General features: G+C 68.5%; 49 protein-coding genes, 3 tRNA genes and 1 pseudogene (2 of these 53 running past the window's edge). 35 read left to right on the top strand and 18 right to left on the bottom strand.

Going from position 1 to position 57,671, the window contains the following annotated elements; translation table 11 throughout:
* The 10 genes from dnaA to ACIPC1_RS14125 all read left to right on the top strand — a co-directional run.
* Positions 1–872 carry the final stretch of a chromosomal replication initiator protein DnaA gene (dnaA, locus tag ACIPC1_RS14080; protein ID WP_402516598.1) on the top strand. 1,096 nt of this gene lie to the left of the window's left edge, so only the last 872 of its 1,968 coding nucleotides appear in the window; the start codon falls outside the window, past its left edge; its stop codon occupies positions 870–872.
* A gap of 1,033 nt (positions 873–1,905) precedes the next feature.
* Entirely contained in the window at positions 1,906–3,036 is a 1,131-nt protein-coding gene (gene dnaN, locus ACIPC1_RS14085; RefSeq protein WP_385730559.1) for a DNA polymerase III subunit beta, read from the top strand.
* Between the two features lie 153 nt (positions 3,037–3,189).
* Positions 3,190–4,065 carry a phosphogluconate dehydrogenase (NAD(+)-dependent, decarboxylating) gene (gene gnd, locus ACIPC1_RS14090; protein ID WP_402516600.1) on the top strand — a complete coding sequence of 292 codons (876 nt, stop codon included), beginning with the start codon at positions 3,190–3,192 and terminating at the stop codon, positions 4,063–4,065.
* Between the two features lie 39 nt (positions 4,066–4,104).
* A complete protein-coding gene (gene recF / locus ACIPC1_RS14095) occupies positions 4,105–5,229 on the top strand; it encodes a DNA replication/repair protein RecF (RefSeq protein WP_402516603.1) in 1,125 nt (374 codons plus the stop codon).
* Positions 5,226–5,777, top strand: a complete 552-nt coding sequence (locus tag ACIPC1_RS14100) for a DUF721 domain-containing protein (RefSeq protein ID WP_384377212.1) — start codon at positions 5,226–5,228, stop codon at positions 5,775–5,777. The genes recF and ACIPC1_RS14100 overlap by 4 nt, the downstream gene beginning before the upstream one ends.
* Positions 5,778–6,107: 330 nt before the next feature.
* Complete coding sequence (gyrB, locus tag ACIPC1_RS14105) at positions 6,108–8,192, top strand: DNA topoisomerase (ATP-hydrolyzing) subunit B (RefSeq protein WP_384377215.1); 2,085 nt, start codon at positions 6,108–6,110, stop codon at positions 8,190–8,192.
* A 42-nt stretch (positions 8,193–8,234) separates the two neighbouring features.
* Positions 8,235–10,826 carry a DNA gyrase subunit A gene (gyrA, locus tag ACIPC1_RS14110; protein ID WP_402516605.1) on the top strand — a complete coding sequence of 864 codons (2,592 nt, stop codon included), beginning with the start codon at positions 8,235–8,237 and terminating at the stop codon, positions 10,824–10,826.
* 18 nt (positions 10,827–10,844) lie between these two features.
* Complete coding sequence (locus tag ACIPC1_RS14115) at positions 10,845–11,606, top strand: DUF3566 domain-containing protein (protein ID WP_402516608.1); 762 nt, start codon at positions 10,845–10,847, stop codon at positions 11,604–11,606.
* A gap of 111 nt (positions 11,607–11,717) precedes the next feature.
* Positions 11,718–11,791, top strand: a tRNA-Ile gene (locus tag ACIPC1_RS14120).
* Positions 11,792–12,298: 507 nt separating this feature from the next.
* Entirely contained in the window at positions 12,299–12,721 is a 423-nt protein-coding gene (locus ACIPC1_RS14125; protein ID WP_402516610.1) for a helix-turn-helix domain-containing protein, read from the top strand.
* Between the two features lie 212 nt (positions 12,722–12,933).
* On the opposite strand, the gene ACIPC1_RS14130 is transcribed toward ACIPC1_RS14125, so the two are convergent.
* Positions 12,934–13,305 (bottom strand): DUF6344 domain-containing protein, encoded by a 372-nt coding sequence (locus ACIPC1_RS14130; protein WP_384377230.1) that lies wholly within the window; start codon positions 13,303–13,305, stop codon positions 12,934–12,936.
* A gap of 349 nt (positions 13,306–13,654) precedes the next feature.
* Here ACIPC1_RS14130 and ACIPC1_RS14135 point away from each other — a divergent pair, with 349 nt between their 5' ends.
* The gene (locus ACIPC1_RS14135; RefSeq protein WP_003999697.1) at positions 13,655–13,783 is read left to right on the top strand and encodes a DLW-39 family protein; all 129 of its coding nucleotides are present in this window, start codon (positions 13,655–13,657) and stop codon (positions 13,781–13,783) included.
* Positions 13,784–14,164: 381 nt separating this feature from the next.
* Entirely contained in the window at positions 14,165–15,655 is a 1,491-nt protein-coding gene (locus tag ACIPC1_RS14140; RefSeq protein WP_402516612.1) for a hypothetical protein, read from the top strand.
* Between the two features lie 49 nt (positions 15,656–15,704).
* On the opposite strand, the gene ACIPC1_RS14145 is transcribed toward ACIPC1_RS14140, so the two are convergent.
* Positions 15,705–17,816 (bottom strand): serine/threonine-protein kinase, encoded by a 2,112-nt coding sequence (locus ACIPC1_RS14145; RefSeq protein WP_402516613.1) that lies wholly within the window; start codon positions 17,814–17,816, stop codon positions 15,705–15,707.
* A gap of 216 nt (positions 17,817–18,032) precedes the next feature.
* Positions 18,033–18,581, bottom strand: coding sequence for a helix-turn-helix domain-containing protein (locus tag ACIPC1_RS14150; protein ID WP_402516614.1), 549 nt, complete (start codon positions 18,579–18,581; stop codon positions 18,033–18,035).
* 182 nt (positions 18,582–18,763) lie between these two features.
* On the opposite strand from ACIPC1_RS14150, the gene ACIPC1_RS14155 reads away from it, so the two are divergent.
* Positions 18,764–18,836 (top strand) — tRNA-Ala (locus tag ACIPC1_RS14155).
* A 415-nt stretch (positions 18,837–19,251) separates the two neighbouring features.
* Here the strand turns inward: ACIPC1_RS14155 and ACIPC1_RS14160 are convergent.
* Together ACIPC1_RS14160 and ACIPC1_RS14165 are read right to left on the bottom strand one after the other, a co-directional pair.
* On the bottom strand, positions 19,252–20,346 hold the full coding sequence (locus ACIPC1_RS14160) for a sensor histidine kinase (protein ID WP_402516617.1): 1,095 nt from the start codon (positions 20,344–20,346) through the stop codon (positions 19,252–19,254).
* Positions 20,347–20,455: 109 nt separating this feature from the next.
* Positions 20,456–21,151 (bottom strand): response regulator transcription factor, encoded by a 696-nt coding sequence (locus ACIPC1_RS14165; RefSeq protein ID WP_402516618.1) that lies wholly within the window; start codon positions 21,149–21,151, stop codon positions 20,456–20,458.
* Between the two features lie 344 nt (positions 21,152–21,495).
* Between ACIPC1_RS14165 and ACIPC1_RS14170 the strand changes: the two genes are divergently transcribed.
* The 3 genes and pseudogenes from ACIPC1_RS14170 to ACIPC1_RS14180 all read left to right on the top strand — a co-directional run.
* Entirely contained in the window at positions 21,496–21,921 is a 426-nt protein-coding gene (locus ACIPC1_RS14170; protein ID WP_402516619.1) for a D-alanyl-D-alanine carboxypeptidase family protein, read from the top strand.
* 23 nt (positions 21,922–21,944) lie between these two features.
* Entirely contained in the window at positions 21,945–23,057 is a 1,113-nt protein-coding gene (locus ACIPC1_RS14175; protein ID WP_402517622.1) for an endonuclease/exonuclease/phosphatase family protein, read from the top strand.
* Between the two features lie 122 nt (positions 23,058–23,179).
* A pseudogene (locus ACIPC1_RS14180) lies at positions 23,180–23,377 on the top strand (hypothetical protein); the annotation flags it as partial.
* Positions 23,378–23,706: 329 nt separating this feature from the next.
* Here the strand turns inward: ACIPC1_RS14180 and ACIPC1_RS14185 are convergent.
* Positions 23,707–24,408 (bottom strand): DUF5324 family protein, encoded by a 702-nt coding sequence (locus tag ACIPC1_RS14185; RefSeq protein ID WP_384377248.1) that lies wholly within the window; start codon positions 24,406–24,408, stop codon positions 23,707–23,709.
* Between the two features lie 391 nt (positions 24,409–24,799).
* Here ACIPC1_RS14185 and ACIPC1_RS14190 point away from each other — a divergent pair, with 391 nt between their 5' ends.
* Together ACIPC1_RS14190 and ACIPC1_RS14195 are read left to right on the top strand one after the other, a co-directional pair.
* Entirely contained in the window at positions 24,800–25,333 is a 534-nt protein-coding gene (locus ACIPC1_RS14190; protein ID WP_402516622.1) for a peptidylprolyl isomerase, read from the top strand.
* A 242-nt stretch (positions 25,334–25,575) separates the two neighbouring features.
* Positions 25,576–26,490, top strand: a complete 915-nt coding sequence (locus ACIPC1_RS14195; protein ID WP_402516623.1) for a rhomboid family intramembrane serine protease — start codon at positions 25,576–25,578, stop codon at positions 26,488–26,490.
* Positions 26,491–26,794: 304 nt separating this feature from the next.
* Here the strand turns inward: ACIPC1_RS14195 and crgA are convergent, their stop codons facing one another.
* On the bottom strand, positions 26,795–27,049 hold the full coding sequence (gene crgA / locus ACIPC1_RS14200) for a cell division protein CrgA (RefSeq protein ID WP_384377256.1): 255 nt from the start codon (positions 27,047–27,049) through the stop codon (positions 26,795–26,797).
* Positions 27,050–27,191: 142 nt separating this feature from the next.
* Between crgA and ACIPC1_RS14205 the strand changes: the two genes are divergently transcribed.
* The 6 genes from ACIPC1_RS14205 (at position 27,192) to ACIPC1_RS14230 (ending at position 31,998) form a co-directional block, all read left to right on the top strand.
* A complete protein-coding gene (locus ACIPC1_RS14205; RefSeq protein WP_402516626.1) occupies positions 27,192–27,971 on the top strand; it encodes a DUF881 domain-containing protein in 780 nt (259 codons plus the stop codon).
* An 86-nt stretch (positions 27,972–28,057) separates the two neighbouring features.
* Complete coding sequence (locus ACIPC1_RS14210) at positions 28,058–28,801, top strand: class E sortase (protein WP_402516629.1); 744 nt, start codon at positions 28,058–28,060, stop codon at positions 28,799–28,801.
* 4 nt (positions 28,802–28,805) lie between these two features.
* Entirely contained in the window at positions 28,806–28,994 is a 189-nt protein-coding gene (locus tag ACIPC1_RS14215; RefSeq protein ID WP_384377714.1) for a hypothetical protein, read from the top strand.
* Positions 28,991–29,629 (top strand): aminodeoxychorismate/anthranilate synthase component II, encoded by a 639-nt coding sequence (locus ACIPC1_RS14220; protein ID WP_384377265.1) that lies wholly within the window; start codon positions 28,991–28,993, stop codon positions 29,627–29,629. Before ACIPC1_RS14215 ends, ACIPC1_RS14220 begins: the two co-directional genes overlap by 4 nt.
* The gene (locus ACIPC1_RS14225; protein WP_402516631.1) at positions 29,626–31,188 is read left to right on the top strand and encodes a class E sortase; all 1,563 of its coding nucleotides are present in this window, start codon (positions 29,626–29,628) and stop codon (positions 31,186–31,188) included. The genes ACIPC1_RS14220 and ACIPC1_RS14225 overlap by 4 nt, the downstream gene beginning before the upstream one ends.
* A gap of 69 nt (positions 31,189–31,257) precedes the next feature.
* The gene (locus tag ACIPC1_RS14230) at positions 31,258–31,998 is read left to right on the top strand and encodes a class E sortase (RefSeq protein ID WP_402516634.1); all 741 of its coding nucleotides are present in this window, start codon (positions 31,258–31,260) and stop codon (positions 31,996–31,998) included.
* 496 nt (positions 31,999–32,494) lie between these two features.
* Here ACIPC1_RS14230 and pknB read toward each other — a convergent pair whose 3' ends face one another.
* From pknB to ACIPC1_RS14265, 7 genes are all read right to left on the bottom strand, one after another.
* Complete coding sequence (pknB, locus tag ACIPC1_RS14235) at positions 32,495–34,462, bottom strand: Stk1 family PASTA domain-containing Ser/Thr kinase (protein ID WP_402516636.1); 1,968 nt, start codon at positions 34,460–34,462, stop codon at positions 32,495–32,497.
* A gap of 170 nt (positions 34,463–34,632) precedes the next feature.
* Complete coding sequence (locus ACIPC1_RS14240; RefSeq protein WP_402516638.1) at positions 34,633–36,123, bottom strand: peptidoglycan D,D-transpeptidase FtsI family protein; 1,491 nt, start codon at positions 36,121–36,123, stop codon at positions 34,633–34,635.
* The gene (locus ACIPC1_RS14245; RefSeq protein WP_402516641.1) at positions 36,120–37,568 is read right to left on the bottom strand and encodes an FtsW/RodA/SpoVE family cell cycle protein; all 1,449 of its coding nucleotides are present in this window, start codon (positions 37,566–37,568) and stop codon (positions 36,120–36,122) included. Before ACIPC1_RS14245 ends, ACIPC1_RS14240 begins: the two co-directional genes overlap by 4 nt.
* Before the next feature lie 26 nt (positions 37,569–37,594).
* Complete coding sequence (locus ACIPC1_RS14250) at positions 37,595–39,148, bottom strand: Stp1/IreP family PP2C-type Ser/Thr phosphatase (protein ID WP_402517625.1); 1,554 nt, start codon at positions 39,146–39,148, stop codon at positions 37,595–37,597.
* A gap of 98 nt (positions 39,149–39,246) precedes the next feature.
* Positions 39,247–39,765 carry an FHA domain-containing protein gene (locus tag ACIPC1_RS14255; RefSeq protein ID WP_384377286.1) on the bottom strand — a complete coding sequence of 173 codons (519 nt, stop codon included), beginning with the start codon at positions 39,763–39,765 and terminating at the stop codon, positions 39,247–39,249.
* A gap of 10 nt (positions 39,766–39,775) precedes the next feature.
* Positions 39,776–40,633 carry an FhaA domain-containing protein gene (locus ACIPC1_RS14260; RefSeq protein ID WP_402516644.1) on the bottom strand — a complete coding sequence of 286 codons (858 nt, stop codon included), beginning with the start codon at positions 40,631–40,633 and terminating at the stop codon, positions 39,776–39,778.
* The gene (locus ACIPC1_RS14265; RefSeq protein ID WP_402516646.1) at positions 40,621–40,851 is read right to left on the bottom strand and encodes a hypothetical protein; all 231 of its coding nucleotides are present in this window, start codon (positions 40,849–40,851) and stop codon (positions 40,621–40,623) included. Before ACIPC1_RS14265 ends, ACIPC1_RS14260 begins: the two co-directional genes overlap by 13 nt.
* Before the next feature lie 460 nt (positions 40,852–41,311).
* Between ACIPC1_RS14265 and ACIPC1_RS14270 the strand changes: the two genes are divergently transcribed.
* Positions 41,312–41,397, top strand: a tRNA-Leu gene (locus ACIPC1_RS14270).
* Between the two features lie 593 nt (positions 41,398–41,990).
* Here the strand turns inward: ACIPC1_RS14270 and ACIPC1_RS14275 are convergent.
* A complete protein-coding gene (locus tag ACIPC1_RS14275) occupies positions 41,991–42,644 on the bottom strand; it encodes an FMN-dependent NADH-azoreductase (RefSeq protein ID WP_402516649.1) in 654 nt (217 codons plus the stop codon).
* 182 nt (positions 42,645–42,826) lie between these two features.
* On the opposite strand from ACIPC1_RS14275, the gene ACIPC1_RS14280 reads away from it, so the two are divergent.
* The 4 genes from ACIPC1_RS14280 to ACIPC1_RS14295 all read left to right on the top strand — a co-directional run bounded on the left by ACIPC1_RS14280 (position 42,827) and on the right by ACIPC1_RS14295 (position 46,612).
* Entirely contained in the window at positions 42,827–43,189 is a 363-nt protein-coding gene (locus tag ACIPC1_RS14280; protein ID WP_402516650.1) for a winged helix-turn-helix transcriptional regulator, read from the top strand.
* A gap of 347 nt (positions 43,190–43,536) precedes the next feature.
* On the top strand, positions 43,537–44,880 hold the full coding sequence (locus ACIPC1_RS14285) for a DUF2252 domain-containing protein (protein WP_402517626.1): 1,344 nt from the start codon (positions 43,537–43,539) through the stop codon (positions 44,878–44,880).
* Between the two features lie 507 nt (positions 44,881–45,387).
* Positions 45,388–46,182, top strand: coding sequence for a hypothetical protein (locus ACIPC1_RS14290; protein ID WP_384377700.1), 795 nt, complete (start codon positions 45,388–45,390; stop codon positions 46,180–46,182).
* Positions 46,183–46,282: 100 nt separating this feature from the next.
* Positions 46,283–46,612, top strand: a complete 330-nt coding sequence (locus ACIPC1_RS14295; RefSeq protein ID WP_402517628.1) for a rhodanese-like domain-containing protein — start codon at positions 46,283–46,285, stop codon at positions 46,610–46,612.
* Between the two features lie 56 nt (positions 46,613–46,668).
* On the opposite strand, the gene ACIPC1_RS14300 is transcribed toward ACIPC1_RS14295, so the two are convergent.
* Positions 46,669–47,802 (bottom strand): acyl-CoA dehydrogenase family protein, encoded by a 1,134-nt coding sequence (locus ACIPC1_RS14300; protein WP_402516653.1) that lies wholly within the window; start codon positions 47,800–47,802, stop codon positions 46,669–46,671.
* A gap of 1,023 nt (positions 47,803–48,825) precedes the next feature.
* On the opposite strand from ACIPC1_RS14300, the gene ACIPC1_RS14305 reads away from it, so the two are divergent.
* Genes ACIPC1_RS14305 through ACIPC1_RS14315 form a run of 3 tightly spaced genes read left to right on the top strand, consistent with a single transcriptional unit; the run spans position 48,826 to position 52,039 of the window.
* On the top strand, positions 48,826–50,025 hold the full coding sequence (locus ACIPC1_RS14305) for a DUF5819 family protein (protein ID WP_402516655.1): 1,200 nt from the start codon (positions 48,826–48,828) through the stop codon (positions 50,023–50,025).
* A complete protein-coding gene (locus ACIPC1_RS14310; RefSeq protein ID WP_402516658.1) occupies positions 50,022–51,248 on the top strand; it encodes an HTTM domain-containing protein in 1,227 nt (408 codons plus the stop codon). Before ACIPC1_RS14305 ends, ACIPC1_RS14310 begins: the two co-directional genes overlap by 4 nt.
* Entirely contained in the window at positions 51,245–52,039 is a 795-nt protein-coding gene (locus tag ACIPC1_RS14315; protein ID WP_402516660.1) for a TrmH family RNA methyltransferase, read from the top strand. Before ACIPC1_RS14310 ends, ACIPC1_RS14315 begins: the two co-directional genes overlap by 4 nt.
* Before the next feature lie 70 nt (positions 52,040–52,109).
* Here ACIPC1_RS14315 and paaN read toward each other — a convergent pair whose 3' ends face one another.
* Complete coding sequence (paaN, locus tag ACIPC1_RS14320) at positions 52,110–53,801, bottom strand: phenylacetic acid degradation protein PaaN (RefSeq protein ID WP_402516662.1); 1,692 nt, start codon at positions 53,799–53,801, stop codon at positions 52,110–52,112.
* Positions 53,802–54,004: 203 nt separating this feature from the next.
* On the opposite strand from paaN, the gene ACIPC1_RS14325 reads away from it, so the two are divergent.
* Together ACIPC1_RS14325 and ACIPC1_RS14330 are read left to right on the top strand one after the other, a co-directional pair.
* A complete protein-coding gene (locus ACIPC1_RS14325; RefSeq protein ID WP_402516665.1) occupies positions 54,005–55,519 on the top strand; it encodes a 3-hydroxyacyl-CoA dehydrogenase in 1,515 nt (504 codons plus the stop codon).
* Positions 55,516–56,106 (top strand): TetR/AcrR family transcriptional regulator, encoded by a 591-nt coding sequence (locus ACIPC1_RS14330; protein WP_384377316.1) that lies wholly within the window; start codon positions 55,516–55,518, stop codon positions 56,104–56,106. The genes ACIPC1_RS14325 and ACIPC1_RS14330 overlap by 4 nt, the downstream gene beginning before the upstream one ends.
* A gap of 142 nt (positions 56,107–56,248) precedes the next feature.
* Here the strand turns inward: ACIPC1_RS14330 and ACIPC1_RS14335 are convergent, their stop codons facing one another.
* Positions 56,249–56,749, bottom strand: a complete 501-nt coding sequence (locus ACIPC1_RS14335; RefSeq protein ID WP_402516668.1) for an Lrp/AsnC family transcriptional regulator — start codon at positions 56,747–56,749, stop codon at positions 56,249–56,251.
* A 175-nt stretch (positions 56,750–56,924) separates the two neighbouring features.
* Between ACIPC1_RS14335 and pdhA the strand changes: the two genes are divergently transcribed.
* A protein-coding gene (gene pdhA / locus ACIPC1_RS14340) for a pyruvate dehydrogenase (acetyl-transferring) E1 component subunit alpha (protein WP_402516671.1) crosses the window boundary here: on the top strand, positions 56,925–57,671 show its 5' portion. Its footprint extends 399 nt past the window's final position; the window shows 747 of its 1,146 coding nt (coding positions 1–747); it begins with the start codon at positions 56,925–56,927; the stop codon falls past the right edge of the window.

A 57,671-nucleotide genomic window follows, 5' to 3' on the forward strand; every position in this document is an offset into this window, starting at 1 on the left:
TGCACGCGATCGGGCACTACGCGCGCAGCCTGTACCCGGGCACACGGGTGCGGTACGTGAGCTCGGAGGAGTTCACCAACGAGTTCATCAACTCCATCCGCGACGGCAAGGGCGACAGCTTCCGCAAGCGGTACCGCGAGATGGACATCCTGCTCGTCGACGACATCCAGTTTCTGGCGGACAAGGAGTCGACGCAGGAGGAGTTCTTCCACACGTTCAACACGCTCCACAACGCGAACAAGCAGATCGTGCTCTCCAGTGACCGGCCGCCCAAGCAGCTGGTCACTCTGGAGGACCGGCTGCGGAACCGTTTCGAGTGGGGTCTGATCACGGACGTCCAGCCGCCCGAGCTGGAGACCCGAATCGCCATCCTTCGTAAGAAGGCGGTGCAGGAGCAGCTCAACGCCCCGCCGGAGGTGCTGGAGTTCATCGCGTCTCGCATCTCGCGGAACATCCGCGAGCTGGAGGGCGCGCTGATCCGGGTGACGGCGTTCGCGTCGCTCAACCGGCAGCCGGTGGACCTCGGTCTGACGGAGATCGTCCTCAAGGACCTGATCCCCGGCGGCGAGGACTCGTCCCCGGAGATCACCGCGCCGGCCATCATGGCGGCCACCGCCGACTATTTCGGGCTCACCGTGGACGACCTGTGCGGCTCTTCGCGCAGCCGCGTCCTGGTGACGGCACGCCAGATCGCCATGTACCTCTGCCGCGAGCTCACCGACCTCTCACTGCCGAAGATCGGCGCGCAGTTCGGCGGCCGCGACCACACGACCGTGATGCACGCCGACCGCAAGATCCGCGCGCTGATGGCCGAGCGCCGCTCCATCTACAACCAGGTCACCGAGCTCACGAACCGCATCAAGAACGGCTGACAGAGACGGCGACAGAGACCGTCGTACGTCGCTGAGGGCGCCCCGGGACACCTTCCCGAGGGCGCCTTTCGCCGTTCTCGTGCGTGTGCCGACGGCGCCTGCCGAGGTTCTCGTACGTCTACGGAGGCTGCCCAGAGACGTTGTCGTACGCCCACGGAGGCCGGTCCGAGACGTTTTCGTACCCGCGCCGAGGGCCTCGGCGACGTTTTTGTACGTCTAGGGAGGACGCCCTTCGTAGACCGGCGGTCATCCTGTGTTCGATTACGAGCCGGGTTACGGCCACCCTCCACAGATTCGGTGACTTTCCGGTGTCCACACCCTGGGGACTGGGAAGTTGTCCAGATCGTGTCCACAGGCCGCACTGGTGGAAGACGATCAGACCAGGTCACCTGCTTGTGGATTGGTGGACGAAGACTCTCCACAGGCTGTGGACGAAGAAAAGATCCACAGGGTGTTCGCGAGGTTGTCCACCGTCGGCCCACAGGCTGGGCCTGGTTGTCCCCAGCGATCACCAACTTCTCCACACCTCTGTCCACTGTTCGGCAACTCGACGCGCCCTCTCACCGTGTCGAGTGAAAGGCGTCACACCAAGGTGTCCGGTTGGCCTGTGGGGAACGTGGGTAAATCTGGGGACGGCGCTGGGGAGAAGTGACCTCTGCCTGTGCATCGAGTGTGCAGAACTTTTCGCCGTCCACAGAGGAGCGTGGTTTTCCACCGCTCCCGCCCACAGGGTCGGTGGACAAAAAATCGCCTCTGAGCTGCGAAAACGGGGTTATCCACGGTTTCCACAGGCCCTACTACTAAGACCAACTAGAGAGAGCTTGAGAGTCGATTCGAAGTGGGGGCTGTGCACAACTCACCCTCGGAGCCTCTGGTGCCGCTCGGAACGACTTGACCCTGAGGGGCACCGACTGTCAGTGCTGTGCGTCAGACTGGTCCCCGGTGTCCTGCCCATCCCTGGGCCGAACGACACCGAGTCAGACGACGAAGGCCAGCAGGGCGAGAGCGCCGGCAACAGACGGAGGCGGCAACGGTGAAGATCCGGGTGGAACGCGACGTACTCGCGGAGGCAGTGGCCTGGGCGGCACGCAGCCTCCCGGCCCGTCCGCCGGCTCCTGTGCTCGCCGGCCTGCTCCTGAAGGCCGAGGAGGGCGCTCTGAGCCTCTCCAGCTTCGACTACGAGGTCTCGGCACGGGTCTCGGTGGACGCCGAGATCGACGAGGAAGGCACGGTGCTCGTCTCCGGCCGCCTGCTCGCCGACATCTGCCGTGCCCTCCCCAACCGGCCGGTGGAGATTTCCACAGACGGTGCACGGGCGAGCGTGGTCTGCGGCTCCTCGCGGTTCACACTCCACACCCTGCCTGTGGAGGAGTACCCGGCGCTGCCGCAGATGCCGTCCGCGACCGGCACCGTCCCGGGCGAGGTCTTCGCCTCGGCGGCCGCTCAGGTGGCCATCGCGGCCGGGCGCGACGACACGCTGCCCGTCCTGACCGGCGTCCGCATCGAGATCGAGGGCGACACGGTCACCCTCGCCTCGACCGACCGCTACCGCTTCGCGGTCCGTGAGTTCCTGTGGAAGCCGGAGGACCCCGAGGCGTCCGCGGTGGCCCTGGTGCCCGCCAAGACGCTCCTGGACACCGCCAAGGCCCTTACGAGCGGCGACAGCGTGATCCTGGCGCTGTCCGGCTCCGGGGCCGGCGAGGGCCTGATCGGTTTCGAGGGCGCGGGGCGGCGTACGACCACCCGGCTGCTCGAAGGTGACCTCCCGAAGTACCGCTCGCTGTTCCCGACGGAGTTCAACTCGATCGCCGTCATCGAGACCGCCCCCTTCGTGGAGGCCGTCAAGCGCGTGGCCCTGGTCGCCGAGCGGAACACCCCGGTGCGGCTGAGCTTCGAGCAGGGCGTGCTGATCCTGGAGGCGGGCTCCAGTGACGACGCACAGGCTGTGGAGAGGGTCGACGCCCAGTTGGAGGGGGACGACGTCTCGATCGCCTTCAACCCGACGTTCCTGCTCGACGGCCTGAGCGCCATCGACTCGCCGGTCGCCCAGCTCTCCTTCACGACGTCCACGAAGCCCGCGCTGCTGAGCGGCAAGCCCGCCCTGGACGCGGAGGCGGACGAGGCCTACAAGTACCTGATCATGCCGGTGCGCCTCAGCGGCTGACGCGTGGCGGCCGGCCCACCCGGCCGCCGAAGCCGCAGGTGGGGCGTACGTCTGAGCGCGTATGCCCACAGATGTGCGTGAGCGTCCGGGTTTAGGCTCGGACGTAGGTACGAGAGTGCCTTCACGCCACGTCGCAAACCTAAGGAACAACTGATGGAGCTCGGTCTCGTCGGCCTCGGCAAGATGGGCGGCAACATGCGCGAGCGGATCCGCCGCGCAGGCCACACCGTCCTCGGATACGACCGCAACCCGGACCTCGCCGATGTCCACAGCCTGGAAGAGCTTGTGGGCAAGCTCAAGGGCCCGCGGGTGGTGTGGGTGATGGTCCCGGCGGGTGCCGCGACCCAGTCCACCATCGACGAGCTGGCCGCCCTCCTGAAGCCCGGTGACGTCGTCGTGGACGGCGGCAACTCCCGCTGGACGGACGACGAGAAGCACGCCGTCGAACTCGGCATCAAGGGCATTGGCTTCGTCGACGCGGGCGTCTCCGGCGGCGTGTGGGGCCTGGAGAACGGCTACGCACTGATGGTCGGCGGCGACGCCGAGAACATCGCCAAGGTCCAGCCGGTCTTCGACGCCCTCAAGCCCGAGGGCGACTTCGGCTTCGTCCACGCCGGCAAGGTCGGCGCCGGTCACTTCTCCAAGATGGTCCACAACGGCATCGAGTACGCCATGATGCAGGCCTACGCCGAGGGCTGGGAACTCCTGGAGAAGGTCGACTCCGTCACCGACGTACGCGAGGTCTTCCGCTCCTGGCAGGAAGGCACCGTCATCCGCTCCTGGCTGCTCGACCTCGCCGTCAACGCCCTCGACAGCGACGAACACCTCGACAAGCTCCGCGGCTTCGCCGAGGACTCCGGCGAGGGCCGCTGGACCGTCGAGGCGGCCATCGACCACGCCGTCCCGCTGCCCGCGATCACCGCCTCGCTCTTCGCCCGCTTCGCGTCCCGCCAGGACGACTCGCCGCAGATGAAGATGGTCGCGGCACTGCGCAACCAGTTCGGCGGCCACGCGGTCGAGAAGAAGTAATCCACAGATCCACAACCTGGGGGAGGTCGGCGAACGACCATGCACGTCACGCATCTGTCGCTGGCCGACTTCCGTTCCTACGCCCGGGTCGAGGTCCCGCTCGACCCGGGCGTCACCGCGTTCGTGGGCCCCAACGGACAGGGCAAGACGAACCTGGTCGAGGCGGTCGGCTACCTCGCGACCCTCGGCAGTCATCGCGTCTCCTCCGACGCCCCGCTGGTGCGCATGGGCGCCGACCGCGCGATCATCCGGGCCAATGTCCGTCAGGGCGAGCGCCAGCAGCTCATCGAGCTGGAGCTGAACCCCGGCAAGGCGAATCGTGCCCGCATCAACAGGTCCTCGCAGGTCAGACCCCGTGACGTGCTGGGCATCGTACGTACGGTGCTGTTCGCTCCCGAGGATCTCGCCCTCGTCAAGGGCGACCCCGGCGAGCGGCGCCGCTTCCTCGACGAGCTGATCACCGCCCGCTCCCCGCGGATGGCGGGCGTCCGCTCCGACTACGACCGGGTCCTCAGGCAGCGCAACACGCTCCTGAAGTCGGCCGCACTGGCCCGGCGGCACGGCGGCCGCACCATGGACCTGTCCACCCTCGACGTCTGGGACCAGCACCTCGCGCGGGTGGGCGCCGAGCTGCTCGCCCAGCGGCTCGACCTGGTCTCCGCGATCCAGCCGCTGTCCGACAAGGCGTACGAGCAGCTGGCGCCCGGCGGCGGCCCGATCGCGCTGGAGTACAAGCCCTCGTCGCCCGAAATCGTCGGCCACGCGCGCGAGGAGCTGTACGAGCAGCTCATGGCCGCCCTCCTGGAGTCCCGCAAGCAGGAGATCGAGCGGGGTGTCACCCTGGTGGGCCCTCACCGGGACGAACTGCTGCTCAGGCTCGGCCAGCTGCCCGCGAAGGGATATGCGTCACACGGTGAGTCCTGGTCGTACGCGCTGGCGCTCCGCCTGGCCTCGTACGACCTGCTCAGGTCCGAGGGAAACGAGCCGGTGCTGGTTCTGGACGACGTGTTCGCCGAGCTGGACACCCGCAGGAGGGAACGGCTCGCGGAACTCGTCGCTCCGGGCGAGCAGGTGCTGGTGACCGCCGCGGTCGACGACGACGTACCCGGCGTACTGGCGGGGACGCGGTACTCCGTGTCCGAGGGCGGGGTGGAGCGCGTATGACGGAGAACACACCCGACCCGGGAGCGGCACCCAAGGTGCCCGAGCCGTCCGGCGTCGACCTCGCGCGGGTGGCCCTGCGTGCCGCCAAGGAACAGGCACGCGCGCGTGGGGACGCCGCTCAGCAGAAGAAGCAGGCGCGGCGCGGTGGCGGACTGCGCTCCGGCGCGCGCGCCGATGGGCGCGACCCCATGGCGCTCGGTGCCGCCATCAACCGGCTGCTCACCGAGCGCGGCTGGGAGACCCCGGCCGCGGTGGGCGGTGTGATGGGGCGCTGGCCGGAAATCGTCGGCGACGACCTGGCAAAGCACTGTGTTCCGCTGCGGTACGACGACGACCCGGCCGAGCGGGTGCTGACCGTGCAGTGCGACTCGACCGCCTGGGCGACGCAGTTGCGGCTGCTCGCCCCGGAGTTGGTGAAACGGCTGAATCAGGACCTCGGGCACGGCACGGTGCGGCTGATCAAGGTGCAGGGCCCCGGGGGTCCCCCCCGCCGCTTCGGTCCTCTGCGCGCCCCCGGAAGCAAGGGCCCCGGCGACACCTACGGGTGATCGGCACAGGCTGGAACCGTCGGCCGTGGTTGACCGGATGCGGTTGCGAACACCGACCTGACTCGGCAGTAGCCAAGGGTTGACACCCGGAAGCGCTGAGTGCCGCTGTAAGCCTCTTTGAGCCCGGGTCCGCATATGGGGAGTCGGCAGAGACCGGTTCAGGGCGGCACATGCGGACTCAGGTACCGGCAAACCCCCATCACTGTCGGCGCTACCGGTAGACTGGAAGCTAATCCCGCCCCACCCGTGGGACACACCGAGCAACGCTGACTAGGGCTTACCAACGCAACACGCCGCAGCCTCTCCGGCCACCCGCCAGGAGTTTGGCTTGTGCTGTGCCAGAAAGGGCGCTTCGTGGCCGATTCCGGCAACCCCAACGAGAACATCCCGTCCACCGACGCAGGCGCGAACGGCGAGGCAATCTCCTCGAACGGCGAGGTCTCCGCCTCGTACGACGCCAACGCCATCACCGTCCTCGAGGGTCTGGACGCGGTCCGCAAGCGACCCGGTATGTACATCGGCTCGACCGGTGAGCGCGGCCTGCACCACCTGGTGCAGGAGGTCGTGGACAACTCCGTCGACGAGGCGCTGGCCGGTCACGCGGACACCATCGACGTGACGATCCTGGCCGATGGCGGCGTGCGAGTCATCGACAACGGCCGCGGCATCCCGGTGGGCATCGTCCCGTCCGAGGGCAAGCCCGCCGTCGAGGTCGTGCTGACCGTGCTGCACGCGGGCGGCAAGTTCGGCGGCGGCGGCTACGCGGTCTCCGGCGGTCTGCACGGCGTGGGCGTCTCCGTCGTCAACGCGCTGTCCACGAAGGTCGCCGTCGAGGTCAAGACCGACGGCTACCGCTGGACGCAGGACTACAAGCTGGGCGTCCCCACCGCACCGCTGGCGCGTAACGAAGAGACGGACAAGACCGGTACGACGGTCACGTTCTGGGCCGACCCGGACATCTTCGAGACCACCGACTACTCCTTCGAGACGCTGTCGCGGCGCCTCCAGGAGATGGCGTTCCTCAACAAGGGTTTGACCATCAAACTCACTGACGAGCGCGAGTCGGCGAAGGCCACGGCCGGTGCGGACGAGGCGGGGGCGGACGAGATCGCCGAGGTCAAGTCCGTCACGTACCACTACGCGGGCGGCATCGTCGACTTCGTGAAGTACCTGAACTCCCGCAAGGGAGAGGTCGTCCACGACACCGTGATCGACATCGAGGCCGAGGACAAGGAGCGCCTGCTCTCCCTCGAGGTCGCGATGCAGTGGAACAGCGGCTACAGCGAGGGTGTGTACTCCTTCGCCAACACCATCCACACGCACGAGGGCGGCACGCACGAAGAGGGCTTCCGGGCCGCTCTGACCGGTCTGATCAACCGGTACGCGCGCGACAAGAAGCTGCTGCGCGAGAAGGACGACAACCTCACGGGTGACGACATCCGCGAGGGTCTGACCGCGATCATCTCGGTCAAGCTCGGCGAGCCGCAGTTCGAGGGCCAGACCAAGACCAAGCTGGGCAACACCGAGGCGAAGACCTTCGTACAGAAGGTCGTGCACGAGCGTCTGACGGACTGGCTGGACCGCAATCCGAACGAGGCTTCGGACATCATCCGCAAGTCCATCCAGGCGGCCACCGCGCGCGTGGCGGCCCGCAAGGCGCGTGACCTCACCCGCCGCAAGGGCCTGCTGGAGTCGGCGTCCCTGCCCGGCAAGCTCTCCGACTGCCAGTCGAACGACCCCACCAAGTGCGAGATCTTCATCGTCGAGGGTGACTCCGCCGGAGGCTCGGCCAAGTCGGGCCGCAACCCGCAGTACCAGGCGATCCTTCCGATCCGAGGCAAGATCCTCAACGTCGAGAAGTCGCGGATCGACAAGATCCTGCAGAACCAGGAGATCCAGGCGCTGATCTCGGCCTTCGGTACCGGGGTCCACGAGGACTTCGACATCGCGAAGCTCCGCTATCACAAGATCATCCTGATGGCGGACGCCGACGTCGACGGCCAGCACATCAACACCCTGCTGCTGACGTTCCTGTTCCGCTTCATGCGGCCGCTGGTCGAGGCCGGGCACGTGTTCCTCTCGCGTCCGCCGCTCTACAAGATCAAGTGGGGCCGCGAGGACTTCGAGTACGCCTACTCGGACCGGGAGCGTGACGCGCTGATCGAGCTGGGCAAGCAGGCCGGCAAGCGCATCCGCGAGGACTCGGTCCAGCGCTTCAAGGGTCTCGGCGAGATGAACGCCGAGGAGCTGCGCATCACGACCATGGACCAGGAACACCGCGTCCTGGGCCAGGTCACCCTCGACGACGCCGCCCAGGCCGACGACCTGTTCTCGGTCCTCATGGGCGAGGACGTCGAGGCGCGCCGCGCGTTCATCCAGCGCAACGCCAAGGACGTCCGCTTCCTCGACATCTGAGTCGGTCTCAGCTGACCGCACCAGGAAGGATCTTCACCAGCAATGGCCGACGAGAACACTCCCAGCACGCCTGAAGAGGGCGCCATCGCCCAGCGCGTCGAGCCCGTCGGGCTCGAGACCGAGATGCAGCGCTCCTACCTCGACTACGCGATGTCCGTCATCGTGTCGCGCGCGCTGCCCGACGTACGGGACGGTCTCAAGCCCGTCCACCGCCGCGTCCTGTACGCCATGTACGACGGCGGCTACCGGCCCGAGAAGGGCTTCTACAAGTGCGCCCGCGTCGTCGGCGACGTCATGGGCAACTACCACCCGCACGGTGACTCCTCGATCTACGACGCGCTGGTCCGCCTCGCGCAGCCGTGGTCGATGCGGATGCCGCTCGTGGACTCCAACGGCAACTTCGGTTCCCCGGGCAACGACCCGGCCGCCGCCATGCGGTACACCGAGTGCAAGCTGATGACGCTGTCCATGGAGATGGTCCGTGACATCGACGAGGAGACCGTCGACTTCACGGACAACTACGACGGCCGCTCCCAGGAGCCGACCGTCCTGCCGGCCCGCTTCCCGAACCTGCTGATCAACGGCTCGGCGGGCATCGCGGTCGGCATGGCGACCAATATCCCGCCGCACAACCTCCGCGAGGTCGCGGCCGGCGCCCAGTGGTACCTGGAGAACCCCGAGGCCTCACACGAGGAGCTCCTGGACGCCCTGATCGAGCGCATCAAGGGGCCCGATTTCCCGAGTGGTGCCCTAGTAGTGGGCCGAAAAGGCATCGAGGAGGCCTACCGCACGGGTCGTGGCTCCATCACGATGCGCGCGGTCATCGAGGTCGAGGAGATCCAGAACCGCCAGTGTCTGGTGGTCACCGAACTCCCCTACCAGGTCAACCCGGACAACCTCGCGCAGAAGATCGCCGACCTCGTCAAGGACGGCAAGGTCGGCGGCATCGCCGACGTCCGTGACGAGACGTCCTCGCGCACGGGCCAGCGCCTGGTCATCGTCCTGAAGCGGGACGCGGTCGCCAAGGTCGTACTGAACAACCTCTACAAGCACACCGATCTGCAGTCGAACTTCAGCGCCAACATGCTGGCGCTGGTCGACGGCGTCCCGCGCACCCTGTCGCTCGACGCGTTCATCCGCCACTGGGTGACGCACCAGATCGAGGTCATCGTCCGCCGTACGAAGTTCCGGCTGCGCAAGGCCGAGGAGCGCGCGCACATCCTGCGTGGCCTCCTGAAGGCCCTGGACGCCATCGACGACGTCATCGCGCTGATCCGGCGCAGTGACACCGTCGAGATCGCGCGCGTGGGCCTGATGGGCCTCCTGGAGATCGACGAGATCCAGGCCAACGCCATCCTCGAGATGCAGCTGCGCCGACTGGCCGCCCTGGAGCGCCAGAAGATCATCCAGGAGCACGACGAACTCCAGGCGAAGATCACCGAGTACAACGCGATCCTTGCTTCGCCGGTGCGTCAGCGGCAGATCATCAGCGAGGAACTCGCCGCGATCGTCGACAAGTTCGGCGACGACCGCCGCTCCAAGCTGATTCCCTTCGACGGCGACATGTCCATGGAGGACCTGATCGCCGAAGAGGACATCGTCGTCACCATCACGCGCGGCGGCTACATCAAGCGCACCAAGACCGAGGACTACCGCTCGCAGAAGCGCGGCGGCAAGGGCGTACGCGGCACGAAGCTGAAGCAGGACGACATCGTCGACCACTTCTTCGTGTCGACGACGCACCACTGGCTGCTGTTCTTCACGAACAAGGGCCGCGTCTACCGCGCGAAGGCGTACGAGCTTCCGGACGCGGGCCGCGACGCGCGTGGCCAGCACGTCGCCAACCTGCTGGCCTTCCAGCCGGATGAGCAGATCGCGCAGATCCTCGCGATCCGTGACTACGAAGCGGCGCCTTATCTGATCCTGGCCACCAAGGGGGGTCTGGTGAAGAAGACGCCTCTTAAGGATTACGATTCCCCGCGTTCGGGCGGCGTCATCGCGATCAATCTCCGTGAAACGGAGGACGGTTCCGACGACGAACTGATCGGAGCCGAACTCGTCTCGGCCGAGGATGATCTGCTTCTGATCAGCAAGAAGGCACAATCGATCAGGTTCACGGCGACGGACGACGCGCTGCGACCGATGGGCCGCGCCACCTCGGGTGTCAAGGGCATGAGCTTCCGCGAGGGAGACCAGCTGCTCTCGATGAATGTTGTTCGACCCGGTACGTTCGTGTTCACTGCCACAGACGGTGGGTACGCGAAGCGGACCAACGTCGCCGAGTACCGCGTCCAAGGTCGCGGTGGCCTGGGCATCAAGGCCGCCAAGATCGTTGAGGACCGTGGGTCTCTCGTGGGCGCGTTGGTGGTCGAGGAGACCGATGAGATTCTCGCCATCACGCTGTCCGGTGGTGTGATTCGTACGCGAGTCAACGAGGTCAGGGAGACGGGCCGTGACACCATGGGCGTTCAACTGATCAATCTGGGCAAGCGCGATGCCGTCGTCGGTATCGCTCGTAACGCCGAGGCCGGTCGCGAGGCGGAGGAAGTCGACGGCGAGGACGCCGTGGACGAGTCCGCCGAAGGCGTCGAGGCAGTCGGTACGGAAGAGGGCGAGCCGTCCTCGGCCGAGTAGCGCGAGGAGTGAGTCATCGTGAGCGGAGCCACGGGCGCCGGATCGACCGGTACGGAAACGGACGGCGGCCGTGGCCCCGCCATGGATGCGACTGACTCCCATGATTCTCATGGATCCCAGGGGGGAACTGTGACGGACACCCGAGGCCCGCAGGCCCAGAGTTACATGGGCGGGGAGGCCCCGGCAGGAGCGCCGCCGGCACATGGTTCGCCGGTGGCGGGGCCGCCGCAGCAGGGTTCGTCCCTGCCGGGCGCGCCCCTGCCGGGTTCACCATTGCCCGGTTCGCCGCTGCCGGGGGAGCGGCACTCGTCGCAGCCCGCTCAGCCGTACCACCCGCCGCAGGCGTACCCGGCTCAGGCGCCTTCGGGCGCGGTCCGCCGACCGCGCACCGGCGCACGCACGGTGCCGCGGACGCGCAAGGCACGGCTGCGGGTCGCCAAGGCCGACCCGTGGTCGGTGATGAAGGTCAGTTTCCTGCTCTCCATCGCCCTCGGCATCTGCACGATCGTCGCGGCCGCGGTGCTGTGGATGGTCATGGACGCGATGGGCGTCTTCTCGACGGTCGGCGGCACCATCTCCGAGGCAACGGGCTCGAACGAGTCGAACGGCTTCGACCTGCAGTCGTACCTCTCCCTGCCGCACGTCCTGATGTTCACGTCGGTCATCGCGGTCATCGACGTCGTCCTCGCCACCGCGCTCGGCACGCTCGGCGCGTTCATCTACAACCTCTCCGCCGGCTTCGTCGGTGGCATCGAGCTGACCCTGGCCGAGGACGAGTAGGCATGAGTCGGCGGCCTCTCAAACGTCCGCCGACTATCGATTTTGGGACTGGCCGCGTCGTGCGCTAATCTTCAGAGGTCAGCGCGCGGGACGTACACCGCAAAGCGCGGCGGGGCTATAGCTCAGTTGGTTAGAGCGCATCCCTGATAAGGATGAGGCCACAGGTTCAAATCCTGTTAGCCCCACATCATGAAGGCCCCCAATCAATCGTGGTTGGGGGTCTTTGTTACGTCCGGACCCTTGCCGCGTCCGGACCTTGTTGGCACCCACGTCCGGCGACGACTGCGGGCGGCGCCGGACGATGCACGGGGCCGTCGGCTCTCGTGTCGAACGGCGCCGGAAGCGGCGTCGAGGAGGCCCTGGATACGGCCGACGGCCCTGTGGTGGCGCGGGCCTGATCGTGGCCCGTCAGCCCGTCAGCCCGTCAGCCCGTCAGCCCGTCAGCCGGTCAGCCGGTCAGCCGGTCAGCCGGTCAGCCGGTCAGCCGGTTCGGGGGCGAGGCCGTGCTGTCTATATTCAATCTTCGCGTAGATGTAGATAGCGGTTGAAGACAAGAACCCGTGTGGAGCGAGAGCCCTGAGGGGTACGCCGTAGCCCGCGGGCAGCAAGGAATGTCTCCCGTTCCCGGAATGCCGGACGTCGAGCGGCGACCTACTTGCGCAAGCGGATGGTGTTGGTCGATGCTCGCAAACGTGACCAAACGCCCTCATTCATCCGGCGAACTCAGCTCCAGCGCGGACTTCGTCCACGGGGGTGAAGACCTGGCTGCCCTGTTGGAACGCCTTCTTGCCCACGCGCCGGGCCGGACACAGAAGGATCTGGCCGAGCAGGCAGGCATCTCGTACCCCACGCTCAACGCGTGGGTGAACCGGACCCGTGGCACGTCCCGCATCGACCGGGAGAAACTGCAGGCGATGGTGGAGGTGTTCCGTCGCTGGGGTGTGAAGACCACACCGCGGGAGTTCTTCGCCTCCGTCGGACGGTCGGTACCCGGCCCCAGTTGCGACGAACGAGAAGCGCAGTTGCTGCGGCTCTACCGGCAGCTGCCCGAGTCCAGGCAGCGTGACCTGGTCAAGAACGCCGAGGCGATGCTCCAGCTCAGCCGCGTCCTCTGAAGGTCACTGGCACCGCTGCGACTTGGGTGGATTGTGTCCACTCTCTCTGGAACTGCAGGAGATCCCCGCGACCGACCTGGACGCGCCGGCCACCGCCGAGGCGACACCGTTCTGCTTCTGCGGCACGCGCGTCGAACTGCCTGGCGAACTCGCGTTACACGGCTCGGGTAGATCTGCTGGCACCCTCTGACGTACGGGGCGGCACCTGTCGGTCATCGAGCGCCGGTGAGGCAGTCGACCGTGCTGGTGGATCCGGTTTCCGTCGTCGTGCCTGTTGTGGCGGAGGAGTCGGTCACCTCGGGCGCGGTTGCGTCCAGAGGCGGGCGATGACGGCAGGAGGGGGACGAACCGTGGGCCTCCGCCCGGATGCGCTGCTTCATCGTCGGAGGCAGGCCCCGATCGTGGGCCCCGGACCCGAGGGGCGCCGCCTGAACCGTCACGGCCGGGGCCCCGGCGTTGCGGACGGGCGCTGACTGAGGTACGGCCGCGGCTGCGGTCGTCGTGATGAATCCGGCCGCCGTGCACACGGAGAGGAGGAGCGTCACGATGGCGGTCCACAGCTTCATTGCCTGGTTCCTGGCCATGATCCCTCACTTTCGGGTTGGGTGATTTGCGTACTTTCCTCATGATGTGTATGGGGGTCGTGAAGTGGTGGACCGACGCTCGTGGCGTGTCGATCTTCCGATGAACTGTCACTCGGACGGGCGCATGAGGCCCGTAATCCGCAGAAGAGCCGGAGAAGAGAGAGCCAGGACGGAGGCAGTCACCTTCCGAAGGGGGGTGATCACCCTTTGATCGGAGCGGTTTCCCTGGCCTCTAATGCGCTGCCTCGGTGGTGAGTTGGTCGTCGACGCAGGTCACCGATCGATATCGGTCGGTGTGTATAGTCGGGCGCCAGAAGTCCCCTACGTCAAGGAAAGACGAGGTCGCGCGGTGAAGAAGCTCCTCCTGGTCGCACTGGCCGCCATCGGCGGGCTCCTCGTGTACCGCCAGATCCAGGCGGATCGCGCCGAGCAGGATCTGTGGACGGAGGCGACTGACTCCGTGCCCACGGGTTCGTGAGTATCGACAACAGTCGAGACGACAGTCTCAGAGCAGACCCCGGCCGCCTCGCGGTCGGGGTTTTGTGTTGCCCGGGGGCCTTTGATTCGCGAGAGCAAACGATTGAATTGCGATGAGGAACTCGAGCACTACGTAGAGGGGTCTTTCGGCCGCTCGTCCGGATAGCGCGGATAGCGAGGTCGCGGTCGGGGCAGGATGGGCCACGATCCAGGGCGGCCACGGCGGTGCCGTACGGCTGCCTATACGCGTACGACCATGTACGAACATGCCGACCGACAAGCTGACGGGCATGCGAGAGGGCATGCCGACGGATAGGCCAACGGGTAGGCCTGCAACGAGGGGTGGCGCGCGATGGGGCGGCGCAGGGCACGGTGGCGCGCGATGTCGTGGCACGGCCGGGCGCTCGCGGCCACCACGGCGATGACGGTCGTGGCAACGGCCCTGTGCGCGGCGGTCGCACTGCCGGGGCAGGCAGCCGCAGCCGGTACGCAGGTGGGAGCCGCCGGAAAGCAAGTGGGAGCTTCCGGTAAGCAGTTGGAAGCCTCCGGTACGCCGAAGCCGTACGCCTTCGCCGAGGACGCCACCCCGGTCGAAGGCACCGCGGACACCACCCACTCCGTACGTCTGGAGCCAGGAAAGGCATACAAGAGCTCCGTAGGAAGGGACGGCAAGCTCTACTACCGTCTCGAACTCGATGCCACATCCAACGCGTACGTCTCCGCCACCGCCATTCCCAGGGCGGGCGAAGCGGTCACCTACGGGGATGGCATCAGGGTGTCCGTGCAGGACGGCAACAGCCGCAACTGCTCCTTCTCCGGGACCACCCGCTTCGGCGCCACCCAGAGCTCCCACCCCATTGCCGCCTGGGCGTCGCGGGAGAGCGACAGCGAGCAGTACGCCTGCCAGACAGCGGGGACGTACTACGTCGTCGTCGAGCGCAGTGGTACGACGGGCTCCTCCTCCGGCGACTGGGACCTGGAGCTCACCTATGTGTCGGAGCCCAGCCTGAAGAAGGCCGGTTCGACGAGCGCGCCCGAGACGTGGAACTCCGCCTCGCCGGACGCCCTCACGGGTGACCCGGAGTCCCGCGGAGGTGGTGCGGGCTTCACTCGGGCGACCAGCCTTGAACAGGGAGTCTGGCAGGACACGATCAGTCCTGGACAGACGCTCTTCTACAAGGTGCCCGTCGACTGGGGACAACAGCTCTACACCACTGCCGAACTGGGCAGCTCGAACAGCGGCGGCGACGGCTATCTGGGCACGGCCCTGGCGATGTCCCTGTACAACCCCGTACGTGGCCTCGTCGACGACGAGGGTTCCGGATACGACGGCAGCCAGCGTTCGGCCACGCTGGATCCGCTGCCTCCCGTCGCCTATGAAAACCGCTACGCCCCCAACAATCGCGTGAGCGGGATGCGGTTCGCCGGTTCGTACTACCTCGTGGTCCACCTCGCCGAGCAGGTCGCCGACAAGTTCGGCGACGGGCCGTTCGGGCTGAGCCTTCGTGTGCGGGTGGACGGCACCGCGCAGGCGGGGCCGGCGTACGCGGGGCGGGCGCAGCCGCGGGACGCGTTCGATGTTCCGGCAGGGGCTCTTGAGGGCGCGGCGGGCGACGACGGTGAACGTGGCAGTAGCGGACGCAGCAGCGGTAGCGGCAGCGGCACGATGAAGCTGGTGGCCGCGGGTGGGATCGGCGTGGGGAGTTTCCTGGTGCTGGGGCTCGGCATGTGGACGGTGGTCGCGCGCCGGGCGGGGCGGGTGCCGGAGGATGCGGACACGGACACGGTTCCGGGACCGTGTGCGAGTGCGGGTGCGGGTGCGAGTCCGCAGACGTCGACTCCGAGAGACCGTCGCGCGCCGCGCCACCGGTAGGACCCACGGACCGGCCGTGCCGCGAGTCGCTGCTCCGGACGGGCTCCATTCAGATCTGGGTCAACGCCCAGAAACCCACCGCGAAGCAGACCAGCGCGAGAAGCAGCACCGGGACGGCCACCTTCGCGGGAGGTCCTGGACGCCGTCGCGCCCAGCCGACGCCATGCTCCGAAAATGCCCCCGCCCGAGGTGGAACCTGCGGGGACCGAGCGGTGTATGAACCAGTAGAGGCGTAAACGTGCTGCGGCATCGCGGCGGACAGGGAGACGGGCCGATGGGGGGAGGGCACTTGTGTAGGCGTGGGCGTGGGTTCGAAAGGCTGAGCGTAGGGGGGAGTTGGAGCCGGGAGCGCGACCGCGGTGGGGGGAGTGGGCGGCTGCTCGGGCGGGTGTGGCGGCTGGTGCGGTGGTTGGTGGGGGGCGGGGTATTGCTGCGTCTCGTGCCACGCCTGGTGGGGCTGGTGCGGCTCTTGCTGGGGCTGGGGCTGGGGCTGGGTGTGGGGGGTGGCCGCCTGGGGTGGGGGCAGGTGGAAGCTTCCGGTGTCCGACATCGAGGAGGGCCGTGGAGGTACGGGGGCGGACGCGGGGTGCGGGGGTGCGGCACCATCACTGGCGGGGGGATTCGGTCGTACGGTGCTGGGGACAGACCCCGGCTGTGCACCATCGTCAGTGAACTCGGGGCGTATGCCATCGGAGGTGGACCTCGGCCATGTCGCACCGGAGACGGGCCTCTGGGACAGGGAACCCGAGCCGTGATGCCATGGCCCGGTGCCGGTGCCGGTGCCGGCACCCGACCCGGAACCCGACCCGGAGCCGGAGCTGGAACCCGACCCAGAGCCGGAGCTGGGCCCCGACCTAGAGCCGGGCCCCGACCTGGACCCAGAGTCCTCACCTTGGCCGTGGCCCGAGCCCGGCTGCCAGGGCTGGGAGTCGCCGTCAGAGCCAGGAACCGGGTCGAGCCCAGTCCCTGCCTCCGCCTCGGCCCCGGTGCCTGCCTTCGCCTCAGCCCAAGTGTCAGCTTCAGAAGCCCCCACGCCAGCCTCAGAAGCCCCAGTGCCAGCCTCGGACCGATGGTGAGAGCCAGTGCCGACCCCGGTACGAGCTCCACCTCCACGGCCAGCGTCAGGGCCGGCTCCACGCCCAGCGCCATGTGCCGAGCCAGGGGCAAGACCAGACACAGGCTCTGCCCCCAACGGCACCTCACCCAGAGCGAGTGGTGCCGCTACGGCGGTCGAGCCCGGCCGGAGCGATACGTCACCGGCGCGCACGCCCGGTGTGGCCCCGAGCGGACCCTCTGGGCCGAACCCCTCAGGGAGCGGCCCGAGTTGGTCGAATACGTCGATCAACTCGTCGTCGGGGCCAGGCTCCGGCAGCAGCTCGGCGGCGGAGGCGAGCGCCTTGCGCGCCCCCGTGGCGGTGCGGAACCGCGCCTGCGGATCGGGCTGCACCAAGGTGGCCACGACTTGCCACAGCGGTTCGGGGATGCCACGCGGAGCCGACGGCGTGCCGTTCTCCGCGAAGTACTCGATCAGCGCCTTGGCATCCGGCCTGGCACCCTCCAGCAGATACAGGGCGACCAGACCCACCGCGAACAGATCGGCGGGAAAGTCCGGCTCGGCGCCCAGCATCTGCTCGGGAGCGAAGTAACCGGGCGTCCCCACCACGTAGTTGGGCTCCGTCAGCCGTGGCTCGCCCAGCCGCATCGCGATGCCGAAGTCGGACAGACGAAGCCGTGGCCGAGCCCTGCCGGTCGCCTCCAGCAGCACGTTGGCAGGCTTGATGTCCCGGTGCACGACCCCCTCGGCGTGCACGGCGGTAAGCCCGGACAGAAGCTGGTCGAGCAGGGTGCAGACGAACAGTGGCGGCAAGGGACCATAGTCCGCGACCAGGTGGACCAGCGAGCCCCCGGCGACCAGGTCCATCGTGAACAGGACCTTGTCGTCGTCGGCGGCCCAGCTGGCGGGAGCGAGGACATGCGGATGATCGATGCGCATCGCCTGCTCGCGGACGAAGCGGAGCAGGGCATGCGCGTCGCTCTGCTGCAACACCTTGGCCGCCACATACCGGTGCCGCCGGTGATCCCAGGCGCGCCAGACGGCACCGACTCCCCCACGCCCGATCGGGTCGACCAGTTCGTACCGGCCGGCGAAAACCTCACCCATGGTCGTGCGTCGCCCCCCTGCGGCGGTCGGTCCGATGACCTCTTCCGACGTGCACGGACGTCTGGACCTCTGTGAAATCCCGGCCGTCCGGTACTTCACAGAGGCGCCCGGCCGCGCGAACCCCGATGAGGCGCTCGGTTGCCTGACATGCGGCGTCCGGAAACACCGCAAGCCCCCCAGGCGCCCGGCGCCCGGCGTGCGGCGGCCGGGCTTTGCTCAGCTCTGGTGCGACTGGTAGTGAGCGACCGCGTCAGAGGTGCGGCCGGCGCCGTACACCCGAAGGAACTCTGCCAGTTCCGGGTGGGTCGGGGCGAGAGCGTCCGCCGCGTCGATGATGTCCCCCGCAGCTGCCACCGAGCGGAGCAGGGACTGGATCTCCCGGACCACCCGCTTCACCGTGGGCGCCCCTGAACTGCTCGTAGATTGTGTGGTGTTGCTGAGCACCGAGCCCCCCTGTGACTTCTTGATCTCGTCCATACGCTCAGTTGCCTCAGCGGCGCTGACGCTGCCGTCCACGACCTGCCCCGCCAGGTCCTGCAACAGCTGCACACGCTGCACCACCGCCGGATTGCCGATCTTGGCGCGCTGACCGCTCATCAGCTGCGACAACATGGGCGCGGACAGGCCCAACACCCCGGCAAGACGCGCTTGGTTGAGCCCCAGATCGTCTATGAGCCTACGGAAGAGCTCCCCCAACGGCTCCCCGTACCAGTTCCGCTGCAGCTCCCGGGCTCTCGCGGTTGCTTCCTGCTGTGCGGCGTCCATTTGCGTCTCCCCATCGCTTCCCCAAAAACCGTGGTTCGCTGTAGCGAACCACGCCGAGCATCTTACGGAGAGTGGTTGTCCACGGGGACCCCCAATCTTTTTGCGAGATCCCGGGGGTGACCCGGTACTCTGGTCTCCGGCGCCAGTCGGAAGAGGTTCTTTCGGCCGGACGTTCCACTTCCGGGGCCTTAGCTCAGTTGGTAGAGCGCTGTCTTTGCATGGCAGATGTCAGGGGTTCGACTCCCCTAGGCTCCACTCATATAGCCCCTCTGGCCTGCGGAAACGCAGTTCGGAGGGGCTTTTTGTGTGCTGACATGTCAGCACGGTGGTGCTGACGGGGACCCCAGGAGGGCCAATTTCTCCGGCGTTTGCGGAGCTCCCCGCTCTCCTGGCGTTTCCCTGGGTTTCATGGCTGGTCGGAGGCGTCGAGGGGCGGTGACAGCTTCGGACTTCCAGCTTTCCTACTCGTTTCTCAAACCGGGGGTATGCCCGGGACGACGTACAACATCGGCGAGGGCCCGGCGACGCGGGTGAGCCTTTCGCTTCCGGAGGGGACGGCGGAGGCGATCAAGGCGCGGGTGGGCAAGCAGGAGTTCTCCGCGTTCGTCGCGACGGCGCCGGAGATGGTCGTAGATCTACTGTGCCGGCCGCGCGTCGATTCCCCGATTCTTCACCTGTCGGCGTACGGGGATGGCGCGGGTAGTTCCACAGTGATGCGAATCCCGCCGGCAGAGCGCGGGGTGAGGGTGAGGGTTCCGTCGTGTGCCTGGGTGATGGTTTTGACGATGGCCAGGCCCAGACCGACGCCTGTCTGGCCGGTGTGGATGCGCTCGGTGTCGCGCTGGAAGGGTTCGGTGAGGGTCGAGACCAGCTGGGGGGTGAGCTGCCTGCCGGTGTTTTCGACAGTGAGCACCACGGTCTTGGGGCGGACGCTGGTGTGGACCCATACGGTGCCGTGTTCCGGCAGGTTGTGGACGATCGCGTTCTGTACGAGGTTCGTGGTCAGCTGCAGCAGGAGCGCCTGCGATCCGATCGTGGGGGCGATGTCGCCGTTGCTCTCGAGGGTGACGCCATGCTTTTCCGCGAGGGGGAGGAGTGTTTCGGTGGCTTCTTCCGCAATGAGGGACAGGTCGACTTGTTCTCGGGTGAAGGACCGCTGGTTGGCGCGGCTGAGCAGGAGCAGTGCCTCGGTGAGGTCGATGGCCCGGGCGTTGACGGCGTGGAGGCGGTCGACGAGTTCGCCGGTGTCGTGGTTCGGATCGGTGCGGGCCACGTCGAGAAGTGCCTTCGAGATCGCCAGCGGGGTGCGCAGTTCGTGGGAGGCGTTGGCTGCGAATCTCTGCTGTTCGGCGACGTGTGCTTCGAGTCGTTCGAGCATGGTGTCGAAGGCGTCGGCGAGTTCGCGGAACTCGTCCTTGCGGCCCGGTAGCCGGATTCGGTGGGAGAGTGATCCGTTCGTCGCCATGCGGGTGGCGTCCGTGATGCGGGTCAGGGGGGCGAGCATGCGGCCGGCGAGGATCCACCCTCCCCCGAGGCCGAACACCAGCAGAAACGCCAGTACTGCGGCTGCCCTCGGCGCGAAAACGTCCAGGAGGGAGGACCGGACGGGAAAGACACCATTCGTGGGCTTGTCATCGGGGTTGATGAGCATCGCGCGCTCGGGGACATAACGGAGGAGGAACACCCACACCGCCGCGAGCAGTAGGGCACCGGCCACCATGAGGAACCCGGCGTAGCTGAGGGTGAGTTTGAGGCGAACACTCACCCCAGGTGACCTATCCACCATCGTCTCCCTCACCCCCGGTGACCTATCCACGCTCGTCTCCCTCACCCCCGGTGACCTATCCACGCTCGTTTCCCTCACCCCAGCTGACCTATCCACGTTCGACTCCCTCGTGTCCGGCCGCTGGTTGCGCGTCGATGCGGTAGCCGACGCCTGGCACGGTGGCGATCAGCCAGGGTTCGCCGAGCCGCTTGCGCAGGGCCGAGACGGTGATGCGCACGGCGTTGGTGAACGGGTCGGCGTTCTCGTCCCACGCGCGTTCCAGGAGTTCTTCGGCGCTGACGACACCGCCTTCGGCAGCGACGAGGACTTCGAGCACGGCGAACTGTTTGCGGGTGAGCGCGACATAGCGGCTGTCGCGGTATACCTCGCGGCGGAACGGATCCAGCCGCAGGCCTGCGATCTCCCGCACGGGCGGCCTGTTGTGGGCGCGCCTGCGGTCGAGTGCTCTGAGCCTGAGCACGAGCTCCTGCAGTTCGAACGGCTTCGTGAGGTAGTCGTCGGCGCCGAGTCCGAACCCGGTGGCCTTGTCGTCGAGCCGGTCGGCGGCGGTGAGCATGAGGATCGGCATGCCGCTGCCGGAGGCGACGATGCGTTTGGCGATCTCGTCGCCGGAGGGGCCGGGGATGTCGCGGTCGAGGACGGCGATGCCGTAGGTGTTGATGCTCAGCAGTTCCAGAGCGGTGTCGCCGTCACCTGCGATGTCTGCCGCGATCGCTTCCAGGCGTAGGCCATCGCGGATGGCTTCTGCCATATACGGCTCGTCCTCGACGATCAACACACGCATGCTGCCGATGCTAAGAGTCGGCACCTATCGTCCGCGTATCGAAAACCGCATACGTGCCGGCAACACCGTGGTGCTTTCACTGGCGGCATGACTCGAACCCCGCCATCGGTACGGACAACGACCCGCCGGGTTCGCCGGCTGATTGCCGTCGGCCCGGCAGTCGTCATAGCGGTGATCGCCTCAGCCCTCGCCCACCAGGTGCCGCAGTCCTCGCCCCCGTCGTCTTCCTTGCCTTCTTTGTCCGCTCGCCTTCCTCGTCGCCCTCGGCCGCAGCGCCCTCGAATACGCCTAGGAGTGAGCGCCGTGGTGCCCCGGGCGAGGCTGGCGATGTCGTCCCCGACGCTGTGACGGTCTTCGGTGACGCGTTTCCGGCTGTGGCCAACCTCGATCCAGATCTGCTCAAGGCCCTTCGCCAGGCTGCGACGGATGCCGCAGACGATGGAGTCACGTTCTACGTCGTCAACAGTGGGTGGCGTTCCCCGAAATACCAGAACGAGCTTCTTCGCGAGGCGGTCGCCAGGTACGGGTCGGAAGAGGTGGCCGCACGGTGGGTGGCCACCGCGACGACGTCTCCTCACGTGTCGGGGGAGGCGGTCGACATCGGGCGCTCCGTCGCGACGGCGTGGCTGTCCAGGCACGGTGCCGAGTATGGGCTCCGCCAGATCCACAGGAACGAACCCCGGCGCTACGAACTGCGGATCGAGGCGATCGACCGTGGCTGCCCGCGGATGTATGCCGACCCCACCCGGGATCCGAGGACGCACCAGTGAACAGCAGCGAGCGAGGGCAGACGATGACGCAGGTGGACACGGCGGAGACCGGACAGGGCAGCCCGGCGGATACCCGCGCGCCAGGTATCGGAGCCGGTGCCCCGACAGCCGGCACCGGCGGGACTTGGCGCGCGCGTGTACGCCGGGCGATCCGTAACGGCTTCCGGCCGGGGCCCTGGAAGCGCGGCCCGGTGCTCGCGGCACTGGCGCTACTCCTTGGTCTGTTCATGCTGCTGCACGCGAAGATCCCGAATCGGATCGGTGGCCTCGGCAGCCTGGTGGAGACCTTCCTGCCCTGGTTCGGCCTGTTCGTCCCGGTGCTGCTGGCCGGGGCGCTGTGGCGCCGCTCCGCCTCCGCGGTGGCCGCGCTGCTGCTACCGGTCATGGTGTGGTTGAACCTCTTCGGCGGGCTGCTCGGCGACAAGTCCCACCCGGGCAGTGACCTCACCGTGGCCAGCCACAACGTCGGCGCCGACAACCCCGACCCGGTCGGCACCGCCCGCGAACTGGTCGCCTCCGGTGCGGACGTGCTGGCACTGGAGGAGATCACCCCGCAGGCCCAGGGCGCGTACGAGAAGGAGCTGGCGAAGGCGTACCCCCACCACACGGTGCAGGGCACGGTGGGACTGTGGAGCAAGCTGCCGCTGTCCCACACCCAGCCGGTCGACATCAAGATGGACTACGGGCCGCTGGGGGACACCAAGCCGGTCGAGATCAAGATGACCTACACCCGGGCGCTGCGCACCACGGTGACTACCGACCACGGGCCGCTGGCGGTGTATGTGGCCCACCTGGGGTCCGTGCGGGTGAATCCCAGGGCGGGCTTCTGGACGGACTCGCGGGACAGAGGCGCGCAGGCGCTCGGCAAGGCCATCGCCGCCGATCGGAACGAGCGGGTGGTGCTGCTCGGTGACCTGAACGGCACCATGGACGACCGCGCGTTCGCCGGCATCACCTCGCAGTTGCGCTCGGTCCAGGAGGCGGCCGGGGACGGCTTCGGCTTCAGCTGGCCGGCGAAGTTCCCGGTGGCGCGGATCGACCAGATCCTGGTCCGCGGCGTGGAGCCGAAGAGCTCGTGGCTGCTGCCGGCCACCGGCAGCGACCATCTGCCGGTGGCGGCCGGAATCAGCTGGTGAACATCGCGCAAGGCCGGCGGAGGGGATCGGCCTCGTAAGGCACTGGCCCAGAACCTATCGTCGGCATATCGAAAACCACATACGCGCCGGCAACACCACGGCGCCTTGACTCATGGCCTGTCCTGCGACGAACCAGCACGAACAGCAACCCGGTCTCCGGTGTCCTTGTCCTCCTCGGTCGGCAGGGGGCGGGTGTGAGGCTGACCGCCGGGCCGATCAGCGTCTCCGAGCACTTGGCGTTCGTGCGGACACAGCGGTCGGTCAGTTTCCTGCGGACCCCGGCATGGGGCCGCGTCAAGACCGAGTGGCGCAGCGAGTCGTCCTACGGCGAGCTGCGGAAACGCAGAGCGGAGGGGCTTTGTGCACAGCAAGGGCGACGACCCGGCCTCACGCCGACAACTGTGGCTCCGGGTTCCCTCATCGGTGAGTCGGCCGGACTGCCCCGGGCGCACGACGCCGCCCGCTCGCCGGTTCCACGTCAAACATCGTCGCTCACAGCTGAGACCCGGGCTGGTTCCACGTGAAACATCGTCGCTCACAGCTGAGGCCCGAGCTGGTTCCACGTGAAACATCGCTGTGGGGCAGAAGACCCTCAAGCCTTCTGCCCCACAGCGAAATTGAGATCGAAATCAGAACTCAGACTCAGAGATCACGGACGGTCCTCACGCCCCGCCGCTTCCTCCTCCGCCTCCTTGGCCTCGACCTCGGGATCCAGGCCGGCCTGGCCGCTGCCATCGACCGACGTCAGGTGACCCGGCTCGGGCACCTCCGTCGCGGCAGGCGGCTCGACGAGCCAGTCAGGGTTGGCCTGCTTGTCCCACCACTTCCACGCCGCGAAGGCACCGCCCGCCAGAATCCCCAGGACGGCCAGCCCCTTGGCAACACGGCCGGCCCGCGCCCGCCGCTCCTGCTTACGGACCAGCTTCTGGATCTCCTTCGGCGAGACCTGACCGCGCAACGCGGCCAACGCAGCCACCCCACGCGACGCGGCCTCCTCCCGGACAGGCTGCGCCGCGGCAACCGCCTGCTCGATCCTCGGCTTGGAATAGTCGGCGGCCTGACGCGCCGCCTTGCGGGTACGGACGGCAGCTTCATGGGCCGCTTGGTCGACCTTGGGCGGCACATGCGTACGGGCCTGCTCCACGCGCGGGGCGAGATGAACGTCGTACTGCACGCGGGCCTGGTCGGCGGCCTGCGACACCTTGGGCGCAAGACGCACACGCGCCTCGTGCGCGTAGTGCGATGCCTTGTCCTTGGCCGTGTCGGCGTAAGGCGCCACCACTTCCGCGGCGTGCAGCACGCTGTCCTTCGCCGAGCCGCTCGCGGCGCGCACGCTGTCGATGCGGGTCACGGGTTTCCTCCTCCTCGGTGGCGTACGTCGGGGGTTCTGAGTACCCCCAAAGACACACAGTTCACCTTTCCACCCCTATCGGGATCATGCCCGCCCGACGGGACCGGGGCATGTGAGGGCGGGCATCCGGGTCACGGGCGGACTCCGGGTGAACTCGGAGCGAGAGCCGCTCACGTGTCGATCAACTGCAATAGCGCATTAATACGGGGCAACGGGAGCTTGTCGTCGACAATGCCACGGATCGCCGTGCAGCGCCCCGGTACGGAGGGGACTAGGCCGGATTTCTGTAGGGCCGACACCGGGACGTTCGCCCAGAGGTGGCTGCCGGGCGACGCGCGTCCCCGTCCGTGCGAGGATCGGAGAGTCAAGAGAAGGCAACGGAAGGCAGATCGTGGCCGAGCAGCTTTACGCCACCCTGAAGACCAACCACGGCGACATCGAAGTCCGGCTCCTGCCGAACCACGCGCCCAAGACGGTCCGGAACTTCGTCGAACTCGCCACGGGCGAGCGCGAGTGGGTCAACCCGGAGACGGGGAAGAAGTCCACGGACAAGCTCTACGACGGCACGGTCTTCCACCGGGTGATCAGCGGATTCATGATCCAGGGCGGCGACCCGCTGGGTAACGGCACCGGCGGCCCCGGCTACCAGTTCGAGGACGAGTTCCACCCGGACCTCGCCTTCGACAAGCCCTACCTGCTGGCCATGGCCAACGCCGGCCCGGCCACCAATGGCTCGCAGTTCTTCATCACCGTCTCCCCGACGGCCTGGCTGACCCGCAAGCACACCATCTTCGGCGAGGTCACCGACCCCGCCAGCCAGAAGGTCGTGGACGCCATCGCCGGCGCCAAGGCCAACCCCCGCACCGACCGCCCCGTCAACGACGTCGTCATCGAATCGGTCGTGGTCGAAACCCGCGGAGCCTGAGCCCGGCCGGCTGAGTCCTGGGTCCTGAGTCCTGGGAGTCGAGTCTTGAGAGCCGAGCCCTGAGAGCCGAGCCGAGCCCCATGAGCTGAGCCGAGCATCGAGGACTGAGCCTCGAGGACTGACCCCCAGGTATCGCCTGCGCACGGCAGAGTCCCGTACGCTCCCGCAGGGAACCAAACGCCCCGTTCATCCGTATGGATGGACGGGGCGGTGCATTGCGTACGACCGAGTGAGGGGACCCCATGGACCAGGCGCCAGGCAGCCCACAGGGCCCACAGGGCCCCGGGGATCAGGAACCGCAGGACACTCCGAGCCTGCCCACCTGCTACCGGCATCCGGACCGCGAGTCAGGCATCCGCTGCACCCGCTGCGAGCGACCGATCTGCCCCGACTGCATGGTCAGCGCCTCCGTCGGCTTCCAGTGCCCCGAGTGCATCCGCGGCGGCTCCGGCACCGGTCACCCTCCGACGGCCACCCAGCCCCGTACCCTCGCGGGCGGCACGATCGCCGCAGACCCCAGACTGACCACCAAGATCCTGATCGGCATCAACCTCGCCGCCTTCCTGGTCCAGTTGTCATTGGGCGACCGCTTCACCGACAGCTTCGACCTCTTCGGGCAGGCCTGGCTCTCCGGACGGCTGCAAGGTGTCGCGGAAGGCCAGTGGTACCGACTGCTGACGGCGATGTTCCTGCACGGCAGCTACATCCACATCATGTTCAACATGCTCAGCCTGTGGTGGATCGGCGGCCCCCTGGAGGCCGCCCTCGGCCGCGCCCGCTACCTCGCCCTGTACTTCGTCTCGGGCCTCGCGGGCAGCGCGCTCACCTATCTCATCGCCGCCCCCAACCAGCCGTCGCTCGGCGCTTCAGGCGCCATCTTCGGCCTCTTCGGCGCGACCGCCGTCCTCATGCGCCGACGCAGGTACGACATGCGTCCGGTCATCGCCCTGCTGGTGATCAACCTGATCTTCACCTTCGGGTGGAGCAACATCGCCTGGCAGGCCCACATCGGCGGTCTCGTCGGCGGTGTCGTCGTCGGCTACGCCATGGTTCACGCGCCGCGTGAGCGGAGGGCCCTGATCCAGTACGGGGTGTGTTCCCTGGTGCTGGTCGCCGTGGTGATTGCCACGCTGGTCAGGACCGTTCAGCTCGCCTGAGGAACCGGTGTTGTCCACAGACCGTGGCGGATCTTGTGCACATTGTGCGGGAACAGCTGTGCCCCCTGTCGCTGAACTGGTTTTCCCCAGGTCAGGCAGGGGGCGAACAAGCTTCCGGATCCCGGTAGGTCTATCGCACCGGCGTCAACCTCGGATTAGTTATCCACAGATCTTCTTTCTTTTCCACCTGTGTGGATAACTGCTGTGGATAACTCAGTGGATAGCCCTGGGCAGAGCTGCCGGAGACCTGCCCCGAAGTGCTGCAGAGCTGCCGCAGAGCTGCCTCAGGGCTACTTTCCTGGGGCTACTTCCACTGCGTGGAGACGCCGAAGCCTGCGGCGATGAAGCCGAAGCCGACCACGATGTTCCAGTTGTCGAGGCCGTCGACGGGCAGCGAGCCGTCCGTGACGTAGAAGACGACGATCCAGGCCAGGCCGATGAGGAACATGGCCAGCATGACCGGTGCGACCCAGCCGTGGCTGGTCAGCTTGATATTGGTCGCCTGCTTCGCCGCGGGCGGCGTGTAGTCGGCCTTCTTGCGGATACGTGACTTCGGCACGAGGGTCTCTCCTGTCGATGCGCTGCGTGGCCGCGCAGGGAACTGGGGCGGGCTCCGGGGCAGCGTACAAGGGGACACTGAGTGCTCCCCCGGGCGTCCGTTAGCGTAGTGCTTCCGCGGCGCCGAAGGAGATAAGGGTACGTTGAGCAATTCTGCCGACTCCCCCGGTACGGGTTCCAGCCCTGCCGGTAAGCGCCGTTTCAGGCCCGTTCGCGTACTAACGGCGGCCGTTTTTGCCCTCGCGGGCCTCATTTTCTTCACGAGTTTCAACACGGCCAAGGGCACCAACATCCGCACGGACGCCTCTTTGCTGAAGCTCTCCGACCTGATCGAGGAGCGCAGCCACAAGAACGCCTCGCTGGATGAGTCCAACGGAATCCTGCGTGACGACGTCGATGCGCTGGCCGGGCGGGAGGACGGCAGCACGGCCGCCGAGGACGCCAGGCTTGCGGCGCTGGAGAAGAACGCGGGCACCCAGAAGCTCAAGGGCGAGGCCGTCACGGTCACGCTCAACGACGCCCCGCCGAACGCCACGGCCAAGCTGCCGGGCTATCCCGAGCCGCAGCCCGACTACCTGGTCATCCACCAGCAGGACCTCCAGGCGGTCGTGAACGCCATGTGGGAGGGCGGTGCGGAGGGCATCAAGGTGATGGACCAGCGGCTGATCTCCACGAGCGCCGTGCGCTGCGTCGGCAACACCCTGATCCTGCAGGGCCGCGTCTACTCACCTCCGTACAAGATCACCGCAATCGGTGACCCGGACAGGCTTCGGGATGCGCTGGCCGCCTCCCCCGCGATCCAGAACTACATGGTGTACGTCAACGTCTACGGGCTCGGCTGGAAAGTCGAGGAGGACGGGACGGTGACTCTTCCCGGGTACTCGGGCACAGTGGATCTCCACTACGCGAAGCCCGCGGAGTAGTTCGGGGGGCGGGGTGGTTCGAGGTGTTCGGGCCGGCTCGGAGTAGTGCCTGATCAGCTGTTGCTGCGGCTGGGGGACCTGTGTCGGTGCGAGTGGTCGTCAGGACGGTCAGTGAACTGTGCATCACTGTCGGTACTTTGATCGTGCTCTTCGTGGTCTACGTGCTGTTCTGGACGGGCGTGAAGGCTGACGGTGCGATGAACCGGCAGATCGACCAGCTTCAGGAACAGTGGTCGAAGGGGAGCGTGCGGTCGCCGGCCGCGTCTCCTCCCCAGAGCCCCGGCTCCGGGCAGAGCCAGAGCCCGAGCCCTGGGCAGATCGAGACCCCCGTGACGGCTCCGGAGCCGCCCGCCCCGTACACGTATGACAAGCCTTTTGCTGTGATGTACATCCCACGGCTTGGTTTCACGTGGAACAAGCCTCTGCTCGAAGGCACCGGCACCGACGTTCTCAAGAAGGGGCTCGGCCACTACAGGGGGACGGCCCAGCTCGGGCAGCCGGGGAACTTCGCCGTCGCGGGGCACCGCCGTACGTACGGCGACCCGTTCAAGGACTTTCCCGAGCTGCGCAAGGGGGACGCGGTGGTGCTGACCGACGGGACGACGTGGTTCACGTATCGGATCGACAAAGGCCCGTACAAAACCGTGCCCTCCGATATTGAGGTGATCGATCCTGTGCCGCGTAAGTCCGGGTATACGCGTCCGGGCCGCTATCTCACCCTGACCACGTGCGACCCGGAGTGGGGGCACAGTCATCGGCTGATCGTCTGGGCGCACCTTGATTCCACACAGCCTGTGGAGGCTGGGAAACCGACGGCGCTACGCCGTTAGTCTGGTGCCGTACGACGACGGAAGGGACGGCATGTACGGCTGGATCTGGCGGCATCTGCCGGGGAACGCGTGGGTGAGGGCGCTGGTCGCCCTCGTACTGGCCCTCGCGACGGTCTACGTGCTCTTCCAGTACGTCTTCCCGTGGGCCGAACCGCTGCTTCCCTTCAACGATGTGACGGTGGACAACCAGTGAGCGCGCGGATTCTCGTCGTCGACAACTACGACAGCTTCGTCTTCAACCTGGTCCAGTACCTGTACCAGCTGGGTGCCGAGTGCGAGGTGCTGCGCAACGACGAGGTGTCGACGGCGCACGCCCAGGACGGCTTCGACGGTGTGCTTCTGTCGCCGGGCCCGGGCGCTCCCGAGCAGGCCGGTGTCTGCATCGAGATGGTCCGGCACTGTGCCGCGACCGGGGTCCCCGTCTTCGGTGTCTGCCTCGGTATGCAGTCGATGCAGGTGGCGTACGGCGGTGTGGTGGACCGGGCGCCCGAGCTGTTGCACGGCAAGACCTCGCTCGTGGAGCACGAGGGCCAGGGCGTCTTCGCGGGTCTTCCGTCCCCCTTCACGGCGACCCGTTACCACTCGCTCGCGGCCGAGCCGGAGACCGTGCCGGCCGAGCTGGAGGTCACGGCCCGTACCCACGACGGCATCATCATGGGGCTGCGGCACCGTGAACTCGCGGTCGAGGGTGTGCAGTTCCACCCCGAGTCGGTGCTGACCGAGCACGGGCACCGCATGCTCGCCAACTGGCTGGTGGTGTGCGGCGACCAGGGGGCCGTGGCGAGGTCGGCGGGGCTCGCCCCGGTGGTGGGCAGGGTCACGGCGTGACCGCGCTGCGCCCCGAGCGCGAGAGCTCCTCCTACGGCGGCGAGGCCGCGTACGGGGGCGCCGAGACGTTCGAGGGTGCTGACGGCTTCGCGGGCGCGGAAGGCTTTGCGGGCACCGAGGCTTTTGCGGGCACCGAGGCTTTCGAGGCGGCGGTCGAGCAGCTGGCCGACCCGCTGACGGATCCGCTGCCGGGGCTGGGTCCGGGTCCGGGGCCGGCGAGTGGGCAGCAGCAGTCGATCGACGGGCTCCGGCAGCCGACGGCCGGGCTTCAGGGGATTCCTCCGCAGCCCGCCTCTTCGAACGCCACCTCTTCGAACGCCGCCTCTTCGAACGCCGCCTCTTCGAACGCCGCGCCTCTGCCGCCGCAGGTTCCCCTGTCGCAGACTCCCGAGGGGCAGGAGTGGTACGACCCGGAGGGGTACACGCACGACTGGTACGCGGCGCCCGAGCCGACGCGGCCGCGGCAGCCCTCGTACGAGGAACCGGTCCCGGCGCCTCGTACGACGCCGTACGAGGCGCCGGGCGCCCCGCCGCCGTACCGGGAGCCGGTCTCCGCGCCGTACGAGCAACCGCGCGCGGCGCCCGTGCCGTTGGACGACGAGACGGTGGCGCTGCGGATGCCGGGTTCGGCTCCGGGCCCGCTGCCGGGTCCGATGCCGGACTTGATACCGGCTGGGCCCCGAATAGCCGGAAATGCGAGCACGCCCGTCCCCGCCTCGGGAGGCCGGGCCGCCCGGCGTAAGGCTGCCCGGCGTCACGGGCGGCATGGAGGCCCTCAGGAGCCTCTGGAGTCCCTCGACCCCCAGGAGCCCCTGGCGTCGGCGGAGAAGGGCGCTGAGGCGCCTCTGACGCGGATGGAGGCGCGGCGGGCGGAGCGGGCGCGGAAGCCGGGTGCCGCCGTCATCGCGAGCCGGGTGATCGGTGAGGTGTTCATCACCACCGGTGTGCTGATGCTGCTGTTCGTGACGTACCAGTTGTGGTGGTCGAACGTGCGGGCGCACCAGCAGGCGGACAGCGCCGCGAACAACCTTCAGCAGGACTGGGCGACGGGCAAGGGGAACCCGGGGACGTTCGAGCCGGGGCAGGGCTTCGCCATCCTGCACATTCCGAAGCTGGACGTGGTCACGCCGATCGCCGAGGGCACGAGCAAGACGAAGGTGCTCGACCGTGGAATGGTCGGTCACTACGCGGAGGGCAGCCTGAAGACGGCGATGCCGGATGCCGCGACGGGCAACTTCGCGCTGGCGGGGCACCGGAACACGCACGGGGAGCCGTTCCGGTACATCAACAAGCTTGTGCCGGGCGACGAGATCGTCGTCGAGACGCAGGACGACTACTTCGTCTACAAGATGACGTCGATCCTGCCGGTGACGAGTCCGAGCAACACTTCCGTGATCGATCCGGTGCCCAAGGGTTCGGGTTTCACCGAGCCGGGCCGCTACATCACACTCACCACCTGCACACCGGAATACACCAGCAAGTACCGGATGATCGTGTGGGGCAAGATGGTCGAGGACCGGCCGCGCAGCGAGGGCAAGCCGGAAGCGCTCGTTCAGTAAGAGCCTCCGGGAGCATGCAGTAGCCGCACACGGGACAACCCGCGACAGACCAGACGGGGCAGATGCACAGTGGCAGCGAGGACCGACCACGACGAGCGCACCGACGTCGAGGAACCGGTGCCGGTACGCCGCGGCTCCGGACGGCTGGCGTTGGCGGTCAGTGTCTTCGGTGAACTCCTCATCACCGCGGGTCTGGTGCTCGGTCTGTTCGTCGTCTACTCCCTGTGGTGGACGAACGTCGTCGCGGACCGCGCGGCGGACAAGCAGGGCGACAAGATCCGCGACAACTGGGCGTCGGTGGACACCGGCCCGGGCTCCCTGGACACCAAGAACGGCATCGGCTTCCTGCACGTCCCGGCGATGAGGAACGGCGAGGTCCTCGTCGAGAAGGGCACGTCGTCCGAGATCCTCAACGACGGCGTCGCCGGCTACTACACGGACCCCGTCAAGTCCGCCCTGCCGACGAGCGACAAGAACGGCAACTTCACCCTCGCCGCCCACCGCGACGGCCACGGCGCCAAGTTCCACAACATCGACAAGGTCAAGAAGGGCGACGCGATCGTCTTCGAGACCAAGGACAAGTGGTACGTCTACAAGGTGTACGACATCCTCCCGGAGACCTCGAAGTACAACGTCAAGGTCCTCCAGTCCGTCCCCAAGCAGTCCGGCAAGACGAAGCCGGGCCACTACATCACGCTGACGACCTGCACGCCGGTGTACACCTCGCGCGATCGGTACGTGGTGTGGGGGGAGCTGGAGCGGGTGGATGCCGTGGACAGCGATCGGACGCCGCCGAAGGAGCTGAGTTAGCGTGACGTGTTGTCACGCTTGACTTGAGCCGGGCCCGAAGCCGCAACCATCCTTTGCGGCTTCGGGCTCTTCTGTATTGCCGTGCGGTTACCCCAGAACCGCCAGTGCTCCTCCGGCGCTCCACTCCTCCAGGTGATGCCCTGGTCGATGCGGTCGTCCAGCGGGACGCCGTCGCTCGGGGCGGGTTTCTCCACTGGGAGAGTTCGCGCCAGGTACTCCATGTCGAGGAGGGTCGAGGAGGTAGGTGCGGACCTGTCGGGCCACGTTGCTGTCGCGGAGGAGCATGGCGACGTTGAGGACGGCTCGACGGGACCAGAGGGCCAGGCTGGAGCAGAGCCGCGGATGCCGATGATCTGGATGGGGAGATCTGCGTGGGGAGATCCGGAGTCCCGGCCACTCCACCACCCTGTGGATGACGAAGGCCCGGCTCCCTCATGAGGGAGCCGGGCCTTGGCCGTCGTGCTGGGCGGAGTTGGTGGTTCTCCGTCCGTGCCGTCTATCCGGTGGAGCCGCCGAAGAAGCCGTTGTTGTTGCCGTTGCCACCGATGGTCGTGAGCGTGATCGTCGTGTTGCCGGGATCGTCGACCCCGGTGTTCGCGGGCGGGTTCTGCCCGGTGACGATCGCGTCGTCGCTGTCGTTGCTGCCGTCGGCGAACTGGATATCGTCGAAGCCGGCCTGCTGGAGCGTCTGCCTCGCCTGCTGCACGGTCTGGGTGACGACGTTCGGCACGCCGGTCTGGCTCTTGGCCTTGCCGATCTGGATCTGCACGTTGGATCCGGGGTCGACCGACGACCCTCCCTGCGGGCTGGTCTGGATGACCTTGCCGACCTGGTTGGGGTCGTCGGTTTCCACGTCTGTGCAGTTGCCGACCAGGTTGTTGGCCGTCATCTGTGCCTTGGCTTCGTCGCAGGACTTGTTCAGGACGTCCGGGACGGTGGACTGCTTCTTCGCGATGGCGACGGTGAGGGTGATGGTGGATCCCTTCTCCACCTCCGCGCCGAGCTTCGGGTCCTGGTCCAGGACGGTGTCCGGATCCTCTGAGGACTCCTGGGTCTTCGTCTTGACTTCGAACTGGTAGTCGTCGCCCTCGAGTTCCGACCTGGCGTCGTCCAGGCTGTCGCCGAGGACGCTCGGAACCGTCACCTTCGGCGCCCCCGTGGAAACCACCAGATTGACGGTGTCGCCCTTGTTGACGTCCACGCCCGCCTTCGGGTCCTGCGAGCAGATGTTGCCCTTCGGCTGGTCCTCGCAGGTCTTCTCGGTGGTCGCTGCCACCAGGTCGCTGTTGGTCGCCATCTTCTTGGCGTCGTCCGACGTCTGGCCGACGAAGTTGGGTGCGGCGAACGCCGAGTTCGTGGCACCGTCGCCGCTGAACACCCACTTCCCGATCAGGATCGCACCGACCAGCACGAGAACCCCCGCCACGACCAACAGAATCGTCGAGGTGTTCGACTTCTTCTGGCGGCGGCGGTCGGGCCGGTCGTCGTAGCCGTAGCTGCCGTCGTCCGGGTTCATCGGGGGGAGCATGGAGGTGGCGTCCGCGGAGTGCAGGGCGGTGGTGGCCTGGTCGGCGCCGTAGCCGCCGTATCCGACGGAGCCCATGGCCGCGGTGGCCGCGACGGGCTGGCCGTCGAGGCAGGCCTCGATGTCGGCGCGCATCTCGTCGGCGGACTGGTAGCGGTAGTCCGGGTCCTTGACGAGAGCCTTCAGCACGATCGCGTCCATCTCGGGCGTGATCTCGGGGTCGAAGACGCTCGGGGGCTGCGGTTCCTCGCGTACGTGCTGGTAGGCGACCGCGACCGGGGAGTCGCCGATGAACGGCGGGCGGACGGTCAGCAGCTCGTACAGCAGGCAGCCCGTCGAGTACAGGTCGGAGCGTGCGTCGACCTGCTCGCCCTTCGCCTGCTCCGGCGAGAGGTACTGCGCCGTACCTATGACCGCGGACGTCTGCGTCATCGTCATGCCGGAGTCGCCCATGGCGCGGGCGATGCCGAAGTCCATGACCTTGACCTGGCCGTTGCGCGTGAGCATGACGTTGGCGGGCTTGATGTCGCGGTGGACGATGCCGGCGCGGTGGGAGTACTCCAGGGCCTGGAGGATCCCGATGGTCATCTCCAGGGTGCGCTCGGGCAGCAGTCTGCGCCCGGAGTGCAGCAGCTCGCGCAGCGTGGATCCGTCGACGTACTCCATCACGATGTACGGGATGGACGTGCCGTCGATGTAGTCCTCACCCGTGTCGTACACGGCGACGATCGCGGGATGGTTGAGCGAGGCGGCCGACTGGGCCTCCCGGCGGAACCGAGCCTGGAACGATGGATCGCGTGCGAGGTCGGCCCGCAGCGTCTTCACCGCCACCGTGCGCCCGAGCCGGGTGTCATGCGCGAGGTAGACCTCCGCCATGCCACCACGGCCGAGCACGTGGCTCAGCTCGTACCGGCCGCCGAGGCGACGCGGCTCTTCCATAGCTACCTACCAGCCCTCTCCGTCGGTCCCGACCGCACCTTTGTGTGGTCCGGCGGTGTGCCGTCCGGGCATACCGTACCCGGCTCGGCTTCTGTGACCTGGCCACAATCGTCACTCGATACAGGACCGGTATCCCAACGTGCACGGATGTGCAGGAGACGTGACGGGGGTCACTTGGTGCTGTCGATGACTGCCTGCATCACACTCTTCGCGATGGGAGCCGCGAGGCCACCACCAGAGATGTCGTCACGGTTGGCGCTTTCGTCCTCGACCACCACGGCGATGGCGACCGGTGAGCTGCCGTCGCTGAGCTTGGCGTACGAGATGAACCAGGCGTACGGGTTCTCGCTGTTGTCGACGCCGTGCTGGGCGGTACCGGTCTTGCCGCCCACCGTGACGCCGCCCTCGTTGATCTGGGCGTTCTTGCCCGTGCCGTCCTTGACGACCGTCTCCATCATCGACTGGAGGATCGCGGCGTTCTCGGGGGACAGCGGCTCGCTCATCTTCTCGGGCTCGGTCTGCTCGATGACGTCCAGGCTCGGAGCCTGCAGCTTGTCGACCATGTACGGCTTCATGAGCGTGCCGTTGTTGGCGACGGCCGAGGCGACCATGGCCATCTGCAGCGGGGTCGTGGCGGTCTCGAACTGGCCGATCGAGCTGAGCGCGGTCTGCGGCTTGTCCATCTCCTTGGGGAAGACGGAGGCGCTGGAGCGGACCGGGGTGAACTGCTCGGAGTTGAAGCCGAACTTCTCGGCCTCCGTGAGCATCTTGTCCTTGCCGAGGTCGGCTCCGACCTTGCCGAAGACGGTGTTGCAGGAATACTGCAGGGCGACCCGCAGAGTCGCGTCCTTGCAGGGGATGTTCCCCTCGTTCTTCAGCTCGGTCGTGGTGTCCGGCAGGGTGTACGGCAGCGGCGAGTCGGTCTTCTGGTCCGCGGACGTGTACAGGCCGTTCTCCAGGGCCGCGGCCGCGGTCACCACCTTGAAGGTGGAGCCCGGCGGGTAGGTCTCGCGCAGCGCCCGGTTGAGCATGGGGTCGTTGGGGTCGTTCTTCTTCTGGAGCGCAGTCCAGGCCTTGCCGTCGACGCTCGTCGAGTTCCCGGCGAACGTCGAGGGGTCGTACGAGGGGGTGGAGGCGAGGGCGAGGATCGCGCCGGTCTCCGGGTCGATCGCGGCGACGGCGCCCTTGCCCTGCTTGAGCAGTCCGTCGTACGCGGCCTTCTGCGCGGCGGCGTTGAGGGTGGTGACGACGTTGCCGCCCTGCTGGGGCTTGCCCGTGATCATGTCGAGGGTGTTGCGGAAGAAGAGCCGGTCGTCGTTGCCGGTGAGGATGCCGTCGTCGATGGATTCGAGCTGGGTGGCGCCGAAGGCCTGCGAGGCGTACCCGGTGACCGGCGCCCACATCGCGCCGTCCTTGTAGGTGCGCTTGTACTCGAAGTCGTTGTAGCTGTCGCCCGACGTCTTCTTGGACCCGGTGATCGGGTCTCCGTCGACGATGATGTTGCCGCGGGGTGTGGCGTAGCGGGCGATGGCGACGCGGCGGTTCTTGGGGTCGTCCTTGAGGCTGTCGGCCTGGACGTACTGGAGCCAGTTGTCGCGGATGAGCAGAGCGAGGACGAGTAGCCCGCAGAAGATCGCGATCCGGCGCAGGGGCTTGTTCACGGGCGGACCACCTGGGTCATTTCGGCGTCGGGGTTCGGGGCGGGGGCGGGGGCCGGGCGGCGTGCGGTGTCGCTGATGCGGATCAGGATGGCGATCAGGACCCAGTTGGCGATGACGGAGGAACCGCCGGATGCGAGGAACGGCATGGTCATACCGGTCAGCGGGATCAGGCCCATGACGCCGCCGGCGACCACGAAGACCTGGAGTCCGAAGGCGCCGGACAGACCGACGGCGAGGAGCTTGCCGAACGGGTCGCGGGCGGCGAGGGCGGTGCGGATGCCGCGCTCCACGACCAGGCCGTAGATCAGCAGGATCGCCATGATGCCGGCCAGGCCGAGTTCCTCGCCGAAGGTGGCGAGGATGAAGTCGGAGTTGGCGGCGAACCGGATGAGGTCGGAGTGGCCCTGGCCGAGGCCGGTGCCGAGGGTGCCGCCGGAGCCGAAGGCCCACAGCGCCTGCATGGCCTGCTCGGAGTGGACGACGCCGTCCTGGACCCCGGACTGGCTGAGCGTGTACTCGTGCATCGGGTCGAGCCAGGCCTGGACACGGGTCTGGACGTGCGGCTCGAAGCTCGCCACGCCGACGGCGCCGGCCGCGGACATCAGGAGACCGAAGACAATCCAGCTGGTCCGCTCGGTGGCGACGTACAGCATGATGATGAACATTCCGAAGAACAGCAGCGATGTACCGAGGTCGGTCTCGAACACCAGGATGAGGATCGAGATCATCCAGACGACGATGATCGGGCCGAGGTCGCGGCCGCGCGGCAGATACAGGCCCATGAAGCGGCGGCTGGCCAGGGCCAGTGCGTCCCGCTTCACCATCAGGTAGCCGGCGAAGAAGACGGCCAGCACGATCTTCGCGAACTCACCGGGCTGGATGGAGAATCCGGCGACCGAGATCCAGATCTTGGCGCCGTAGGTGATTTCGGCGCCGAGGCCCGGTACCAGGGGAAGCAGCAGCAGGACCAGTGCCAGCGCCATGGAGATGTATGTGTAGCGCTGTAGGACTCGGTGGTCCTTGAGGAAGATCAGTACGACGACGAACAGGCCGATGGCGAGCGCGGTGTACAGCAGCTGGCGCGGCGCGGCGTTGCCGGCCTGGCCGATCTGCTGGAGGAGTTTTGACTGGTCGAGCCGCCAGATGACGACCAGACCCAGGCCGTTCAGCAGCGTCGCCAGCGGCAGCAGCAGCGGGTCGGCGTACGGCGCGAACTTGCGTACGACGAGGTGGCCGACGCCCGCGAGGAGGCCGAGGCCGAGGCCGTAGCTCAACAGGCCCGGCGGCACCGAGTCGTTGATGGCGAGGCCCACGTTGGCGTACGCGAAGACCGGGATCACCACCGCGAACACCAGCAGGGCCAGTTCGGTGTTGCGTCGGCTCGGTGTGCCGATCGACCCGATCGTGGACGTGTGGTGCGTCGGTGTGTTCGTACTACTGCTCATGGTGTGACAGGGCCCCTCACGGCTGCTTACTGCTTACCGCACAGCGAGACCAGCTTCTGCTCCTCGTCGGAGAGGCTGGGGCCGGGTGTGGGAGTGGGTGCGGTTGTGGACGTGGACGCCGAGGGGGTCGGCGTCGGCGTGGCTTTGGACGTCAGGGAGGTTGTTGTGGTTCCCGTGGTGCCGCCTGCCTCGCCCTCACCGGTCTTGGCGTTGTTGTCGGCTTCGGCGGCGCGGCGCTCGGAGTCCTTCTTGCAGGCGGAGGCCTGCACGGCGAGCTCGTCGATCTTCGACTTGGCGTCGCTGAGGCCGCCTTCGGCGATGGTCGCCTCGACCTGCTGCTGCTGGTAGGGCGGCAGGTACTTGAGTTCGATCTCGGGGTGGTCCTTCTCGACCTTCGAGAGCGAGACCCAGGCCAGGTCCTGGCTGATGCCCTGGTAGAGCGCGACGTGTTCGCCCTTGGTGCCGACGTAGTACTGCGTCTGTGTCCAGCGGTAGCCGCCGTAGAGGCCGCCGCCGATGATGCCGAGCGCGAGCACGATGTAGAAGGATCTCTTCAGCCACCTGCGTCCGGTGCGCGGCTTGACGAAGTCCTCGTCGGAGTAGCCGCCGAAGCCGCTCGTGTCCACGTAGCCGGTGGTGTCGCCGCTGCCGGGCGGGCCGAACTCGCCGCCGCCCTGTCCGGGCACGGCGCGGCCGAGGCTGGAGGCCCGGCCGGCCGGTGTCTGCATGGCGCCGTTGTCGTGCATCTGGTGCTGATGCTGGTTCTCGGCGACCGCGCCGACGACGACCGGGGTGTCGGAGAGCTGGGCCGCGAGGGTGTCTCCGCCGTCGATGTCGAGGACGTCGGCGATGATGACCGTGATGTTGTCCGGGCCGCCGCCGCGCAGCGCGAGCTCGATGAGCTGCTGCACGGTTTCCTGCGGGCCCTGGTAGCTGGCGAGGGTGTCTTCCATCGTCTGGTGGGAGACGACGCCGGACAGTCCGTCGGAGCAGATCAAGTAGCGGTCGCCGGCGCGGACTTCACGGATGGAGAGGTCGGGCTCGACGTGGTCGCCGCTGCCCAGCGCGCGCATGAGGAGTGACCTCTGCGGGTGGGTGGTGGCCTCTTCCTCGGTGATGCGCCCCTCGTCGACGAGGCGCTGCACCCAGGTGTGATCCTGCGTGATCTGCGTCAGTACGCCGTCCCGCAGCAGGTACGCGCGGGAGTCGCCGACGTGCACGAGACCGAGCCGCTGACCGGTCCACAGGAGGGCCGTGAGGGTGGTCCCCATGCCTTCCAGCTGGGGATCCTCCTCGACCATCATCCGCAACTGGTCGTTGGCCCGCTGCACGGCGGTGCCGAGCGAGGTGAGGATGTCGGATCCAGGCACGTCGTCGTCCAGCGCGACGATCGTGGAGATCACCTCGGAGCTGGCGACCTCACCGGCGGCCTGGCCGCCCATCCCGTCGGCGATCGCGAGGAGGCGGGGACCGGCGTAACCGGAGTCCTCGTTCCCCTCGCGGATCATGCCTTTGTGCGATCCGGCGGCGAAGCGCAGCGACAGACTCATGCGCACCTCACCCGTCGGCTCCGGGTACATCCGCACGGTGCCCACCCTCCGGTCGGGAGCGCGCGGGCGTCCTTCGTCTGGACCGCCGCCGCGTGCTCGCTCCGCTCGCGCCTATTCATGATGTAGCACTACTTCCGCAGCTCGATGACGGTCTTGCCGATGCGGATCGGCGCGCCCAGCGGAACCGGTGTGGGGGTCGTCAGCCGGTTCCGGTCGAGATACGTGCCGTTGGTGGATCCGAGGTCCTCGACGATCCACTGACCGTCGCGGTCCGGGTAGATCCTGGCATGCCTGCTGGACGCGTAGTCGTCGTCCAGCACGATGGTGCTGTCGTGCGCGCGGCCCAGGGTGATGGTCTGCCCCTGTAGTGCGACCGTCGTGCCCGTGAGGGTGCCCTCCGAGACGACGAGTTTGGTGGGGGCGCCGCGCCGCTGGCGGCCGCCGCTGGGTGCGGCCTGCTGGCGTTGCGGCGGTGGCGCGGCCTGGCGCGCGGCCGGCTGCTGCCTGTTGGCGTCCCGTCGCGACCCGCGCTGTGTGACACGCGTTCCGAACAGGTCGCTGCGGATGACCTGCACGGCCACGATCACGAACAGCCACAGTACGGCCAGGAAACCCAGCCGCATGACCGTGAGGGTCAGCTCTGACATTGCCCCCGCTTCACCCTTCGGCTTGCCGGTAAATGATGGTGGTGCTGCCCACGACAATCCGCGAGCCGTCGCGGAGCGTAGCGCGGGTGGTGTGCTGCCCGTCCACCACGATGCCGTTGGTGGACCCAAGATCCTGGACGGTCGAGGGCGTTCCGGTCCGGATCTCACAGTGCCTGCGCGATACGCCGGGGTCGTCGATCCGCACGTCGGCTTCGGTGCTGCGACCCAGCACCAGCGTCGGGCGGGAGATCTGATGGCGGGTGCCGTTGACCTCGATCCAGTGCCGCGTCCGGCCGCCGGGCTGCGCGCCCGGTGCCGCGGTGGGCCGCTGGCCCATGGGCGAGGGCGCCGCGTGTCCGCCGGGCGGTGGTGCGGCCGGCATGGGCGGTGCGCCCGCCGGCTGGGCGGCGGGCGGATAGCCGTAGCCACCGGGCCTGCCCGGGGCCGGAGCCGCCGGGCCAGCGGGAGCGCGCTCGGGGGCCTGCTGGTTGGTCGAGGAGGCGAGCGTACGGCTGCGCACCCGGTACAGACCGGTGTCGAGGTCGTCGGCCTTCTCCAGATGGACCTTGATGGGGCCCATGAACGCGTAGCGCTGCTGCTTGGCGTAGTCGCGCACCATGCCGGCGAGCTCGTCGCCGAGCTGCCCCGAGTAGGGGCTGAGGCGATCGAAGTCCGGCGTGCTGAGCTCGACGATGAAGTCGTTGGGTACGACGGTCCGGTCACGGTTCCAGATCGTGGCGTTGTTGTCGCACTCGCGCTGGAGTGCTCCGGCGATCTCCACGGGCTGGACCTCGGACTTGAACACCTTGGCGAAGGTGCCGTTGACCAGGCCTTCGAGACGCTGCTCGAACTTCTTCAGGACTCCCATGGGGCACCTCCTCCTTCGTAGCCGTCCTGGTGCAGATTGTTGCCGTCGTTGTGGTGCTGGTGTTGCGGGCCTCGCTGGTCTTGCGGATGCTGCGGGTCGTGCTGGTACTTCGGGTCGTGCTCGTGTCGCTGGTCCAGCTCGTGGTGCTTGGCGTGCTCGTGGTGCTCGTGGTGCTTGGCGTGCGGGTCCTGCTCGTACTGCTTACTGATCGTATCCACGCGCCGGGAATTCGGGTGGTTCCCCCTGTCGGCCCGGTCGACGGATGTCGACGGCTTCCGGAGTCCCTTCCCGAAGTTCCCTGTGAAGTGCCTTTTCGAACTCCCGCAGGCGCTACTCCTGCCATGGATCGTAGAGGCGGCCCGTGACCAGTGTCCCGCACCTGACTGTGCGGGACGTCCTGCTCCTGGGTAGATGCCCAGGACCGGTACGAGGTTGATACGCGAACCGGTTCGGCTTGATACCTGCGGCCGACGCCGACCCGGGCGCGGGCGAGGTGGCCTGGGCGGGAGCCCCGTTCCGGAGGGGTGTGGGTGTGCTCTCGCGGGGGTGTGGGCGCGGTCTGCGCGGGGGCGCGGGCCCACCGAAAACGGATGTGATTCCACCCTGAGCAGCGTGCTAATCTTCTCGATGTCGGCAGGCGCTCACACCACTTGGTGGGAGACGGACGACACACCAAATGCGCGAGTGGCGGAATGGCAGACGCGCTGGATTCAGGTTCCAGTGCCCGCAAGGGCGTGGGGGTTCAACTCCCCCCTCGCGCACCACACGAAGAACCGACGGAACGGGTCTTCACCAGAGACGAAAGTCTCGGTGAGGGCCCGTTTCTCGTTGTGCGACAGGTGGGCGGGTCCATGCCTGGACGGTGATGTGGCCGGGCCCCGGCGGTGAGGTATCTCACGGTCGGAGCCCAGTTCTTGAGGGACCACCTGCAAGATCGATCCGATGAGGAGTAACTCTCCCCGGACGTTGCCTCGCTAGGGCAAGGCGTGCGCGCATCTCTAGGGCTGTGGGGTGCGGTTGGTGAGTCGTCGCCACCGCATGGCGAAGCGAGCCGTTCATGATCGAGCAGCAGCAGCAGCACCAGAACGGGCGGGAGTCGGGGGAGGCGCGACGGCGGTCGGCTGGGTTCGCTGCGATTGTGGCGGGTTTTGTACTGACGCTGAGGCTGACGCTGGTGCGGTGTCGTGCCTTGCCGCGCCTTGCGGTGTCGGCCGTTCGTCGCGGTGTCCGGGTTCCCGGGTTCCCGGGTTCCCCGGGGTTCCTACGGGGGAGCGGCCCCGTGTGATCGTTCTGCGTGAGGACAATCACACGGGGCCTTGCCGCGGATGGTGCGGTCGCGCTCTGGAGGGGCGACGGGTTACGCGGCGAGGCGTTCGGCGAGTTCCTTGGCCTTGCTGACCGCTTCGTCGAGAGCCTTCGTACGGGAGGCCTCGAAGAGGGGGATCAGCTCGGACATCGCCGGGTTGTGCGGCGCCGCCGTGAGTTCCGGGACGATGAAGGTGAGGTCCAGCGCGAGGGCGTCGCGCAGGACGGCCTCCAGGTAGTTCTGCACGTACTCGAAGGGCTCGCGCGGGGTGCCCGGCGCGTAGGAGCCGCCGCGGCTGGCGATCACGGTGACCGGGGTGCCCGCGATCTTCGAGTCCTCGGTCGCGGCGGTGCGGCCCATGAGGATGACGTTGTCCAGCCAGGCCTTGAGGGTCGACGGGATCGTGAAGTTGTACATCGGGGCGCCGATCAGCACGGCGTCCGCCTGCTCCAGCTCCTCTATGAACGTCACGCGCTCGGCGAAGGCGGCGGCCTGCTCGGGGGTGTGCGTGTCCGGGGAGGCGAGGCCGGCGGAGAAGGAGGCGGCGGTGATGTGCGGTACGGGGTTCGCGGCGAGGTCGCGGTAGAGCACCGTGCCCTCCGGGTGCTGTTCCTCCCAGGCCTTGCGGAAGGCGTCCGTCACCGCGCGGGAGGCGGAGGCGGAGCCCGGGAACACGGACGAATCGATGTGGAGGAGGGTGGCCATGGGGATCTCCAAGGGAATCTGGGGGTGTGGATAGCCGGGAAGCCGCAGCACGGGGCGCCGGGTTCGGAGCCGGGGCTCCGGGGGCCGGGACCTCCGATGGGCTTCTGTTTCGTACTCGACTATAGATAACACAGGTACTTACTTTTTTTCATCCCGTTGTGTGAGCGCAGTACTCTGAAGCCATGCCAGAACGGGGAAGCCACGAGGACGCAGGGCCGTGCCAGAAGGTCGATGACGGCATGACCCGGGTTTTCCAGCTGTTCGGGAAGCGCTGGACGGGCCTGATCGTGTCCGTTCTGCTGCAGCGGCCTGTTCACTTCGCCGAGCTGCGCAGGGCGATCCCCGGTATCAGCGAACGGATGCTCTCGGACCGGCTCACCGAGCTCGGCGCCGCCGGACTGGTCGTGCGCGAGGTCGATGAAGGCCCCCCGCTGCGTGTCGCATACCGCCTTACAGAGGTGGGGGCGGCACTGGAACCCGCGCTCAAGGAACTCGGGGCCTGGGCGGAGCAGCATCTGCCGGAGGGCGGGCAGTGCCCGGGGTGACCTGGTCCGGCGCCACTCCTTGCCCGTTTCCGCGAAACCCGTTTTCGCGAGCCTGCGGAGTTGTCCACGGACTCCGAGTTGTCCACAGGCTCTGACGCCTCCGCGCGACCGGCTGTACGGTCGTGGCAAGTTGATGTTCGCGCACGGGGGAGGCGGTCGGAGTGACCGAGCTCGGTACAGACGTTCCGGTCCAGGAAGTGGTCGGAGCACCCGAAGCGGTCGAAGCGCGGGAAGTGCTCGAAGCGCGGGAAGTGGTCGAAGCACAGAGAGCGGTTGGGGCGCGGGAAGCGCGGCAGACGCAGCAGACGTCCAGGGCTTTCGCCGTACGTGGATTCGCGGCGTGGCCCGTGCAGGGTTCGCCGAAGGAAGAGGGCAAGGCCCTGCGTCGGCATGTGCCGCGCGCCACCCACGCGGAGTTCACGCCGGACGCCGACCGGCCGGACGCCGTCCGCGCGGTGGAGGAGTCCAACCTCGGCCGGATCCCCGGGCTCACCCCGATACGGGTCGGCAGGATGGCGGCCACGCCCTTCGCGTTCCTGCGCGGTTCGGCAGGCCTCATGGCGTACGACCTCGCGCGCACCCCCATGACCGGGATCAGCGCCCAGATATGCGGTGACGCACACGCGGCGAACTTCGGCCTGTACGGGGACGCGCGCGGCGGACTCGTCATGGACCTGAACGACTTCGACGAGACGGTGCACGGCCCCTGGGAATGGGACCTCAAGCGCCTCGCCACCTCACTCGTGCTCGCGGGCCGGGAAGCCGGGGCGGACGAGGACATCTGTCGCAAGGCCGCACACGACGTGGTCGGTGCCTACCGGCGCACCCTGAGGCTGCTCGCGAAGCTCCCGGTGCTGGACGCGTGGAACGCCATCGCGGACGAGGAACTCGTCTCACACGCCGACGCCCACGATCTGCTCGGCACGCTGGAGCGGGTCTCCGAGAAGGCGCGGGGCAACACCAGCGGACGGTTCGCGGCGAAGTCGACGGAGGCCGTGGAAGGCGGCGGCCGACGCTTCGTGGACGCGTCTCCGGTGCTGCGCCGCATACCCGACGCGGAGGCTGCGGCGGTCGCGGCGTCACTGGAGGAGTACCTGACGACACTGTCGGCGGACCGACTCCCCCTCCTCGCCCGGTACACCGTGCACGACGTCGCTTTCCGCGTCGTCGGCACCGGCAGCGTGGGCACCCGGTCCTACGTCGTCCTGCTCCTGGACCACCGTGGCGAACCCCTCGTCCTCCAGGTGAAGGAGGTTCGTGCCTCGGCGCTGCTCCCCCATCTGGTGACCGCAGGCCATGCGATACCCGACGTCTCGCATGAGGGCCGTCGTGTGGTCATCGGCCAGAAGCGCATGCAGGTCGTCAGCGACATCCTGCTCGGCTGGACCTCGGTCGACGGACTCCCCTTCCAGGTACGCCAGTTCCGCAACCGCAAGGGCAGCGTCGACCCCGCGGCCCTCGCCGCCGACCAGATCGACGACTACGCCCGCATGACCGGCGCCCTCCTCGCCCGCGCCCACGCCCACAGCGCCGACCCGCGCCTCATCAGCGGGTACTGCGGCAAGAGCGACGAACTGGACGAAGCCATAGCGTCGTTCGCCGTGGCGTACGCCGACCGAACCGAGGCGGATCATGCGGAGCTGGTGGGGGCGGTGCGGGAAGGGCGGATTGAGGCTGAGTTGGGGGTTTGAGGGGTGGGGGCAGCGGTCGCTCCGGCCCTGGAGGCCGGGTGTCCCTTGCGGGCCCCAGGCAGTAGCCCCGAGTAGCCCCGCCCCACCGTGGCCTACGCTGGTCGGGTGACGACGCCGGAAGCCGAGCAGAGCCAGTCCGAGCCCATTGACGAGGGGGCCCGGGAGCGGTCCGGTGCCCTGGAGAGCGAGGCGGACGGTTCCGCCCCGGCGGATTCCTACGAAGCCGGGCCCGCGGGCGGGACGTCCTCGCAGACGGGGGCTGAGGGGAAGCCGTCCCAGCGGGCCGGCACCAGGGGTGAGCCGTCTTCACAGACGGAGCCGCCCGCGGAGGCCGTGCCCGCGGAGGCCGTGGAGGAGACGCCCCAGCCGGCCGGCACGGAGAGTGGGACGTCGGCGCAGGCCGGCACGGAGAGTGAGTCGGCGGCGCAGATCGGCACTGAGGGGGAGTCGGCGGCGCAGGCCGGCACTGAGGGGGAGTCGGCGGCGCAGCAGGCGGGTACCGACGGTGTGGCGCGGCCCGAGGAGCGGTTGGAGCGGGCTGTTCGGGCGGCTGAGCAGGCGTTGATCGAGTTCGAGATCGCGGTGGAGACCTTCCGGGTCGAGGTCGACAACTTCTCGCGGCTGCATCACCAGAAGCTTGGCCCGATGTATTCGCGGCTCGACGAGCTGGACGCTCAGATCGCCGAGGCGCGGGCCGCGCGCACCGGGGACCCGGAGGACGTACGCAAGGCGGACGAGGCGCGGGCGCGGGTCATGCCGATGCCGGGCGTCGAGGAGTTGTTCCACGGTTGGATGGATTCCGAGGGGCTGTTCCCGGAGGCCGTGGCGATGCTGACGGACCAGCCCGTGCGGTCCCCGCAGCGGGTGCGTCCCAGTGACGAGGCCCGCAGGCTCTACCGGGATCTGGTCCGCAAGGCCCATCCCGACCTGGCGCAGGACGATGACGAGCGCAAGCGGCGCGACGAGTTCATCACCCGGGTCAATGCCGCGTACGCCCGGGGCGACGAGGCGCTGCTGAGCGAACTCTCCGTCGAGTGGGCCGCGGGGCCCGTGCCCGAGGAGTGGAAGCCGAGCCGCAGCGAGGAGCTGTACGTCCGGCTCGAGTGGCTCTCCCAGCGCAAGGAGATGCTCGCGTTCGTCGCCGGCGAACTGGAGGAGAGTGCCATCGGCGCGATGCTCAAGCTGGCTCCGGAGGATCCCGATCGTCTCCTGGAGGAGATCGCCGAGCAGTTGCTGGCCCAGGTCGGTGAGCGTGAGACGGAGCTGGCCGAGCTGGTCGGCCAGGCTCCCGAGGCCGGCTGACCGGTCCCGGCCTGTGTGGCCCCGAGGGCCGGGATTCTTGAAGGGGATCAGGCTGTCGGTGGGGTCGGGTAGCGTCGGAGGTATGAGTTTCGGAGCTGGTGTGCCCACGGTCGAGGTCGGGGATCTCACGGACGGAGACTTCCTGCTGGACGTCCGGGAGGACGACGAGTGGGAGGCAGGTCATGCCGATCGGGCGCTGCACATCCCCATGAGCGAATTCGTCGCGCGTTTCGGTGAGTTGACCGAGGCGGCACCGCAGGACGGCAAGGTCCACGTGATCTGCCGCTCCGGCGGCCGTTCGGCGCAGGTCACCATGTATCTGACCCAGCAGGGAATCGACGCGGTGAATGTCGACGGCGGCATGCAGGCCTGGGCGGCCACCGGTCGCCCGGTGGTGGACGACAAGGGGCAGCCGGGCTTCGTGGCGTAGATCACTGGCGCCGGGGAGATGCTGGGCGGCTGGCCCCGGGTGGGCCGGGCGGGCGTTCAGCCCAGGGGGTGGGCGGCGAGCAGATCCCCCAGTGCCTCCTCGTGCGCTGCCGCCGACCCGAGCGACAGTTCAAGCTGCTTGGCCCAGGCGTGGTACCGGTGCAGTGGATAGTCGGTGTCGGCGCCGAACCCCCCGTGCAGGTGCTGCGCGGTCTGCACGACCCGTCGTACCCCTTCCGAGGCCCAGATCTTGGCGACGGCCACGTCCCCGGACGCCGGAAGTGCACCGCCCGCTCCCGTACTGATCCGCCATGCGGCCTGCCAGAGCGTCACCTCCATCGCGCGCAGGTCGATGTAGCGGTCGGCGGCCTGCACGGCGACCGCCTGGAAGGTGGCGACGGGGAAGCCGAACTGCTCCCGCTTGCTGGTGTACTCGCTCGTCATCCCGAGCACGCCCTCCCCGAGACCGAGCGCCAGCGCGCACGTCCCGGTGGTCAGCAGCTCGCGCAGCCACTCCCACGCGCCGTCCGCCTCGATGACATCCTGGGCGGCGATCCATGCGGATTCCAGGCGCAGTTCACCGAGTCGCTCGCCGCTGGTGGAGGTCTGTTCGGCGAGTAGGGCTCCTTCGTGGACGCGGGGGACGAAGGCGAGGACGGTCCGGTCGGCCGCGGTGTGTGCGGGTACGAGGGTGAAGTCTGCGTTCTGCGCCCAGGGAATGGCGGTCTGGGTGCCGTCCAGCACCCAGGTGTCGCCGTCCTGCCGTGCGGTCACGGCGAGTTCGGCCGGGTCGTGGCCGCTGCGGCCGTTCGCGGCGACGGTCAGCACCAGCTCGCCCCGGCCGGCCCGGGTGAGCAGCCGCGTCTTCAACTCCTCGCCGCCGTATCGCTGCACGGCCACCGCCGCCGCGCTGCTCTCGAGCAACGGCACCCGTGCGAGCACCCTCGCCGACTCCCGCAGCACCAGGCACAGCGCGACGGCGTCGAGGCCCGCTCCGCCGTACGCCTCGTCGAGGAGCAGGCTCAGCAGGTCCGCGTCGGCGAGCCTCGCCCACAGGGTCCGGTCGAGGTCCTCGGCCACGGCGCCCGGGGTGAGCGCGGGGCTGGGCACCCCGTCCGGTGCGACTCCCGCGAACACGGCCTTCGCCGCCTCGACCGCCGCCTGGTGTTCCTCGGTGAAGGTGAAGTCCACGGTCCCGTCCTCCCATGCACCGGTCGGCCGACCAGGCGGGCGCCTGATCTGACGGAGCGTCAAGATAGAACAGGTTCTACGAGAAGGGAACGGTCGGCCGTGATCTGCCTCAACTGGGGCATGCCGATGCGGTCCGCGCAGTCAGTCCGACTCGGCCATCGCCGTCGCCTGCCGTTGAAGGTCCAACTCGACCATCGCCGTGGCCTGCCGGTGAGGTCCAACTCGACCTTCTCCGTGGCCCACCGGTCGGACCCCAACCGACCATCTCGGTGGCCGGTGGCCGGTGGCCGGTGGCCTGTGGCCTGTTGCCGGTCGAGGTCCAGCCCGTCCTCCTCCGCGACCTACCGGTCGAGGGCCAACTCCACCTTCTCCGTGGCCGGATGCAACTGGCAGGCCAAGTGCGTATCCCGCGTCCGTCGACCGGGCGGTCACGGTGCTGTGTGCGGGGGCCGGTACGGCGGGAGGCGTCGTCGCCCCGTCGGTCACGTGGAATATTCCTCGTGGATTCGGGTCCGTGGCGCGCCCACCCCGCGGAGCGCCCGCTCAGCCCCCTGCGCCAGGCCGAAGCGCCCGCACGGGCTGCCGCCGACCACCGCCCCGTACAGCCCCGCCGAGGGCTCCGGCGTGGCTGGGCGATCTGCCGGACCAGCGCGGAGCGGTGCGCGTCGCGCATCGAGTCGCGGGGTTCGATGCGCTCGTCGGCCGCCACGGCCGCGTCGAAGAAGGCCTCGTACGCCGCCGTGCGTGCCGCCGCGTCCGTGGATCCGTCAGCGGTTCCGTCGGCGGACTCCTCCGCCTGCGCGTGGGCCGTGCGGTGCGCAGTTGCTGTCGCCATACGGGCCCCTCGATCCCCCACACCCCAACCGACCGGTCGGTTGGGCAGCTCGATTCAATGGTGGGACGAGTCGCCGTAAGGTGTCAACCGCTGTGGATAACCTCCTGGCCGCAGATGTGGCCGCTGTGGCTCCTGGGGCTGTGCCGGGCAATCCGGTCTGAGTACCGTTCCCGTGCGAACGCCGCAGCGTGGGGCACGCGTGCGGTACGACCACGCCGCGCGGTCTCGGCGGCGAGGAGTGCGAACGGATCGGGGATAGGGGCGGAATGGACGCGTACGACGAGGGCTCGAACGGCCGGCACGGTCCGGACGCGCCCGATGGGCCCGCGCCTGACAGGCGCGACGACCCCAGCGCACCCGACCATCTCAGCGTCCCCGACGACCCCAGCGCACCCGACCACCTCAGCGTGCCCGACGATCCCAGCGCGCCGGACACCGCCGCCGTACGCGAAAACCCCGGCGCACCCGAGATCCCCGACGCGCCTGCCGTGTCGAGCCCGAGCGCCTCTGACCTGCCAAACGCTTCCGCGGGGCCGAAAGTGCCCGACGGTCTCGTCGGTCAGCAGGTGCCCGTCGATCAGCAGCCGCCCGTCCACCGGAGGCCGGCAGGCGCAGCCCACGAGCCGCACCCCACGCACCCCACGCACCCCACGCACCCCACGCACCCCACACACCCCACATCCCTCCGCCCCTCCACCACGGAAGCCGCCCCGCCCATCCCCGCCCCCGCGGGGATAGCCGCCCTCTCCGTCGGCTACCAGATCGCCGCCGCCTTCGCCCTCGCGATCGTCGCGCTCACCGCCTGTGTGCACCTGGGGATGGTGTTCCTGCATCTCGCGCCCTCGAACACCGTCACCAAGCAGCACGGGCGGGCGATCGAGGAGTGGATCTACCCGGAGTTCGAACAGAACTGGAAGCTGTTCGCGCCCAACCCCTTGCAGCAGAACATCGCCGTCCAGGTCCGTGCCCAGGTCCGTACGTCGGACGGCACCAGCCAGGAGACCGGCTGGTACGACCTGTCCGCGCTGGACGGCGCCGCCATCGACGGAAACCTGCTGCCGAGCCACACCCAGCAGAACGAACTGCGCCGGTCCTGGGACTTCTACGTCGGCAGCCACGACGGCGAGAACCGCCCCACGGGCCTGCGAGGTGACCTTTCCGAGCGCTATCTGCGCCGGATCGTCGTGCTGCGCCTGGACCGGCTGGACGCCGAAGGCAAGGACGGGGTCGTCGAGAGCGTCCAGGTCCGCTCCCTGACGACCAGCGTGACGCCCCCCAAATGGAGCGAGGAGCAGGTGGTCGGCAAACCCGTGGTCCGCGAACTGCCCTGGTGGTCCGTCTCCGAGGCCGACCGGCAGCAGGAGACGGCGGAGGCGAGCGCCCGATGAACACCTTTTCCCTGTCGCTCGCGCGTGGCATCACCCGGGTCACCGAGGCGGCCCTCGGCCCGTACCAGACCGCTGTGGTCCGTATCGGGTTCGCCGCGACCTGGCTGCTGTTCCTGCTGCGCGAGTTTCCGCACCGCCAGGAGATGTACGGGCCTGACGCGCCGTGGAGCTGGGACATGGCCCAGCAGCTCATCGCGACCAACCACGCCTTCACGATCCTGATGTGGTCCGACAGCCAGATCTGGTTCGAGAGCGTCTACGCCCTCGCCGTCCTGTCGAGCCTGCTGCTCCTGCTGGGCTGGCGGACCCGCGCGGCGTCCGTCCTGTTCATGGTGGGTGTGCTCTCGCTGCAGAACCGCAGCGTGTTCATGGGGGACGGCGGCGACAACGTCATCCATCTGATGGCGATCTACCTGGTGTTCACGCGTTGCGGCCAGGTGTGGTCGCTGGACGCGCGGCGGGCGCGGCTCGGAGGGGAGGCACGCGCGCGTGGAGAGCGCGTCGGGCCCGACCGGGTGGGCCTCGTCCTGTGGGGGGTGCTCGGCCTCGCGCTGGCGGCGCCGACGCTCGCGGGACGGCTCAGCGCCGGCTGGCTGGTGGTCTTCTGGGGGCTGTGGGCGGCGCAGGCCCTGTGGTGGGTCGTCGTCGGCCGCGTGCGCAGCGCCGAGCCCCGGGTCCTGCTGGACGTCGTCGCCAACCTCGTGCACAACGCGGCCCTGTTCGTGATCATGGCCGAGGCCTGTCTGATCTACGCGACCGCAGGCTGGTACAAGATCCAGGGCTCGCGCTGGCAGGACGGCACCGCGGTCTACTACCCGCTCCACCTGGACTACTTCTCGCCCTGGCCGGCCCTGTCCGACCTGCTGGCGGGCTACGGCACGATCGTGATGCTGGTGACGTACGGGACGGTGATCGTCCAGGTCGCCTTCCCCTTCACCCTGTTCAACCGGCGGGTCAAGAACATCCTGCTCGTGGCCATGATGACCGAGCACGCGGTGATCGCCGTGGTGCTCGGGCTGCCGTTCTTCTCGCTCGCGATGATCGCCGCCGATGCGGTGTTCCTGCCGACGTCGTTCCTGCGGCGCCTGGGCGGATGGGTCACGCGCGCGCGTGGAGGACTGTTTTCGGGCAGCGGCGGCGGCCGTACGCTGCCGGGTCCGCGCGAACAGCCCCCGAGCGCCCCGGATCCGGCCGAGCCCACGCACGTAGGCTTCAGGGCATGAACGACCCCGACAGCGGCCTCGGAACGGACGGCGTAAGGGACCCCCTGGAGGCCGTGCGGGCCTGGCACCGGCTCGCCGAGGGTTCCGTCCTGCTCGACGGCTTCCACGCCCTCAAGCACGCGGTGCGCTTCCAGGCCCGGATCCCGGTGGCCGTCACGACCGACCGGCAGGCGGCGCTCGCGCTGGCCGACGACCTGGCTCCTGACGTACGGGCTGCCGTCGACGGGCTGTTGGTGGAGGTCCCGGAGGCGACGCTGAAGGCCCTGGTGCCGCGTCCGCACCCCACTTCGGTGGCCGCTCTGGCCGTACGTCCGTCCCGGGCGGCCAATCTGGAGCTGCTGGCCAAGATGCCTCGGCGCACGCCCGTCGTGGTCCTCGACAACCCCCGCAACCTGGGCAACGCGGGGGCCGTGATCCGGCTCGCTGCGGGCTTCGGCGCGACCGGGGTGGTCACGACGGGATCGCTCGACCCCTGGCATCCCACCGTCGTACGCGGCGGGGCGGGCCTGCACTTCGCGACCGCCGTGGAACGGCTGACGGTGGACGAGCTGCCGCCGGGCCCGGTGTTCGCCCTCGATCCGGAGGGCGAGGACATCCGGGGACTCAAGCTCCCCGACGACGCCGTCCTCGCCTTCGGCTCCGAGCGCAGCGGCCTGTCCGCGGAACTCCGTGCCCGCACCGACCACTTGGTGTCCCTGCCGATGCGCCCCCAGGTCTCCAGCTACAACCTCGCGACCAGTGTGGCGATGACGCTGTTCCACTGGAGTGCGACCGGGGGCGCGACGGCCTGAGGGACGGGGTGTCTGACCATCCCCGTCCGCCCCGCGACTCCGGGCGTCGACGGCAATGGTCAGACAGGCCTCAGGAGTCCCGGCGTACCTCCACCACGCGGAAGCGGTTGGCGACGAACGCCCCGTCGGACAGGGCCGCGTTGGCCGCCGGGTTGCCGCCCGAGCCGTGGAAGTCGGAGAACGCGGCCGTCTGGTTGACGTACACCCCGCCCGTGAGGTTCAGGGAGAGCTGGGCGCACTCTTCCAGGCAGACCTCCCGCACGGCCTCCTCGAACTCCTCCGAGCTCGTGTACGCGCCGACTGTCATCGCGCCCTTGTCGCGGATCGTGCGGCGCAGCAGCTCCACCGCGTCCGTGGCCGAGTCGACGCGAACGGCGAAGGAGACGGGGCCGAAGCACTCGTTCAAGTAGGCGGCCTCGTCGTCGGGCTTGGTGCCGTCGAGCTTCACGATCACCGGTGTGCGGACGACCGCGTCCGGGAACTCCGGGTTGCTGATCTCCCGTGAGGGGAGCGCGACTTCGCCGAGGCCGGAAGCGGCTTCCAGGCGGGTCTTCACGTCGGGGTTCACGATGGCTCCGAGGAGCGCGTTGGCGCGGGCGTCGTCGCCCAGGAGAGCGCCGACCGACTTGGCGAGGTCGGCGACCACCTCGTCGTAGGACTTGGGGCCCTCGTCCGTGGTGATGCCGTCGCGTGGGATCAGCAGGTTCTGCGGGGTGGTGCACATCTGGCCGCTGTACAGGGACAGGGAGAAGGCCAGGTTGGACAGCATGCCCTTGTAGTTGTCGGTCGACTCCACGATCACCGTGTTGACGCCGGCCTTCTCCGTGTAGACCTGCGCCTGGCGGGCGTTGGTCTCCAGCCAGTCGCCGAACGCGGTGGACCCGGTGTAGTCGATGATCCGGATCTCGGGCCGCAGGGCGAGGGTCTTGGCGATGCCCTCCCCGGGGCGCTCCGCGGCCAGTGCCACCAGGTTCGGGTCGAAGCCGGTCTCGGCGAGCACCTCGCGGGCCACCTGGACGGTGAGCGCGAGCGGCAGCACCGCGCGCGGGTGGGGCTTCACGAGCACGGCGTTGCCGGTGGCGAGGGAGGCGAACAGACCCGGATAGCCGTTCCACGTCGGGAAGGTGTTGCAGCCGATCAGGAGGGCGGTGCCGCGCGGCACGGGTGTGAACTGCTTGGTCAGGGTGAGCGGGTCCCGCTTGCCCTGGGGTTTGACCCACTCCGTGCTGTCCGGCGTGCGGACCTGCTCCACGTACGCGTATGCCACCGCCTCCAGGCCGCGGTCCTGTGCGTGCGGACCGCCCGCCTGGAACGCCATCATGAAGGCCTGGCCGCTGGTGTGCATGACCGCGTGCGCGAACTCGTGGGTGCGGTCGCTGATCCGCTTGAGGATCTCCAGACAGACCGCGGCGCGCGCCTCCGCGCCCGCGTCGCGCCACGCGCGCTGCCCTGCGCGCATGGCGGGCAGCAGAATGTCGACGTCCGCGTGCGGGTAGGTGACGCCCAGCTCGATGCCGTACGGCGAGACCTCACCGCCCACCCAGTCGTCGGTGCCGGGCTGGCCGAGGTCGAGGCGGGTGCCCAGGAGGGCGTCGAAGGCGGCCTTGCCCTCCGCCATGCCCAGGCTGCCGTGCTCGCCGTACGCCTTGGGGTGTTCGGGGTGGGGGGACCAGTACGCGCGCGTGCGGATCGCTTCCAGCGCCTGGTCGAGGGTGGGCCGGTGCTGGGTGATCAGCTGGTGCGCGGTGAGTTCGGCGGCCATCGGGGGACCAACTCCTCCTCGAAGCAGCTCTTCGTCGAGCTGGTGATCTGGGCAGGATTACGGAAAAGGTGCGGCGCCCGGCGCCTCTGTCAGGGTGGTGGTGGGCGTTGGGCGGGTACTCACAGCTAGAGTAACCGAACGATCGGTCGGTACAAGGGGGTCCGCCGCATCTGTGGAAAACCCTGTGCGGGAGGATCGCGAGCATGACAGCACTCGACCTCAGCGGCCCGGTGGCCGTCGTCGGCAGCGGCACCATGGGCCAGGGCATCGCCCAGGTCGCACTGGTCGCGGGCCACCTCGTGCGGCTCCACGACGCCGTGCCGGGGTGTGCCGAAGCCGCGGCCGGGGCGATCGGCGCACGCCTGGACCGGCTGGTCGAGAAGGACCGGCTCAGCGGCGCCGACCGGGACGCCGCACGCGCCCGGCTGCGACCGGCGCAGAACCTCTCCGATCTCGCGGACTGTGTGCTCGTCATCGAGGCGGTCGCCGAACAACTCAAGGTGAAACAGCAGCTGTTCCGCGACATCGAGGAAATCGTCGACGCCGACTGCCTGCTCGCCACCAACACCTCGTCCCTGTCCGTCACGGCCATCGCCGGCGCCCTGCGCAACCCTGGCCGGCTCGTCGGACTGCACTTCTTCAACCCGGCGCCGCTCCTGCCCCTCGTGGAGGTCGTCTCCGGGTATGCGAGCGACTTCTCGTCGGCCACGCGCGCGTACGAGACGGCACGCGCCTGGGGGAAGACCCCGGTCGCCTGCGCCGACACCCCCGGGTTCATCGTCAACCGCATCGCGCGGCCCTTCTACGCCGAGGCCTTCGCGGTGTACGAGTCGCAGGCCGCCGACCCTGCCACCATCGACGCGGTGCTGCGCGAATCCGGCGGCTTCCGGATGGGCGCCTTCGAACTCTCCGACCTCATCGGCCAGGACGTCAACGAGTCCGTCACCCACTCCGTGTGGCAGGCCTTCTTCCAGGACGTGCGGTTCACCCCCTCGCTCGCCCAGCGCCGGCTCGTGGAGTCCGGTAACCACGGCCGCAAGACGGGGCAGGGCTGGTACGACTACGGGGACGGCGCCGAGCGTCCCGAGCCGCACACCGCGGAGAGGGCCCAGCCGCCCGCGTACGTCGCCGTCGAGGGCGACCTGGGCCCGGCGGCCGAGCTTCTCGCGCTGATCCGCGAGGCGGGCATCCAGGTCCGCGAGGACGAGGAGGACCACGGCACGCGGCTGATGCTGCCCAGTGGCGGCCAGCTGGTCCTCGCCGACGGCCAGACCTCGGTCGAGTTCCGTGACGTCGTCTACTTCGACCTGGCGCTCGACTACCGCAAGGCGACCCGCATCGCCGTCTCGGCCTGCCAGGACACCGCTCCCCAGACACTCGCGGAAGCCATCGGCCTCTTCCAGGCACTGGGCAAGGACGTCAGCGTCATCGGCGACGCCCCGGGCATGATCGTCGCCCGGACCGTGGCCCGGATCGTCGACCTGGCGCACGACGCCGTCGCCAAGGGAGTGGCGACCGAGGAGGACATCGACACCGCCATGCGGCTCGGGGTGAACTATCCCCTCGGTCCCTTCGAATGGAGCCGCAGGCTCGGCAGGACCTGGGCGCACGACCTCCTGGAGGAGCTGCATCTGCGCGAACCCTCCGGCCGGTACGCACCCTCACTCGCGCTGTACCGTCACGGACACACCGCCGAGAAGCGGGAGGGCACCTCATGACCACCGCCAAGCGGGACACCTACACCCCGGAGACCCTGCTCTCCGTCGCCGTCCAGGTCTTCAACGAGCGCGGCTACGACGGCACCTCCATGGAGCACCTCTCCAGAGCGGCGGGCATCTCCAAGTCGTCGATATACCACCACGTCGCCGGCAAGGAGGAGCTGCTGCGCAGGGCCGTCAGCCGTGCCCTGGACGGCCTCTTCAGGATCCTCGACGAGGAGCACGCGCGCGTGGGGCGTGCGGTGGAGCGCCTGGAGTACGTCGTGCGGCGCATGGTCGAGGTCCTCACCGCCGAGCTGCCGTACGTGACGCTGCTGCTGCGGGTGCGTGGCAACACGGACACCGAGCGCTGGGCCCTGGAACGGCGCCGCGACTTCGACCACCAGGTGGCCGAGCTGCTCAAAGCGGCGGCTGCGGACGGCGACGTACGCGGCGACGTGGAGGTCCGGCTCGCGACCCGACTGGTCTTCGGGATGATCAACTCGATCGTGGAGTGGTACCGGCCCGACGGGCGGGGCATGAACGAGCGGGAGGTCGCCGACGCCGTCGCCCAGCTGGTCTTCGGAGGGCTGCGCAGCGAGTCCTGAAGCCCAAGCCGCCCGGGCGCGCAGCGAGTCCTGAAGCGCAAGCCGCCCGCGCTCGCAGTGCGTCCTGAACGCCCAGCTCGCCAGGACGTACAGCGAGTCCTGAACTCCCCGGTCGCCGGGGAGTCGCCGGGCACCGGGGCGTTCAGGACTGTGGCTCCAGGTCCTCCTCCTCGAACACCAGCAGTGTCCGGGTGCTGAGGACCTCCGGGATGGCCTGGAGGCGGGTGAGGACCACTTCCCGTAGCGCCTTGTTGTCCGGGGTGTGCACCAGAAGGAGTACGTCGAAATCGCCGCCCACCAGGGCGATGTGGGAGGCCCCCGGGAGCACCCTCAGCTGCTCGCGGACCGTGCGCCAGGAGTTCTGCACGATCTTCAGGGTGATGTACGCCGAGGTGCCCTGACCGGCGCGTTCGTGATCCACACGTGCCCCGAAGCCGCGGATCACGCCGTCCTCGATGAGGCGGTTGATACGCGCGTAGGCGTTGGCCCGCGACACATGGACGCGTTCGGCCACGGACCTTATCGAGGCGCGGCCGTCCGCCTGGAGCATCTGGAGGATGTCCTGATCTATGGCGTCGAGCGGGCGGGCAGGCGGAAGGGCGGGGCCGGCCTCCGGCGGCTCGGCCATTTGTTCAGGTGCCATGTCCCCCCGCTTCCCTATCATGGACGTACTGCGTCCATCTCAGGTTGTGCAGAACCGTTTGTCCACAGCTTGCAGGGGTCTGTAGCCAAAATGTGCCGACGACCGAACAATCGGTAGGTGAGGCGCATCACAACCGTGACGCGTCCGGAGCCGTCTCCCACGAGGAGGTGCCGTTATGACGGTCATGGAGCAGCGAGGCGCTTACCGGCCAACCCCGCCGCCCGCCTGGCAGCCCCGCACCGACCCCGCGCCGCTGCTGCCCGACGCACTGCCGTACCGCGTGCTCGGCACCGACGCAGCCGCGCGGGTCGACCCGGGTCTGCTGCGCCGTCTGTACGCGGAACTGGTGCGCGGCCGCCGCTACAACACGCAGGCCACCGCCCTCACCAAGCAGGGCCGCCTCGCCGTCTACCCCTCCAGCACCGGCCAGGAGGCCTGTGAGGTCGCCGCGGCACTCGCCCTGGAGGACCGCGACTGGCTCTTTCCCAGCTACCGCGACACCCTCGCCGCCGTCGCCCGCGGCCTCGACCCCGTCCAGGCGCTCACCCTCCTGCGCGGCGACCGGCACACCGGCTACGACCCCCGCGAGTTCCGGATCGCACCCCTGTGCACCCCGCTGGCGACCCAGCTCCCGCACGCCGTGGGCCTCGCGCATGCCGCCCGGCTCAAGGGCGACGACGTGGTCGCCCTGGCGATGGTCGGCGACGGCGGCACCAGTGAGGGCGACTTCCACGAGGCGCTGAACTTCGCCGCCGTCTGGCAGGCCCCGGTCGTCTTCCTTGTCCAGAACAACGGCTTCGCCATCTCCGTACCGCTCGCCAAGCAGACCGCCGCCCCGTCGCTGGCCCACAAGGCCGTCGGCTACGGGATGCCGGGCCGCCTGGTCGACGGCAACGACGCGGCGGCCGTGCACGAGGTGCTG

The sequence above is a fragment of the Streptomyces sp. NPDC087263 genome, assembly GCF_044744645.1.
Lineage (GTDB): Bacteria > Actinomycetota > Actinomycetes > Streptomycetales > Streptomycetaceae > Streptomyces.

Coding starts and splice junctions, on each gene's coding strand:
- gnd (WP_402516600.1), top strand. CDS start 3,190: ATGGAGCTCGGTCTCGTCGGCCTCGGCAAGATGGGCGGCAACATGCGC.
- recF (WP_402516603.1), top strand. CDS start 4,105: ATGCACGTCACGCATCTGTCGCTGGCCGACTTCCGTTCCTACGCCCGG.
- ACIPC1_RS14100 (WP_384377212.1), top strand. CDS start 5,226: ATGACGGAGAACACACCCGACCCGGGAGCGGCACCCAAGGTGCCCGAG.
- gyrA (WP_402516605.1), top strand. CDS start 8,235: ATGGCCGACGAGAACACTCCCAGCACGCCTGAAGAGGGCGCCATCGCC.
- ACIPC1_RS14130 (WP_384377230.1), bottom strand. CDS start 13,305: ATGGCCAGGAACCAGGCAATGAAGCTGTGGACCGCCATCGTGACGCTC.
- ACIPC1_RS14140 (WP_402516612.1), top strand. CDS start 14,165: ATGTCGTGGCACGGCCGGGCGCTCGCGGCCACCACGGCGATGACGGTC.
- ACIPC1_RS14145 (WP_402516613.1), bottom strand. CDS start 17,816: ATGGGTGAGGTTTTCGCCGGCCGGTACGAACTGGTCGACCCGATCGGG.
- ACIPC1_RS14150 (WP_402516614.1), bottom strand. CDS start 18,581: ATGGACGCCGCACAGCAGGAAGCAACCGCGAGAGCCCGGGAGCTGCAG.
- ACIPC1_RS14165 (WP_402516618.1), bottom strand. CDS start 21,151: ATGCGTGTGTTGATCGTCGAGGACGAGCCGTATATGGCAGAAGCCATC.
- ACIPC1_RS14175 (WP_402517622.1), top strand. CDS start 21,945: ATGACGCAGGTGGACACGGCGGAGACCGGACAGGGCAGCCCGGCGGAT.
- ACIPC1_RS14195 (WP_402516623.1), top strand. CDS start 25,576: ATGGACCAGGCGCCAGGCAGCCCACAGGGCCCACAGGGCCCCGGGGAT.
- pknB (WP_402516636.1), bottom strand. CDS start 34,462: ATGGAAGAGCCGCGTCGCCTCGGCGGCCGGTACGAGCTGAGCCACGTG.
- ACIPC1_RS14245 (WP_402516641.1), bottom strand. CDS start 37,568: ATGAGCAGTAGTACGAACACACCGACGCACCACACGTCCACGATCGGG.
- ACIPC1_RS14250 (WP_402517625.1), bottom strand. CDS start 39,148: ATGTACCCGGAGCCGACGGGTGAGGTGCGCATGAGTCTGTCGCTGCGC.
- ACIPC1_RS14255 (WP_384377286.1), bottom strand. CDS start 39,765: ATGTCAGAGCTGACCCTCACGGTCATGCGGCTGGGTTTCCTGGCCGTA.
- ACIPC1_RS14260 (WP_402516644.1), bottom strand. CDS start 40,633: ATGGGAGTCCTGAAGAAGTTCGAGCAGCGTCTCGAAGGCCTGGTCAAC.
- ACIPC1_RS14275 (WP_402516649.1), bottom strand. CDS start 42,644: ATGGCCACCCTCCTCCACATCGATTCGTCCGTGTTCCCGGGCTCCGCC.
- ACIPC1_RS14280 (WP_402516650.1), top strand. CDS start 42,827: ATGCCAGAACGGGGAAGCCACGAGGACGCAGGGCCGTGCCAGAAGGTC.
- ACIPC1_RS14310 (WP_402516658.1), top strand. CDS start 50,022: ATGAACACCTTTTCCCTGTCGCTCGCGCGTGGCATCACCCGGGTCACC.
- ACIPC1_RS14315 (WP_402516660.1), top strand. CDS start 51,245: ATGAACGACCCCGACAGCGGCCTCGGAACGGACGGCGTAAGGGACCCC.
- paaN (WP_402516662.1), bottom strand. CDS start 53,801: ATGGCCGCCGAACTCACCGCGCACCAGCTGATCACCCAGCACCGGCCC.
- ACIPC1_RS14325 (WP_402516665.1), top strand. CDS start 54,005: ATGACAGCACTCGACCTCAGCGGCCCGGTGGCCGTCGTCGGCAGCGGC.
- ACIPC1_RS14330 (WP_384377316.1), top strand. CDS start 55,516: ATGACCACCGCCAAGCGGGACACCTACACCCCGGAGACCCTGCTCTCC.
- ACIPC1_RS14335 (WP_402516668.1), bottom strand. CDS start 56,749: ATGGCACCTGAACAAATGGCCGAGCCGCCGGAGGCCGGCCCCGCCCTT.